Annotated in this window: 38 protein-coding genes and 1 pseudogene (1 of these 39 running past the window's edge); 20 read left to right on the forward strand and 19 right to left on the reverse strand. The window is 73.9% G+C overall.

What is annotated here, in order from left to right; all coding sequences use genetic code 11:
- Positions 1-104 precede the first annotated feature (104 nt).
- The 5 genes from ACFWZ5_RS13555 to ACFWZ5_RS13575 all read right to left on the reverse strand — a co-directional run bounded on the left by ACFWZ5_RS13555 (position 105) and on the right by ACFWZ5_RS13575 (position 24,335).
- Complete coding sequence (locus tag ACFWZ5_RS13555; protein ID WP_384789971.1) at positions 105-341, reverse strand: hypothetical protein; 237 nt, start codon at positions 339-341, stop codon at positions 105-107.
- Between the two features lie 243 nt (positions 342-584).
- Complete coding sequence (locus tag ACFWZ5_RS13560; RefSeq protein ID WP_384789974.1) at positions 585-797, reverse strand: MbtH family protein; 213 nt, start codon at positions 795-797, stop codon at positions 585-587.
- Between the two features lie 23 nt (positions 798-820).
- A complete protein-coding gene (locus ACFWZ5_RS13565) occupies positions 821-15,703 on the reverse strand; it encodes an amino acid adenylation domain-containing protein (RefSeq protein ID WP_384890727.1) in 14,883 nt (4,960 codons plus the stop codon).
- Positions 15,703-22,278, reverse strand: a complete 6,576-nt coding sequence (locus ACFWZ5_RS13570) for an amino acid adenylation domain-containing protein (RefSeq protein ID WP_384789980.1) — start codon at positions 22,276-22,278, stop codon at positions 15,703-15,705. Before ACFWZ5_RS13570 ends, ACFWZ5_RS13565 begins: the two co-directional genes overlap by 1 nt.
- 1,100 nt (positions 22,279-23,378) lie before the next feature.
- Entirely contained in the window at positions 23,379-24,335 is a 957-nt protein-coding gene (locus ACFWZ5_RS13575; RefSeq protein WP_384789983.1) for a DUF5937 family protein, read from the reverse strand.
- A gap of 72 nt (positions 24,336-24,407) precedes the next feature.
- Here ACFWZ5_RS13575 and ACFWZ5_RS13580 point away from each other — a divergent pair, with 72 nt between their 5' ends.
- The gene (locus tag ACFWZ5_RS13580; protein ID WP_384789985.1) at positions 24,408-25,439 is read left to right on the forward strand and encodes an alpha/beta fold hydrolase; all 1,032 of its coding nucleotides are present in this window, start codon (positions 24,408-24,410) and stop codon (positions 25,437-25,439) included.
- On the opposite strand, the gene ACFWZ5_RS13585 is transcribed toward ACFWZ5_RS13580, so the two are convergent.
- Positions 25,421-26,653: a family 2 encapsulin nanocompartment cargo protein terpene cyclase gene (locus tag ACFWZ5_RS13585; protein WP_384789988.1), complete on the reverse strand. Its 1,233-nt coding sequence runs from the start codon at positions 26,651-26,653 to the stop codon at positions 25,421-25,423. The two genes, ACFWZ5_RS13580 and ACFWZ5_RS13585, sit on opposite strands and share 19 nt — an antisense overlap.
- Positions 26,654-27,079: 426 nt before the next feature.
- Here ACFWZ5_RS13585 and ACFWZ5_RS13590 point away from each other — a divergent pair, with 426 nt between their 5' ends.
- Genes ACFWZ5_RS13590 through ACFWZ5_RS13615 form a run of 6 tightly spaced genes read left to right on the forward strand, consistent with a single transcriptional unit; the run spans position 27,080 to position 31,384 of the window.
- The gene (locus tag ACFWZ5_RS13590; RefSeq protein WP_384789992.1) at positions 27,080-27,637 is read left to right on the forward strand and encodes a bacilysin biosynthesis protein BacA; all 558 of its coding nucleotides are present in this window, start codon (positions 27,080-27,082) and stop codon (positions 27,635-27,637) included.
- Entirely contained in the window at positions 27,634-28,914 is a 1,281-nt protein-coding gene (locus ACFWZ5_RS13595; RefSeq protein WP_384789995.1) for a DUF6421 family protein, read from the forward strand. The genes ACFWZ5_RS13590 and ACFWZ5_RS13595 overlap by 4 nt, the downstream gene beginning before the upstream one ends.
- A 47-nt stretch (positions 28,915-28,961) precedes the next feature.
- A complete protein-coding gene (locus ACFWZ5_RS13600; RefSeq protein ID WP_384789998.1) occupies positions 28,962-29,396 on the forward strand; it encodes a nuclear transport factor 2 family protein in 435 nt (144 codons plus the stop codon).
- Positions 29,393-30,340, forward strand: a complete 948-nt coding sequence (locus ACFWZ5_RS13605) for a branched-chain amino acid transaminase (protein WP_384790001.1) — start codon at positions 29,393-29,395, stop codon at positions 30,338-30,340. Before ACFWZ5_RS13600 ends, ACFWZ5_RS13605 begins: the two co-directional genes overlap by 4 nt.
- Positions 30,337-31,050, forward strand: coding sequence for an AzlC family ABC transporter permease (locus ACFWZ5_RS13610; RefSeq protein WP_384790004.1), 714 nt, complete (start codon positions 30,337-30,339; stop codon positions 31,048-31,050). Before ACFWZ5_RS13605 ends, ACFWZ5_RS13610 begins: the two co-directional genes overlap by 4 nt.
- Positions 31,051-31,066: 16 nt before the next feature.
- Positions 31,067-31,384 (forward strand): AzlD domain-containing protein, encoded by a 318-nt coding sequence (locus tag ACFWZ5_RS13615; protein ID WP_384790007.1) that lies wholly within the window; start codon positions 31,067-31,069, stop codon positions 31,382-31,384.
- An 81-nt stretch (positions 31,385-31,465) separates the two neighbouring features.
- On the opposite strand, the gene ACFWZ5_RS13620 is transcribed toward ACFWZ5_RS13615, so the two are convergent.
- The 9 genes from ACFWZ5_RS13620 to ACFWZ5_RS13660 form a co-directional block, all read right to left on the reverse strand.
- Complete coding sequence (locus tag ACFWZ5_RS13620; RefSeq protein WP_384790010.1) at positions 31,466-34,780, reverse strand: BTAD domain-containing putative transcriptional regulator; 3,315 nt, start codon at positions 34,778-34,780, stop codon at positions 31,466-31,468.
- A gap of 106 nt (positions 34,781-34,886) precedes the next feature.
- Positions 34,887-35,207, reverse strand: a complete 321-nt coding sequence (locus ACFWZ5_RS13625; protein WP_384790013.1) for a nuclear transport factor 2 family protein — start codon at positions 35,205-35,207, stop codon at positions 34,887-34,889.
- A gap of 42 nt (positions 35,208-35,249) precedes the next feature.
- On the reverse strand, positions 35,250-35,675 hold the full coding sequence (locus tag ACFWZ5_RS13630) for a nuclear transport factor 2 family protein (RefSeq protein WP_384790016.1): 426 nt from the start codon (positions 35,673-35,675) through the stop codon (positions 35,250-35,252).
- A gap of 231 nt (positions 35,676-35,906) precedes the next feature.
- The gene (locus tag ACFWZ5_RS13635; protein WP_384790019.1) at positions 35,907-36,251 is read right to left on the reverse strand and encodes a hypothetical protein; all 345 of its coding nucleotides are present in this window, start codon (positions 36,249-36,251) and stop codon (positions 35,907-35,909) included.
- A gap of 502 nt (positions 36,252-36,753) precedes the next feature.
- A complete protein-coding gene (locus tag ACFWZ5_RS13640) occupies positions 36,754-37,578 on the reverse strand; it encodes a DUF4097 family beta strand repeat-containing protein (RefSeq protein ID WP_384790022.1) in 825 nt (274 codons plus the stop codon).
- A gap of 72 nt (positions 37,579-37,650) precedes the next feature.
- Positions 37,651-37,893 carry a hypothetical protein gene (locus tag ACFWZ5_RS13645; RefSeq protein ID WP_384790025.1) on the reverse strand — a complete coding sequence of 81 codons (243 nt, stop codon included), beginning with the start codon at positions 37,891-37,893 and terminating at the stop codon, positions 37,651-37,653.
- Positions 37,894-37,896: 3 nt separating this feature from the next.
- Positions 37,897-38,571 carry a response regulator gene (locus ACFWZ5_RS13650; RefSeq protein ID WP_384790028.1) on the reverse strand — a complete coding sequence of 225 codons (675 nt, stop codon included), beginning with the start codon at positions 38,569-38,571 and terminating at the stop codon, positions 37,897-37,899.
- Positions 38,572-38,583: 12 nt separating this feature from the next.
- A complete protein-coding gene (locus tag ACFWZ5_RS13655; protein ID WP_384790031.1) occupies positions 38,584-39,858 on the reverse strand; it encodes a histidine kinase in 1,275 nt (424 codons plus the stop codon).
- A gap of 255 nt (positions 39,859-40,113) precedes the next feature.
- Positions 40,114-41,403: a helix-turn-helix domain-containing protein gene (locus ACFWZ5_RS13660; protein ID WP_384790034.1), complete on the reverse strand. Its 1,290-nt coding sequence runs from the start codon at positions 41,401-41,403 to the stop codon at positions 40,114-40,116.
- A 509-nt stretch (positions 41,404-41,912) separates the two neighbouring features.
- On the opposite strand from ACFWZ5_RS13660, the gene ACFWZ5_RS13665 reads away from it, so the two are divergent.
- The 8 genes from ACFWZ5_RS13665 to ACFWZ5_RS13700 all read left to right on the forward strand — a co-directional run bounded on the left by ACFWZ5_RS13665 (position 41,913) and on the right by ACFWZ5_RS13700 (position 47,781).
- Positions 41,913-42,344 (forward strand): hypothetical protein, encoded by a 432-nt coding sequence (locus tag ACFWZ5_RS13665; RefSeq protein WP_384790037.1) that lies wholly within the window; start codon positions 41,913-41,915, stop codon positions 42,342-42,344.
- Positions 42,345-42,564: 220 nt separating this feature from the next.
- Positions 42,565-43,047, forward strand: a complete 483-nt coding sequence (locus ACFWZ5_RS13670; RefSeq protein ID WP_384790040.1) for a phospholipase — start codon at positions 42,565-42,567, stop codon at positions 43,045-43,047.
- A 260-nt stretch (positions 43,048-43,307) separates the two neighbouring features.
- Positions 43,308-44,453, forward strand: coding sequence for an alpha/beta hydrolase family protein (locus ACFWZ5_RS13675; RefSeq protein ID WP_384790043.1), 1,146 nt, complete (start codon positions 43,308-43,310; stop codon positions 44,451-44,453).
- 124 nt (positions 44,454-44,577) lie between these two features.
- Positions 44,578-44,760 (forward strand): DUF4236 domain-containing protein, encoded by a 183-nt coding sequence (locus ACFWZ5_RS13680; protein WP_384790045.1) that lies wholly within the window; start codon positions 44,578-44,580, stop codon positions 44,758-44,760.
- A gap of 89 nt (positions 44,761-44,849) precedes the next feature.
- Positions 44,850-45,845, forward strand: coding sequence for a GlxA family transcriptional regulator (locus ACFWZ5_RS13685; protein WP_384790048.1), 996 nt, complete (start codon positions 44,850-44,852; stop codon positions 45,843-45,845).
- Between the two features lie 147 nt (positions 45,846-45,992).
- Positions 45,993-46,610 carry a cysteine hydrolase family protein gene (locus ACFWZ5_RS13690; RefSeq protein WP_384790051.1) on the forward strand — a complete coding sequence of 206 codons (618 nt, stop codon included), beginning with the start codon at positions 45,993-45,995 and terminating at the stop codon, positions 46,608-46,610.
- 68 nt (positions 46,611-46,678) lie between these two features.
- Positions 46,679-47,251, forward strand: a complete 573-nt coding sequence (locus ACFWZ5_RS13695) for a dihydrofolate reductase family protein (protein WP_384790054.1) — start codon at positions 46,679-46,681, stop codon at positions 47,249-47,251.
- A 137-nt stretch (positions 47,252-47,388) separates the two neighbouring features.
- A complete protein-coding gene (locus ACFWZ5_RS13700) occupies positions 47,389-47,781 on the forward strand; it encodes a MerR family transcriptional regulator (protein WP_384790057.1) in 393 nt (130 codons plus the stop codon).
- 31 nt (positions 47,782-47,812) lie between these two features.
- On the opposite strand, the gene ACFWZ5_RS13705 is transcribed toward ACFWZ5_RS13700, so the two are convergent.
- Genes ACFWZ5_RS13705 through ACFWZ5_RS13715 form a run of 3 tightly spaced genes read right to left on the reverse strand, consistent with a single transcriptional unit; the run spans position 47,813 to position 50,981 of the window.
- Positions 47,813-49,270, reverse strand: a complete 1,458-nt coding sequence (locus ACFWZ5_RS13705) for a DHA2 family efflux MFS transporter permease subunit (RefSeq protein WP_384790059.1) — start codon at positions 49,268-49,270, stop codon at positions 47,813-47,815.
- Positions 49,267-49,509 (reverse strand): hypothetical protein, encoded by a 243-nt coding sequence (locus tag ACFWZ5_RS13710; RefSeq protein WP_384790062.1) that lies wholly within the window; start codon positions 49,507-49,509, stop codon positions 49,267-49,269. The genes ACFWZ5_RS13705 and ACFWZ5_RS13710 overlap by 4 nt, the downstream gene beginning before the upstream one ends.
- Complete coding sequence (locus ACFWZ5_RS13715) at positions 49,506-50,981, reverse strand: amidase (protein ID WP_384790065.1); 1,476 nt, start codon at positions 50,979-50,981, stop codon at positions 49,506-49,508. The genes ACFWZ5_RS13710 and ACFWZ5_RS13715 overlap by 4 nt, the downstream gene beginning before the upstream one ends.
- 224 nt (positions 50,982-51,205) lie before the next feature.
- On the opposite strand from ACFWZ5_RS13715, the gene ACFWZ5_RS13720 reads away from it, so the two are divergent.
- The 5 genes and pseudogenes from ACFWZ5_RS13720 to ACFWZ5_RS13740 all read left to right on the forward strand — a co-directional run bounded on the left by ACFWZ5_RS13720 (position 51,206) and on the right by ACFWZ5_RS13740 (position 57,114).
- Positions 51,206-52,201 carry an alpha/beta hydrolase family esterase gene (locus ACFWZ5_RS13720; protein ID WP_384790068.1) on the forward strand — a complete coding sequence of 332 codons (996 nt, stop codon included), beginning with the start codon at positions 51,206-51,208 and terminating at the stop codon, positions 52,199-52,201.
- 87 nt (positions 52,202-52,288) lie between these two features.
- Complete coding sequence (locus tag ACFWZ5_RS13725) at positions 52,289-53,065, forward strand: 3-hydroxybutyrate dehydrogenase (RefSeq protein ID WP_384790071.1); 777 nt, start codon at positions 52,289-52,291, stop codon at positions 53,063-53,065.
- Between the two features lie 72 nt (positions 53,066-53,137).
- Positions 53,138-54,506 (forward strand): annotated as a pseudogene (locus ACFWZ5_RS13730) (MFS transporter).
- Positions 54,507-54,610: 104 nt separating this feature from the next.
- The gene (locus ACFWZ5_RS13735) at positions 54,611-56,551 is read left to right on the forward strand and encodes a helix-turn-helix domain-containing protein (protein WP_384790074.1); all 1,941 of its coding nucleotides are present in this window, start codon (positions 54,611-54,613) and stop codon (positions 56,549-56,551) included.
- 170 nt (positions 56,552-56,721) lie between these two features.
- Entirely contained in the window at positions 56,722-57,114 is a 393-nt protein-coding gene (locus ACFWZ5_RS13740; protein ID WP_384790077.1) for a hypothetical protein, read from the forward strand.
- Positions 57,115-57,179: 65 nt separating this feature from the next.
- Here the strand turns inward: ACFWZ5_RS13740 and ACFWZ5_RS13745 are convergent, their stop codons facing one another.
- A protein-coding gene (locus tag ACFWZ5_RS13745) for a medium chain dehydrogenase/reductase family protein (protein WP_384790080.1) crosses the window boundary here: on the reverse strand, positions 57,180-57,671 show its end. It continues 627 nt past the right edge of the window; 492 of the gene's 1,119 nt are visible here — the last part of the coding sequence; the start codon falls outside the window, past its right edge — the gene reads right to left on this strand; the stop codon is at positions 57,180-57,182.

Raw genomic sequence — 57,671 nt, forward strand, 5'->3', positions numbered from 1 at the left:
CAAAACCATTCGCCCCGACACCATAGAGTAGTTTATGAGGGGCCGCTCCGGAGGAATCCGGAGCGGCCCCTCATCCGTTTCCGGCATCCGTTGCCGGGACCCGCTCACCCGGCCGCCGACAGCGTCGCCGCGAGCGCGGTCAGGGCTTCGCGTTGGCACACCCGCAGCGGCCTCAGGTCGAGCCGGCCGCGCGCCAGGTCGAAGTACCCGACGTCCGGCCGCGGCACGGCCGGTGCGGGCGTGGCCAGGCTGAAGAGGTTGCCGGCCAGGTCGTTCTGCCGTACGCGGTCGTAGACGAACGCGGACCTGCTGCAGTGGTACTCGAAGCCGTCGAGCTCCACGGCGACGCGCAGCCGCCTCGATCAGGGCGAGGTCGAGCGCGGCGAAGGTCTCCACGGAGGACAGGCCTTCCGCGACGCGGAGGTGCTGCCCGTCGGGGTCGGCCAGGACAGATAGCTGTCGTACCGTACGGCCTGTGTCCGGTGCATGATCTCACCGGGACGGGGCCCGCAGAGACCGGAGTGCGACAACGGGAGGGCCCGGCACGGGGTTCGGCCGTGCCGGGCCCTCTCACGCGGTGGCCGTCAGCCGGCCATCGCCTCGCGCAGGCTCTTCGGCCTCAGGTCGGTCCAGTTCTGCTCGACGTAATCGAGGCACTTCTGGCGCTCGTCGGCGCCGAACACGATCCGCCAGCCCGCGGGGACCTCGGCGAACGACGGCCACAGCGAGTGCTGGTCCTCGTCGTTCACGAGGACGTAGAAGGTGCCGGTCTCGTCGTCGAAGGGGTTGCTGCTCATGGTTGCTTGCTCCTCGGGTGTTCTTACGCTTCCAGGTGTCGGTTGATGACCTGGCAGATGTGGGACGCGGGTTCGGGGTCGGTGAGCCCCATGTGCGTGGCCTCGATGTCGTACGTGTGCACGGTGCCCTGGACGTGCGGCTCCCACAGCGGGGCGAAGGAGTCCTCGGGGCTCAGGGCCGCGTTGAAGAACAGCATGTCCCCGCGGTACTCCCGGGGCTGGACGAAGTCCCGTACCAGCCGGGCGTGCTCGATCATGATGGCCGTGCCGTTGTCGATGAGGGCCTTGCGGTCGTTGTCGTCGTCGCCTCCCGGCAGGTAGCCCGCGAGGAAGTCGCGGGCCTCGGCCGGGTCGACGTCCAGTTCGAGCCCCGCGAGCAGGGTGCTGGGCGCCGAGTCGAGGACGGCGACGAACGGCACGTCGTGGCCGCGGCGCTGGAGTTCGGCCGCGACGGCGTGCGCCAGGGTGCCGCCGATGGAGTGGCCGACCAGGTGGAACGTGCCGCCCGGCTGGACGCTGAGGATCTGCTCCACATAGTCGAGCACCATCGACGCGAAGGTCTCCGGCAGCGGCGCACCGTCGAAGCCCCGCGCCTGGATGCCGTACGCGGGCCGGTCCCCGAGCCGCGTCGCCATGCCCAGGTACGACCAGGACAGGCCGCTGCCGGGGTGGATGAACCACACGGGAGCGCCGTCGCCGCCGGCCCTGAGGGGCAGGACGACGCCGTACGGGTCGGTGTGACCGCCCGGCACCGAGCCGGACGCCAGCGCCCGCGCGAGCTCCCCGACGGTCGGGGACTCGAAGACCAGGCGCACCGGCACGTCCACCGCCAGCGCCTTGCGGATCCGGCTGACGAGCTGGGTCGCGGCGAGCGAGTGGCCGCCCAGGTCGAAGAAGTTGTCGTCGACGCCGACCTTCTCGACGCCGAGGACGTCCCCGTACAGGTCCGCGAGGACCTCCTCCTGCGGGGTGCGCGGCGCCACATAGGCGCTCGCGCCGGTCAGTTCGGGCGCGGGCAGCGCCTTGTAGTCCAGCTTGCCGCTGGGGTTCATGGGCAGCCGGTCCAGGGTGACGAACGCGGCGGGCACCATGTGCGCGGGCAGCCGGTCCGCGACGTGGGTCCGCAGGTCGGCGTGCGCCGCCTCGCCGTCCTCGGCGGGCACGACGTACGCGACCAGCTGCTTCGCGGCGTCCCGCGCGCTGCCGCGGGCCGTCACGACGGCCTGGGCGACGCCCGGGTGCGCGACCAGGACGGCCTCGATCTCACCCGGTTCGATGCGGAAGCCGCGGATCTTCACCTGGGAGTCGGCGCGCCCGTGGAAGACGAGGCGGCCTTCCTTGGTCCAGGCGACGACGTCGCCGGTGCGGTACATGCGCTCGCCGGCGGGGCCGAACGGGTCGGCGACGAAGCGCTCCGCCGTGAGGGTGTGCCGGTTGAGGTAGCCGCGTGCGAGGCGGTCGCCCGCGATGTAGAGCTCGCCGGGGACGCCGGGGAGTACGGGGCGCAGTGCCGCGTCGAGGACGTACAGGCGGGTGTTGTCCAGTGGACGGCCCATCGGGACGGCCGCGTCGATCCCGGCGGGCCGGGTCAGGCGGTGGGTGGATGCGGCCATGGTGGCCTCGGTCGGGCCGTAGGCGTTGACCACCGTGATGCCGGGGGACGCCGCCATGATCTGCGCCGCGGCCGCCGGGGACATCACGTCGCCGCCGGACCACACCTCGCGGATGCCGGCGAACGCCTCGGGCGACTCGTCCGCGATCACCTTGAAGAGCCCGGCCGCCATCAGCAGGGACGTCACCCGCTGCTCGCTGACGACCCGCGCCAGACCGGCCGCGTCCAGGCGCCCGGGCGGCGCGACGACGAGGGCGCCGCCCCGCAGCAGGGGGACCCACAGGTCGTACGTCGAGGCGTCGAAGGCCTGCGCGGAGTGCAGCAGGACCCGCTCGTGCGCGTCGGTGTCATAAGCGCGGTCGGTGACCAGGCGTACGACACCGCGGTGGGTGACGCCCACGCCCTTGGGCCTGCCGGTGGAGCCGGAGGTGTGCATCACGTACGCGAGCTGGTCGCCATGGCCCGACGGCAGGGGCGCCGACGCAGCCGCCGCGATCTCCGTGAGCGTGTCCACGGCGTCCAGGACGAGGCGGGGGCAGTCGCTCTCCGGGAGCTGCGCGGCGGTGTAGGAGTCCGTGACGACGAGGGCCGGGGTGCTGTCCTGGAGCATGTAGGCGAGGCGGTCCGCCGGGTACTCCGGGTCGAGGGGCAGATAGGCGCCGCCCGCCTTCAGGATCGCGAGAACGACCGTGACCTGCTCCAGGGAGCGGGGCAGGGCGAAGCCGACCACCGACTCCTGGGTCACGCCGCGGGCGGCCAGGACGCGGGCGAGCTGGTTGGCGCGCTCGTCCAACTCCCGGTACGTGAGCCGCTGTTCACCGTCGATGATCGCGGGAGCGTCCGGGGTGGCTGCGGCCCGCTCGGCGAAGAGCTGCGGGACCGTGCGGTCGTCCGCCGCGGCCGCGGTGTCGTTGAAGCGGCGCAGGACCAGGTCCCGCTCGTCCGCGTCGAGGACGTCGAAGCGGCTCAGGGACGTGTGCGGGTCCGCCACCAGCTCCCCGACGAGCCGCAGGAACCGCTCGCCGAGCGCCTGTGCCGTCGCCGGGTCGAACAGATCCGTGGCGTACTCCAGGGCACCCACCAGGCCCTCGCCCGGCAGCTCCGCCAGGTTGAAGGACAGGTCGAACTTCGCGGTGCCGTTGTGGACCATCTCGAACTCGGCGTCGAGGCCCGGCAGGAGCATCGGCGTGCGGTCGAAGTTCTGCCAGGCGAACACCACCTGGAACAGCGGCGAGTACGCCGTCGACCGCTCCGGCTTGAGGATCTCCACCAGGCGCTCGAAGGGCACGTCCTGGTGGTCGTACGCGGCCAGGGACTTGGCGCGGACCTGGTCGACGAGGTCCGCGAAGGTCGGGCCGCCCGCCAGCCGGGCCCGCAGGACCCAGGTGTTGACGAAGAAGCCGACCAGGTCGGTGAGGCCGTCGTCGGTGCGGTTGGCGATGGGCGAGCCGATGGTGATGTCGTCCTCGCCGCTCAGGCCGTGCAGCAGCACCGCCAGCGCCGCCTCCAGGACGATCGACGTCGTCGCGCCGCGCTCGCGCGCCAGCGCCTCCACCCGCGCCACGACATCGGGCGCCAGCGGGGCGAGCTCGACGACGTCGCCCCGGTAGCTCGCCCGCTCCGGGCGCGGCCGGTCGGTGGGCAGGTGCAGCGGCTGCGGCACCCCGGCCAGCTCCTTGCGCCAGTAGTCGAACTGGGCGGAGAGCAGGCTGTCCGGGTCGTCCTCCGAGCCGAGCAGCTCGCGCTGCCACAGGGTGTAGTCGACGTACTGCACCGGCAGGTCGTCCCACGCCGGTGCCGCGCCCGCGAGACGGACCGTGTACGCGGTGGACAGGTCCCGGAGCAGCGGCGCCATCGACGCGCCGTCACTCGCGATGTGATGGGTCATCAGGACGAAGACGTGGTCCCGCTCGTCGACCCGCAGGAGACCGGCCCGGACCGGGATCTCCCGGCTCAGGTCGAAGCAGTGCCCGCTGAAGTCCGCGATCGCGGCCCGTACTCCCTCGGCCGCCACGTCCGTCACCGGCACGTCGACGCGTACGTCGGCGGCGGGCAGCACCCGCTGGTACGGAGTGCCGCTCTCGCCCTCGGCGAAGACCGTGCGCAGGCTCTCGTGCCGCCCGACCACGTCGCGCACGGCCGCCGCCAGGGACCCGGCGTCGAGGTCGCCGCGCAGCCGCAGCGGGAACGGCGTGTTGTACGTGGCGGACGGGCCCTCGAACTTGTCGATGAACCACAGCCGCTGCTGGGCGAAGGACAGCGGCACCCGCTCCCGGCGCGCCTCGTCCCGGGTGAGCGGGATCCTGACCGGAGCGCCGCCACCGAGGTGCGCGGCGAGCTCGGCCACGGTCGGCGCGGAGAACACGACCCGGATGGGCAGCTCGGCGCCCATCTCCGCGCGGACGCGGCTGACGAGCCGGGTGGCGAGCAGCGAGTGGCCGCCCAGGTCGAAGAAGTGGTCGTCGATGCCGACCCTGTCGAGGCCGAGGACATCGGCGAACAGGCCCGCGAGGACCTTCTCCTGCGCGGTGCGCGGCGCCCGGTAGGCCGCCGCGCCGGTCAGCTCGGGCGCCGGGAGCGCCTTCTGGTCGAGCTTGCCGTTCGGGGACAGCGGGAGCCGGTCCAGGGTGACGAACGCGCTCGGCACCATGAACTCCGGCAGCCGCTCGGCCACGAAGGACCGCAGCTCGGCCGACGGAAGCAGCTCCCCGGAGCCGGCCGGGACGGCGTACGCGACCAGCTGCTTGCTGCCCGCGCCGCCCCGCACGACCACCGCGGCCTGCGCGACCCGCGGGTGCGCCGCCACCGCGGCCTCGACCTCGCCGGGCTCGATGCGGAAGCCGCGGATCTTCACCTGGGAGTCGGCGCGGCCGACGTACTCCAGGGCGCCGTCCGCGCTCCAGCGGGCCAGGTCACCGGTCCGGTACAGGCGTCCGCCCGCCGGCCCGAACGGGTCGGCGACGAAGCGCTCGGCGGTCAGCGCGGGCCGGTTGTGGTAGCCGCGGCCCACTCCGGCGCCGCCCATGTACAGCTCGCCGACCGCGCCCGGGGCCACCGGGTTCAGGCCCGCGTCCAGGATGTAGGCGCGCAGATTGCCCAGGGGGCGGCCGATCGGCACGCCCGAGGCGTACGTGAGGCCGGCGTCCAGGGGGTGCGCCGTGACGTAGTACGTCTCGCTGGGGCCGTAGCCGTTGACGATCCGGACGTCCGGCCAGTGCGCGCGGACGCGCTCCACCAGCGCCGGGGGCAGCGCCTCGCCCGCGAAGACCAGGCACTTCGGGGCGACACGGCCGCCGAGCTGGTCGACGAGCTCCGCGAACGCCGAGGGCACCGAGCTGATCACGTCGATGTCCCAGCTGCCGCGGTCGGCGAGGGCGAGCACGTCACGGACCAGTTCGACGCTTCCGCCCGTGGTGAGCGTGGAGAACAGCTCGAACGCGGCCACGTCGAAGCCGATCGAGGTGCTGGCCAGCATGCGCCAACCCGGCTCCACACCGACCGACTTGACCAGACCGTCCAGGGCGTTCACGACGTTGGTGTGGGTGATGCTCACGCCCTTGGGCAGGCCCGTGGAGCCGGACGTGTACACCTGGTAGAGCAGGTCGGCGGGCAGCAGCGGGCGGGTGCGCTCGCTGTCGTCCAGGTCGCCGCCCGCGAGGCCCGACACGTCCACCCGGTCGAGCAGCAGGCGCTCGGCCGCGGTGCCGTCGGGCAGGACGTCGGCGCCGCCCGTGTCGGTGACGATCAGGCGGGGCTCGGCGGTCGCCAGGATGTGCGCGAGCCGCGTCCCCGGGTAGCCGGGGTCGATCGGGACGTACGCGGCGCCGGTCTTGAGGACCGCGAGGATCGCCACGACCAGGTCGGGGGTGCGCGGCAGGACCACGGCGGCCAGGGTGTCGGCGCCGATGCCGCGCGCGGCCAGGTGCCGTGCGAGCCGGTTGGCGCGCGCGTTCAGCTCGCCGTAGGTGAGCCGTTCGCCGTCGTGGACCACCGCGGTGGCCTCCGGCGCGCGGGCGGCCTGCTCCTCGAACAGGGCGACGACGGTCCGCTCGGGCACCTCGGTGGCCGTTTCGTTGAACTGCCGCAGGACCAGGTCGCGTTCGGCCTCGGCCAGGATGTCGAGGCGGGGGAGCGGCGTGTGCGGGTCGGCGGCGACCTGGCTCAGGAGCCGGCCGAGGCGGGCGCCTATCCGCTCGGCCTCCTCGGCGGTGAACAGGTCGTCCTGGTACTGGAGGGCCACCTTCAGCTGCGGGTCGGCGATGCCGAACACCGCGAGCGGATAGTGCGTGCCGTTGGACGGACGGATGCCGGTGACGGCGACGCCCGCCTCCGCGTGCGCGTCCGCCATGCCCTCTCGGTCGACCGGGTACGACTCGAAGACCACCATCGTGTCGAACAGCGTGCCGAGGCCCGCGGCCTCGTGGATCTCGCTCAGGCCGTGATGGTGGTGGTCCATCAGGACCGTCTGGCGCTCCTGGAGCGCGCCGAGCACCTCCGCGAACGTGGCCCGCGGCGAGAACTCCACGCGCACCGGCAGCGTGTTGATGAACAGGCCGACCATCTCGCCGGAGCCCGCCACCTGTGGCGGACGGCCGGAGACGGTCGCGCCGAACACCACGTCCTGACGCCCCGTCAACTGCCCGAGCAGCACGCCCCAGGCGCCCTGGAGCAGCGTGTTGGCGGTGATGCCCAACTCGCCCGCGCGGGCGGTGAGGGCGCGCGACACCGCGGCGTCGAGCGGAACCTCGATCTCGCCGAGCCCGCCGCGCTCGGCGGCGTGAGCGGCGTCGGCGGCCTCGGCGGGGGCCAGCATCGTCGGCTCCGTGAGCCCGGCGAGCTCGTCGGCCCAGGCGCGCGCCGCGGCCCCCCGGTCCTGCTGGGCGAGCCAGGCCACGAAGTCCCGGTACGGCCGCACCCGCGGCAGCGCGGACAGGTCGCCGCCCGCGCCGTACCCGCGGATCAGGTCCTGCAGGAGCAGCGGCATCGACCAGCCGTCGATCAGGGCGTGGTTGGCGGTGAGGACCAGCTCGGCGCGGTCCTCGGTCATCCGGACCAGGGTCATCCGCAGGAGCGGCGCCTGGGCCGGGTCGAAGTGGGCCGCCTGGTCGCCGGCGAGTAGCCGCTCGAACCGCTCGTCCCGGTCGGCCTCGGGCAGCTCGCTCAGGTCCACGAACAGCCACGGCAGGGCGACGTGCTCCAGGACGAGCTGCACCTGCTCGCCGGAGGAGCCGGTGACGAACGCGGTCCGCAGATTGGCGTGCCGGTCGAGCAGGCCCTGCGCGGCCGCGCGCATCCGGTCCGGCTCCACGGCGCCGGACAGGTGCAGCACGAACTGCATGTGGTACGCGTCGAACGAGGCGTCCGCCAGCATGCTGTGGAAGAGGATGCCGGACTGCGTCGCGGTCAGCGGCCAGACGTCGACGAGGCCCGGGTAGCGCTCCTCCCAGGTCTCCAGGTCCCCCTGGGTGACCTCGGCGAGCGGGACGTCCGACGGCGTCAGGCCGCCCGCGCCGGGCCGGGCCGCGTGCCGGGCGAGACCCTCCAGGGCGGTGCGCCACAGCTCCGCGAGCTCCCGCACGTCGGCCGCCGTGAGCAGCCCGGAGGGGAAGCCGAACTCGGCGCTCAGGCGCGGCCCTTCCGCGCTGTCGAGGACATAGGAGTTGATCTCCACCGAGGCGAGCGCGGGCAGGTCGGCGCCGAGGTCGACGGCCAGGTCCTGGGCGTCGGGGGCCAGCGTGAAGCCCAGGCCGCGCAGCTGCTCCGGCATGTCCTGTGTGGTGAACCGGCCCAGGTAGTTGAAGGTGATCTGCCCGTCCCCGCACTCCGTGAGGGCGTCGGCCGTCCCGGAGTTCAGGTGCCGGAGCAGGCCGTAGCCGATGCCCTTGTCGGGCACGGCGAGCAGCTGCTCCTTGACCGCCTTGACGGCGGCCCCCGCGGACGCGCCGCCCGCGACGGCGTCCGCCAGGTCGCAGCCGCCGACGTCGAGCCGGACCGGGTACATGCTGGTGAACCAGCCCACGGTGCGGGAGAGGTCGGCGCCGGGCACGGCGCCCTCCTCGCGGCCGTGGCCCTCCAGGCGGATCAGGGCCGAGGTCTCCTCGACGCCGCGCCGCTCGCGCCAGGTGGCGAGCGCCAGGGCGAGCGCGGTGAGCAGGCCGTCGTTGACGCCGCCGTGGAAGGCGGCCGGGACCGTGGTGAGCAGCGATTCGGTGGCCTCCGCGGGCAGCTGCACCTCGACGCTCTGCATCGTGGAGCGCAGGTCCACGGCCGGGTCGAGCGCGCGGGACCCGATCAGCGGGTCGGGGCCTTCGACCACGGAGCGCCACAGGTCGAGCTCGGCCGTCCGCTCCGGGCTCGCGGCCTTCTCGGCGAGGGCGTGCGCCCACTGGCGTACGGAGGTGGCGACCGGGGCGAGCGCGGGCGTCCGGCCCGCGCGGACCTGCTCCCAGGCCTCGGCGAGGTCGGGAAGGAGGATGCGCCAGGACACGCCGTCGACGACCAGGTGGTGCAGGACGACGATGAGGCGCCCCGCGGTCTCCGGGCCCGCGTCGAACCACACGAACCGGGCCATGACCCCGGCCTCGGGGTCCAACGCGCCGGTGGCGGCGTCGAGTTCGGCCGTGGCGCGCCGGCGCCAGCCGAGGTCCTGCCAGCCGCCGTCGCAGTCCAGGCGGCGGATCAGACCGGACACGTCGACCGTGCCGGGCTCGGTGACCCGAAGGCCCGGCTCGCCCTCCACCACCAGGCGCGAGCGCAGCACGTCGTGGTGGTCCACGACCGCCGACAGCGTGGCGACCAGGCCCTCCTCGTCGATGCCGACGGGCAGGTCCACCACCATCGCCATGGAGAACCGCTCGAATCCGCCGTCCAGCTCGGTGAAGTGGCGGGCGATGGGCAGCAGCGGCAGGAAGCCCACGCCGCCCCCCTCGATCTCCGCCAGGACCGGTACGGCGCCGCCGGCGCTCTCCGCGGCCTCGGCGAGCCGCGCCACCGTGCGGCACTCGAAGATCTGCCGCGGCGTGACCTCGACGCCGTGCGCGCGGGCCCGCGACACGACCTGGATGGAGCGGATGCTGTCGCCGCCGACCGCGAAGAAGTCGTCGTCGACGCCGACCTGTTCGAGGCCGAGGACCTCGGCGTAGGCGCCCGCGAGGGCCTTCTCGGCCGCGGTCTCGGGCGCGCGGTACTCGCCGCCGGAGAACTCCGGATCCGGCAGGGCTGCCTTGTCCAGCTTGCCGTTCGGGGTCAGCGGCAGCTCCTCGACGAGGACGAACGCCGACGGGACCATGAAGTCGGGCAGCCGCCCCGACGCGTGCCGGCGCAGGTCCTTGACCGAGACGCCGGACGTGAGGTCGACATCGCCACCGCCCTGGTCTCCGCCCGCCGCGCCGCCGGGCACGACATAGCCGACCAGCTGCGCGGCGCCGCGGTTCTCGCGGACGACCACGGCGGCCTGCGCGACCCCGTGGTGGTCGGTGAGCACGGCCTCGATCTCGCCCGGCTCGATGCGCAGGCCGCGCACCTTCACCTGGTCGTCGCTGCGGCCCAGGTACTCGAGCTGCCCGTCGGAGCTCCGGCGCACCACGTCGCCCGTGCGGTACATGCGGGAGCCTGCGGGGCCGTAGGGGTCCGCGGTGAAGCGGGCGGCGGTCAGGTCGGGGCGGCCGAGGTAGCCGCGCGCCAGGGAGGGGCCCGCGACGTACAACTCGCCGGGGGCGCCCGGCGGCACCGGGGCGAGGCGGTCGTCCAGGACGAGGAGCCGGGTGTCGGCGACGGCCGAGCCGATGGGGACGGCGCCTCCGTCGAGCGGGTCGCTCGCGGCCGCGCACACGGTGGTCTCGGTGGGGCCGTAGGCGTTGATGAAGCTGCGCCCCGGGGCCCAGCGGGCGGCCAGAGCGGGCGGGCAGGCCTCGCCCGCGACGGCGAGGACACGCAGGCCCGACAGGGTGCGCGGCGCGTCGTCGGGCAGGGTGGCGAGCACGCTCGGCGGAATGGTGGCGTGCGTGACGCGGCGCTCGTCCAGGGCGCGGTACAGCTCGTCGGCCACCAGGCGCGCCTGCGGCGGCACGACCAGCGTGGCGCCGGTGGTCAGCGCCATGACCAGCTCCCAGAAGGCCGCGTCGAAGCTCGGCGCCGCGCTCTGCAGGACCCGGGAGTCCCGCGTGACCTCGAAGCGGGCCAGGTGGGTGGCGCTGAGCGCGGCGAGTCCGGTGTGCTGGACGGCGACGCCCTTGGGGCGGCCGGTGGAGCCCGAGGTGTAGATGACGTACGCCGGGTGGGCGGCCCGCAGCGGGACGGCGGGGTCGGTGGCGGGCGCGGCGCGCCACGCCTCCTGGACCTCCGGCGCGTCGATGCCGACGACGTCGGTGGGCAGCCCCGCGGGCAGCCGGTCCACGGCGGCCCGGGTGCTCAGGAGCACCGCGGGAGCGGCGTCGGTGACCATGTACGTGATGCGGTCGGCCGGGTAGTCCAGGTCGACCGGCATGTAGGCCGCGCCCGCCTTGAGGACGCCGAGGGCCGCCGCCACCTGGTCCGCCCCGCGCGGCAGGGCCACCGCCACCGGCTGCTCGGGACCGATGCCGCGGGCGGTCAGCCAGTGCGCGATCCGGTTGGCGCGCGCGTCAAGATCCGCGTACGACCACACGCCGTCGTCGGAGTCCACCGCCGGGGCGTCCGGGGCCTGCCGCACCCGCGCCGCGAACAGCTCGGGGAACGTGGCCTGTGCCACGGCCTGCCCGGTGGGTGCGCCGAGCAGCTGCTCGCGCTCCTCGGGCGTAAGCAGGTCCGCCTGGCTGATGCGGTACGAGGGGTGGGCGACCGCGGTGGCGAGGACGCGCCGCAGGCGGTCGACGGCGGTCGCGATCGTCGCGGCGTCGAACAGCTCGGTCGAGTACTCGGCCAGGACGTCGATGCCCGCGGGCTCCGTGCCGTCCGCGAAGGTCTCGCTGAGGCTAAGGACGAGGTCGCAGCGCGACGTGCCGGTGCCGGTGCCCTCGGCCTGGATGCGCAGGCCCGGCAGGTCGAAGTGGGCCTGCTCGGTGTTCTGCAGGACCAGGACGATCTGGAACAGCGGGTGGTGCGAGGTCGAGCGCTCCGGGCTGAGCTTCTCCACCAGGGAGTCGAAGGGGATGTCCTGGTGGGTGAGGGCCGCGAGGCTCGTCTCGCGCACCCGGCCGAGGAGTTCGGCGAACGTCGGGTCGCCCGAGGTGTCCGTCCGGATCACCTGGAGGTTCACGAACATGCCGACGAGGTCCGTCAGGCCCTCGTCGGTGCGGCCCGCGATGCCGCTGCCCAGGGAGATGTCCTGGCCCGCGCCGAGCCGGGTGAGCAGCGCGGCCATCGCGGCCTGAAGCACCATGAACGGCGTCGCGCCCGAGGTACGCGCCAACTCCGCGACGCCGCGGTGGAGTTCGGCGTCCAGGCGGAAGCGCAGCAGGTCGCCGCTGTGGTCGAGCGCGGCCGGACGCGGCCGGTCGGCGGGCAGCGTGACGTGCTCGGGAAGGCCCGCGAGCTGGTCGCGCCAGTAGGCGTACTGCCGGCTGAAGAGGCTGTCGGGGTCGTTCGCGTCGCCGAGCAGCTCGTGCTGCCACAGCGTGTAGTCGGCGTACTGCACCGGCAGCGGCGCCCAGTCGGGCGCGGCGCCCCCGGCGCGGGCGGTGTAGGCGGTGGCCAGGTCGCGGGTGAGCGGGGCCATGGAGAACCCGTCGGCCGCGATGTGGTGCATCACGAGGACGAGCACCGCGTCGGACGGGCCCGCGTGGAACAGCCAGGCGCGGACGGGCAGGTCCGTGGCGAGGTCGAAGGCGTGCCGCGCGGTGCCAGCGACGGCCTCCGCGAGCGCGTCCGCGCCGTCCACGGACCGCTCGGCGAAGGTGACGCGCGCCTGCTCGGGGTCCAGGATGTGCTGGTAGGACGTGCCGTCGGCGGCCGCGGGGAACACCGTGCGCAGGGACTCGTGGCGGGCGACCAGGTCGTTGAGGGACGACTCAAGGGCCCGGACGTCGAGGTCACCGGTGAGGCGCAGGACCAGCGGCATGTTGTACGTCGCCGACGGGCCCTCCAGCTGGTGCAGGAACCACAGGCGCTGCTGGGCGAAGGACAGCGGAAGCCGCTCGGGCCGCTCCGTGACGCGCACCAGCGGCGCCTGGGCCCGCGCCTCGCCGTCCAGGTGCGGGGCGAGACCGACCACGGTCGGGTGGGTGAACAGGGCCCGCAGCGAGACCTCGGCGCCCGCCGCCTTGCGGATGCGGCTGATCAGCCTGGTCGCGAGCAGCGAGTGGCCGCCCAGGGCGAAGAAGTCGTCGTCGATGCCGACCCGCTCAAGGCCGAGCACCTCGGCGAACAGCGTGCACAGCAGCTCCTCGCGCTCGGTGCGCGGGGCGCGGCTCGTGGTCTGCGCGGCGAAGTCCGGGGCGGGCAGCGCCTTGTGGTCGAGCTTGCCGCTGGGGTTCAGGGGCAGCCGGTCCAGGGTGACGAACGCGGCGGGCACCATGTGCGCGGGCAGCCGGTCCTGGAGGTGGCCGCGCAGGACGGCCGGGGCGAGGTCCGCCCCGTCCGCTCCGTCGGCGGGCACGACGTACGCGACCAGCTGCTTCGCGGCGTCCTGGGCGGTGCCGCGGGCCGTCACGACGGTCTGGGCGACGCCGGGGTGGGTGGCGAGGGCGGCCTCGATCTCGCCGGGTTCGATGCGGAAGCCGCGGATCTTCACCTGGGAGTCGGCGCGCCCGTGGAAGACGAGGCGGCCTTCCTTGGTCCAGGCGACGACGTCGCCGGTGCGGTACATGCGCTCGCCGGCGGGGCCGAACGGGTCGGCGACGAAGCGCTCCGCCGTGAGGGTGTGCCGGTTGAGGTAGCCGCGTGCGAGGCGGTCGCCCGCGATGTAGAGCTCGCCGGGGACGCCGGGGAGTACGGGGCGCAGTGCCGCGTCGAGGACGTACAGGCGGGTGTTGTCCAGCGGGCGGCCCATCGGGACGACGGGGGCGATCTGGTCGGGGCTGGTCATGCGGTGGGTGGAGGCGGCCATGGTGGCCTCGGTGGGGCCGTAGCCGTTCACCACCGCGATGCCCGGCGACGCCGCCATGATCTCGGCCACGGCCGCGGGCGCGACGACGTCGCCGCCGGACCACACCTCGCGCATGCCGGCGAACGCCTGGGGCAGTTCCTCGGAGAGCACCTTGAAGAGCCCGGCCGCCAGCACGGCCGAAGTGACCTTCTCCTCGGCCACGACGCGGGCGAGGGCGGCCGCGTCCAGGCGTCCGGGGGGCGCCACGACGAGGGCGCCGCCGCGCAGGAGGGAGACCCACAGCTCGTAGGTGGAGGCGTCGAAGGCCTGCGCGGAGTGCAGCAGGACCCGCTCGTGCGCGTCGGTGTCGTAGATGCGGTCGGTGGCGAGGCGTACGACGCCGCGGTGGGTGACGCCGACGCCCTTGGGCTTGCCGGTGGAGCCGGAGGTGTACATGACGTACGCGAGCTGGTCGGCAGCGCCCGATGGCAGGGGAGCCGCCACGGCCGCCGCGATCTCCGCGACCGTGTCCGCCGCGTCCAGGACGAGGCGGGGGGAGCCGCTCTCCGGGAGCTGCGCGGAGGTGGCGGAGTCGGTGACGACGAGGGCCGGGGCGCTGTCCTGGAGCATGTAGGCGAGGCGGTCCGCCGGATAGTCCGGGTCGAGGGGCAGATAGGCGCCGCCCGCCTTCAGGATCGCGAGGACGGTGGTGACCTGGTCCAGGGAGCGGGGCAGGGCGAAGCCGACCACCGACTCCTGGGTCACGCCGCGGGCGGCCAGGACATGGGCGAGCCGGTTGGCGCGCTCGTCCAACTCCCGGTAGCTGAGGCGCTGTTCACCGTCGATGACAGCGGGGGCATCCGGGGTGGCTGTGGCCCGCTCGGCGAAGAGCTGCGGGACCGTGCGCTCGTCCGTCGCGGCCGCGGTGTCGTTGAAGCGGCGCAGGACCAGGTCCCGCTCGTCCGCGTCGAGGACGTCCGTGAAGGTGACGGGGCGCGTCGGCTCGGTGACGAGCTGCCGCACGACCCGCACGTAGCGGTCGGCGATCGCCTCCATCGTCGCCCGGTCGAACAGGTCCGTGGCGTACGCGACGTAGATCTCCAGATCCCGCGCCGCGGAGTCCGCGAAGAAGTGGAACTCCAGATCGCACTTGACCGTCGCGGTCGCCACGGGCTCGAACGAGGCGCTGACGCCCGGTAGTTCGAACTCGATGCGGCCGCCGTAGTCCCACGTGAACATCGTCTGGAACAGCGGGTGGTACGCGGTGGAGCGCACCGGGTTGAGGATCTCCACCAGGCGGTCGAACGGCGCGTCCTGGTTGTCGTACGCGGCCAGGGCCTTGCCCCGCACCTGCTGCAGGAGCTGCTCGAACGTCGGGGCGCCGGACAGGTCGGTGCGCAGGCCCCACGTGTTGACGAAGAAGCCGACCAGGTCGGCGAGCTGCGGGTCGGTGCGGCCCGCGATGGTGGCGCCGACGGTCACGTCGTCACCGGCGCCCAGCTGCTGCAGGAGCACCGCGAGGGCCGCCTGGAACACCATCGGCGCCGAGGAGTCCGTGCGCAGGGCGAGCTCCTCGACGCGGGCGAGCAGCTCGGGGCCCACGGCGAGGCGCACGCCGTCGCCGCGGTGGCTCGCCACCTCCGGGCGCGGCCGGTCCAAAGGCAGGGGCAACGGCTGCGGGATGCCCGCGAGTTCGCTGCTCCAGTAGTCGAGCTGCGGCGCCAGGGTGCCGTCGGGGTCGTCGTCGAGGAGCTCGCGCTGCCACAGGGTGTAGTCGACGTACTGCACCGGGAGCTCTTCCCAGTCCGGTGCGTGGCCCGCGGCCCGCGCGGTGTACGCGGTGGCGAGGTCACGGGAGAGCGGGCCCATGGACTGGCCGTCGCCCGCGATGTGGTGGACGAGCAGGAGCAGGTGGTGCTCGCGCGGCGCCGCCCGGAAGAGGGTGGCGCGGACCGGGATCTCCTCGGACAGGGTGATCGCGTAGGCCGCGGCCCGCGTGATCGCCTCGTCGAGCTCCGCCGGCTCGACCTCGACGAGCGGGACGTCGAGCGTGACGATCGTCTCGTCGTCGGGTTCCAGGATCTCCTGGCTCGGGACGCCGTCGGCGGTCTCGACGAACAGGGTGCGCAGGGTCTCGTGGCGGGTGACCACGTCGCGCACGGCCGCCGTGAGCGCGGCCGCGTCCAGGTCGCCGGTGAGGCGCACGAGGAAGGGCACGTTGTAGGTGGCCGACGCGCCTTCGAGGCGGTCGACGAACCACAGGCGCTGCTGTGCGTAGGACAACGGGATCATTACTTGCCACTCCTGTTCATCCTGCGCAGACGGGGACGGCCGGTGGTGGCCGTGGCTTCCTTCACCGTGTGCGACAGTTCAGCGATGGTGTGTCGGTCGAAGACGGCCCGGATGGGCACGCGGACGCCGAGCTTGTCGGCGATCAGGCCGGTCAGTTGCGTCACCAGCAGCGAGTTGCCGCCGAGCGCGAAGAAGTCGTCGTCGATGCCGACCTTCTCGACGCCGAGGACCTGCGCGAACAGGCCGGCGAGCACCTCTTCCTGGGAGCTGCGCGGGGCGCGGTAGGCGGTGCCGCGGAACTCCGGCGCGGGCAGCGCGGCCGCGTCCAGCTTGCCGTTGGCGGTCAGCGGCAGCTCGTCGATGAGCAGGAACGCCGCCGGGACCATGTACTCCGGCAGGGACCGCGCCACATGGGTGCGCAGCTCCTCGACGGGGACGGCGGTCCGCTCCGGGACCACGTACGCCACCAGCTGCTTGCCGGAGCCGGTGCCGTCCGCGTGCGGGAGCACGACGGCGTGGGTGATGCCGGGGTGGCTCTCCAGGACGGCGCCGATCTCGCCGGGCTCGATGCGGAAGCCGCGGATCTTGACCTGGGAGTCGGTGCGGCCGTGGAAGAGCAGCCGCCCGTCCTCGGTCCGGGCGACGACGTCGCCGGTGCGGTACATGCGTGCGCCCGGCAGGTCGCCGAACGGGCAGGCCACGAACCGCTCGGCGGTCAGGGCGTGCCGGTTCAGATAGCCGCGGGCCAGACCCGCGCCGGTGAGGTACAGCTCGCCGGGAACGCCCGCGGGCACCGGGCGCAGGCGGTCGTCGAGGACGTAGGCGCCCATGGTGTCCATGGGCCGCCCAATCGGCAGCGGGTCGGTCACCTCGTCCGCGCGGGACATCGGGTGGCAGGTGGCGAAGGTCGTGGTCTCGGTCGGGCCGTAGACGTCCACGACCTCGGTGCCGGGGCAGGCCGCGATGACCCGCTCGACGGCGGCCGGGGACACCACCTCGCCGCCCGTCCAGACCTCCCGTACGCCGCTGAAGCACTGCGGCCGCACCTCGGCGACCACCTTGAACAGGCCCGCGGGCATGAAGACCGCGCTGATCCGGTGCTCGGCGATCAGCGAGCCGAGGGTGTGCGGGTCGAGCAGGCCCGGCGGCGCCACCACCACGGTGCCGCCGTCGAGCAGCGGCACCCACAGCTCGTACGTGGAGGCGTCAAAGGCCAGCGGGGCGTGCTGCAGGACGCGCGCGTGGGCGCCGCCCTGGAAGTGCCCGTCGACGGTGAGCGAGGTGATGTCCCGGTGCGTCGCGGCCACGCCCTTGGGGGTGCCCGTGGAGCCGGAGGTGTAGATCACGTACGCCAGCTGCTCCGGGTGCCCCGGTGCGGTGTCCGGGCGCTCGGGGGACGCCGACGCCAGGGCGGCGGCCGTGTCGGGGGCGTCGAGGACGACGCGGGCGCAGTCGCTCGCGGGCAGGGACGGCACGGTCGCGGCATCCGTCACCAGGGCCGTGGGCGCGGCGTCGCGGAGCATGAACTCCAGGCGCTCGGCCGGGTACTCGGGGTCGAGCGGCAGATAGGCGCCGCCCGCCTTGAGGACCGCGAGGACCGTCACGGCGTACTCCGCCGAACGCGGCAGGGACACGCCGACGATCGACTCGCCGCGGACGCCGCGCTCGCTCAGCACCCGCGCCAAGCGGTTGGCCCGCTCATCGAGTTGACGGTACGTCAGCTCAAGGGCGCCCAGCTGGAGGGCCACCGCGTCCGGTGTCGCGTCCGCCTGCCGCTCGAACAGCGCGGGCACCGTGGCCTCCGGCACCGCCGCGGACGTACGGTCGAGGCCGGTCAGGAGCTCGGCGCGCTCGGCGGCCGTCAGGAGGTCGACGTCACCGACCCGGGCGTGCGGGTCGGCGGCGAGCCGGTCGAGGACGCGGGCGAACCGGGTGGCGATGTCCCTCGCGCGGCCCGGCTCGAACAGGTGCCGCTGGTAGTGCAGGTTGACGCTGGGCCGGGGGCCGTCCGGGTAGACGAAGACGGTCACCGGGTAGTGGCTGGTCGTGAAGGCGCGGATGCCGGTGACGGAGATCCCGGCGGCCGCGCTCGCCTCGGCCATGCCCGCGCGGTCCAGCGGGAACGACTCGAAGCCGATCAGCGTGTCGAACAGGCTCTCCAGGCCCGTGCCGCGCTGGATGTCGCCGAGGCTCAGGTGGTGGTGGTCGAGGAGCCCGGCCTGGCGCTCCTGGAGACCGCTCAGGAGCTGCCCGAGCGAGTCGCCCGGCGCGCACGGGACGCGCACGGGCACGGTGTTGAGGAACATGCCGACGACCGAGTCCGCGCCCGGGAGCGCCGGCGGCCGCCCGGCCACCGTGGTGGCGAGCACCACGTCCTGGCGTCCCGTCAGACGGCTGAGCAGGATGCCCCAGGCGCCCTGCACCAGGGTGTTGAGCGTGACACCGAGGTCCTTGGCGCGCCGGGCCAGGTCGCGGAACGTCTCGGGCGGCACGGGGATGTCGACCTGGTCGACACCGGTGCTCTCCTCGGCCTTCGCGTCCGTGCGGGGCGCGAGCAGCGTGGGCTCGTCGACGCCGCTGAGCTCGTCCGCCCAGGCGCGGACGGACGCGGTGGAGTCCTGCTCGGACAGCCACGCCAGGTAGTCCCGGTAGCTGCGGGCACGCGGCAGCAGCGCGGCGTCGCCGTTCCCGGCGTACAGGTGCAGGAGGTCCTGGGCGAGCAGGGGCAGGGACCAGCCGTCGAACAGCGCGTGGTGGGCCGTCAGGACCAGCTCGTGGCGGTCGGCCGCCAGGGAGACCAGGGCCAGGCGCAGCATCGGCGGCGCCGCCGGGTCGAAGTGCGCCTTCAGGTCGTCGGCGAGGAACTCCTCGAACGCCTTGCCCCGCACGTCCTGTGCGAGCGCGGTCAGGTCCCGCTCCTGCCAGGGCAGTTCGACGCCGTCGACGACGAGCTGGACCAGCTCGTTGCCGGGGCCGGGGACGAAGGCGGCGCGCAGCGCGGAGTGCCGGTCGAGAAGCGCCTGCCCGGCCGTGCGCAGCCGCCCGGCGGACACCGGGCCCGACAGGTGCAGGACGTACTGCACCTGGTACGCGTCGAAGGCGGCCCCGGACTCAAGGGCCATCCGCGAGTGGAACAGGAGCCCCGACTGGAGCGGGGACACCGGCCACACGTCGGCGAGACCGCCCGGATAGCGCCGCTCCCAGGCCTCGATGTCGCCCTGGCCCACCCGCACCAGCGGCACGTCCGACGGCGTCAGGCCGCCCGCGTCCGGCGCGGTGGCGTGGCGGGCGAGCCCTTCGAGGGCGGCGCACCACAGATCGGCGAGCTCCTGGGTCTCGGCGGGCGTGAGGACCCCCTCCGGAGCCTCGAACAGGGCGCTCAGGCGCGGGCCTTCGGCGCTGTCGGTGACCGACGCGTTGATGTCGAGCTCGGCGAGCGCGGGCATCCGCGGGTCGTGTGCGGCGTCCAGGACGTCCAGGTCGGCGGTGCGGGCCTGCGTGAAGCCGAGGCCCCGCAGGTGGGCGGGCATGTCGGCGTCCGCAGAGAACCGGCCCAGGTAGTTGAAGCTGATCTGCCCGGTGCCGTGCGGCGCGAGCACCGCGGCGGTCTCCGCGTTCAGATGCCGGAGCAGGCCGTAGCCGATGCCCTTGTCGGGGACGGCGCGCAGCTGCTCCTTGACCGCCTTGACGGCCCGGCCCGCGGCCGCCCCGCCGCCGAACGCGTCGGCGACGTCCACCCCGGCGACATCGAGCCGGACCGGGAACACGCTGGTGAACCAGCCCACCGTGCGCGACAGATCGGCACCCGCGGCCGCCGCCTCCTCGCGGCCGTGCCCTTCGAGGCGGATCAGCGAGGAGGACTCCTCGACGCCCCGCGCACGCCGCCACCGCGCGACCGCGAGGGCGAGCGCCGCGAGCAGGCCGTCGTTGACCTCGCCGTGGAACGCGGCGGGCAGCGAGGTCAGGACCGCCTCGGTGACCTCGGGCGACAGCTGTACGCGGGTCTCGTGCACCCGGGCGCGGACATCGGTCGCGGGGTCGAGGCGCCGGCTGCCGAGGACCGGGTCGGGGCCCTCGACCGCGGACCGCCACAGGTCGAGCTCGGCCACCCGCTCCGGCCGCGCCGCCTCCTTCACCAGGGCCTGCGTCCAGCCCCGCACGGACGTCGCCACCGGCGCGACCTGCGGGATCCGGCCCGCCCGCACCTGCTGCCAGGCCGCCGCCAGATCCGGCATCAGAATCCGCCACGACACTCCGTCGACGACCAGGTGGTGCAGGACCACGAGCAGCCGCCCCGGCCGCCCGGCGCCCGGGTCGAACCACACGAACTGGGCGACCACGCCGTCCGCCGGGTCCAACCGCCCCGCGGCGGCGTCCAGTTCGGCCAGGAGCAGCTCGCGGAAGGACTCCTCCTCCCACTGTCCGTCGCACCCGACCCGCTGGAGCAGTTCGTCCACGTCGACCGCGCCGCGCGGCGCGACCACGAGACCGCCGTCGCCCTCGTCGGTGAGGCGGCAGCGCAGCAGGTCGTGCCCGTCGACGACCGCGGTCAGGGTCTCGGCGAGCGAGGCCCGGTCGACGCCGTCGGGCAGGTCGAGGACCATGGCCTGGAGGAACCGCTGGAAGCCGGGGCCGTCCTTGAGCATCCGCGCCACCGGAAGCAGCGGCATGAAGCCCACGCCGCCCCCGTCCGGCTCCGCGAGCACCGGCGCGCTCTGCGACGACTGCGCGGCGACCGCCTCGGCGAGGGCGGCCACGGTCCGGTGCTTGAAGATCAGGCGCGAGGTGACCTCCACGCTGCGGGTCCGGGCCCGCGAGGCGACCTGGAGGGCCTGGATGCTGTCCCCGCCGAGGGTGAAGAAGTCGTCGTCGACGCCGACCCGGTCGACCGCGAGCACCTCGGCGAACGCCGCCGCGAGCACCTCCTCGGTCACCGAAGCGGGCGCGCGGTACGCGGCGCCCCGGAACTCCGGCTCCGGCAGCGCCTTCTTGTCCACCTTGCCGTGCGGGGTCAGCGGCAGCGCGTCGAGGACGAGCACCACGGCGGGCACCATGAACTCGGGCAGCCGCTGCGCGACGAAGTCCCGCAGCTCACCGGGGGCGAAGCCCGCGTCGTACGACAAGTGCCCGACGGCGGCGCCGGGTTGGGCCCTCTGGGTGTCCCCCTCGGCCACCGGAACGACGTATCCGACCAGCTGCTTGCCCCGGCCGCCGCGCCCTTCGCGGGCGACGACCACGGCCTGGCGGACCTTCGGGTGCGCCGCGAGGGCCGCCTCCACCTCGCCGGTCTCGATCCGCAGGCCGCGCACCTTGACCTGGTCGTCGCCGCGGCTCAGATACTCCAACTGCCCGTCGATGTCCTCCCGCACGATGTCGCCGGTGCGGTACATGCGGGAGCCGGAGGGGCCGTACGGGTCGGCGGTGAAACGGGACGCGGTCATCGACGGGCGGCCCAGATAGCCGCGCGCCAGGCTCGGGCCCGCGACGTACAGCTCGCCGGGGGTGCCCGGCGGCACCGGCGCGAGCGCCTCGTCGAGGACGAGGACCCGGTTGTCGACGACGGCCGTGCCGATGGGCGCGCGGTCCGCGTCCAGGGGGCCGCTGACGGCCGCGCAGACGGTGGTCTCGGTGGGGCCGTACGCGTTGATGAACCGGCGGCCGGGGGCCCAGCGGGCGACGAGGGCGGGCGGGCAGGCCTCGCCGCCGACGGCGAGGGTGCGCAGCTCGGTGAGGGTGCGCGGGGCGTCGTCGGGGAGGGTCGCGACGACGCTGGGCGGCAGCACGGAGTGCGTGATCCGGCGCTCGGCGAGCAGCTCGGCGAGGTCGGCGCCGACCACGCGCTGCTCCCCGGGCACGATGAGCGTGGCGCCGGTGGTGAGGGCCATGACCAGCTCCCAGAAGGCCGCGTCGAAGCTGGGCGACGCGAACTGGAGCACGCGGGAGCGCGGGTCGAGGTCGAGGCGGGCGCGGGTGGTGGCGCTGAGCGCCGCGAGCCCGGTGTGGGTGACGGTGACGCCCTTGGGGCGGCCGGTCGAGCCCGAGGTGTAGATGACGTACGCGGCGCGGGTGAGGCCGACGGGTGTGGCGGCGCCCTCGACGACGGGGGCGTCGGTGGGCGCCTGCCGCCGGGCCGCCTCGTGCTCCGGGGCGTCGACGGCGAGGACCTGGGTGGCGAGATCCGGCGGCAGCTGGCCGGCCGCGGCCCGGGTGGTGAGCAGGGCCGCGGGGGCGGCGTCGCCCATCATGTACGTGATGCGCTCGTCCGGGTAGGCGAGGTCGACGGGCAGATAGGCCGCGCCCGCCTTCATGATGCCGAGGACGACGGCGACCTGCCAGGCCGAGCGGGGCATGGCCACCGCGACCAGCTGCTCGGGGCCGATACCGCGGTCGGCGAGCCAGTGCGCCACCTGGTTCGCGTGGGCGTCCAACTCCCCGTAGGACCAACGGTGTTCGTCCGACTCGACGGCCGGATCCGCAGGCGACTCGCGGACCCGCTCCTGGAACAGGGACGGGAAGGTGGCCGGGGGGTACGACTCCCCGGTGCGGGCGGCGGAAAGTCCTTGAACGTCGGTCACGAAAGCTCCAGAAGCTCAACAGGGCAATGCGGGGCGAAGAGGGAGAAAACGCAAAGTGAAGGCAAGGCTGAGGGCAGGGAGGGGCGAGCGGGGAGGGTGGCGGGCAGGTGGGGGGAGGGGGTGGCGGAAGGCGGGGGGCAGGGAGATGTGGGGGCAGGGATGTGTGGGGGAGAGGATCGGGCCTGCGTGCTGTGCGTGTGCTGTGTGCTGTGCGGCTTCGGGCTGGGTGCTTCGTACTTCGCTGGAACGAGGGCGCGCGCCGCTCAACCCGCCACGTCGGAACTCATGTTCCGGCGCGCGGGTGGCGGCGTGCGTGGTGCGCGGGGTGGCTCAGGGGTGCTGGCCGCGGACGCCGCTGGACGCGACGTGGCGACAGACCGACGCTGTGACCGGGGGTGCCGCCACCGCGGGGGGCCGCACTCTCTCACCGGTCCGGTCGGACGGGCATGGGGCCGCGGGAACGGGCCCTCTGGTGTGTACGTCGACGAGACGTGCTGACTCAGACACGTGCGTTCAATCCGCTGTTCGTCGACCGTTGACTCGATGGTTGTCCGGCGTAATTGAAAGCCGAAACATTGCCTTTACAAAAAGCCTGACCGCCCAGTGTTCCGGAGGATCGCTCCGGAAGCTCTTCCTGGCAGGCCCAGACCGATGCCATTGAACTAGCGCTCCTTTGTGGGGTCGCCGACTAACTAGATGGGGTGACCATCTGCCAACTAACCGTAACGGATCGAGGGCGCGGCAATTGTGAACTAACGCAGCTATGCCCGATATTGACGACCGCGTCGACGATCCGGAATGGGCACCTCCGAGGCTCTGACCTGCACTTTCTTCCTTCATGATCAATCTCGGTCACGATGTGGACCATTCAAGCCATTCCGTCCGGTTGACGAGACAGTGCCTTGGCGTTGCGACGATGCAGCGGTCATTTCACGCCACATGAAAAGCGCCATCGCGCCATATCGCCCTCAAGTCGGCATGGTTATGCGGGTATTCGCATTCACGCTTCACCCGTCGTTCTCCGCGGGGTCATGGGCGTGCCGCGACGGCCTGGTTCGGCATCGGCCGTCAGGAAGACGTGAAAAGCGCGCGTATTGCCGTCAATAGCACGTGAGTTGGGCGGCGCGTTCCGTGCGCAGATGTATGGCGGATCTGCCGTGCCGGCGGGTGGCCACGAGACCCGCGGCGCGCAGCGCGCCCAGGTGCTGGGACACCGCGCTCGGCGTGACCCCGGCGCGGACGGCGAGCTGCGCCGTGGTGAGGGGTTCGGCGAGGAGGCCGAGGAGTGCGGCACGGGTGCGGCCGATGACCGCGGCGAGGCCGTCGGGCACGGGCGCGGGCCGCTCCCACAACAGGCCGACCCCGCGGGCCGGATAGCGCACGGAACCGGCGGTCACGGGCGCGGTGTCGGCGTAGACGTCCGGCCAGGCGAACGCGCTGGGCATCAGGACCAGGCCGTGCCCGGCCACGTCGACCCGGTACGGCGAGCCCGGCCGCCGCCCGCCGTGCACGACGAGCTCGCCCTCGCGCCAGGCGATGTCCTGATGCAGCTCCTGGAAGAGGCCCTCGACCCCGGTGCCGGTGAGCGTCCGCGCCCGTGCGTCGACGTCGGCGTTCAGGACCGCCCGGACCCGGCCCCAGTGGGGCGCGACGACACGGGTGTGGAAGCGCTCCAGGGTGTCGGCCAGGACGTTCAGGGTGCCTACGGGGTCGGCGCCCAGGGGCGTGGAGTCGCCGAGGGCCGCGGCGAGTTCGGCGCGGGCGAAGTCCGTGTCGGTGGACCGCAGCAGCGCGATCTCGTCCTCGAAGGACGGCTCGCGCGTGCCGGGCACGGGGAAGAGGAACGAGGGCAGGCAGCGCGACAGGACGTGGGCGACCGTGGGCTGCTCCAGGACGTCGTCCACCAGCGGGCGCGCCATGCGCAGCCAGGGCCGGTGGACCGCGTGCGCGCCCTCCCGCAGCAGCGCCCGCAGCGCCAGTGTGGTCTCGCCCAGCGGCGAGATCGCGAACCGCACCCGGGCGACCTCCGCACCGGACAACGGGATATGGACCGCCATGCACCGCCCCCACCATGTAGCTCTCGCTTAACAGTAGCCAGGGGTGCGCGGGCGTCGGCACCGTCTGCGGTCATGACGACCTTGAACAGCGCGCACGCCCCGTACGGCACGGATATCTCGTACAACACAGATGCCTCGTACGACGCAGATGTCTCGTACGGCACAGATATCCCGTACGACACGGACGGTCCCAGGAGCCTGAGCGCCCCGCAGGACACGCACACCTTCACCGCCTACGACGGGACCCGGCTCGCCTACCGCGTGACCGGGCGGGGGCGGCCGCTGATCTGCCTGCCCGGCGGCCCCGGCCGCGCCGCCGCCTACCTGGGCGACCTCGGCGGCCTCGGCGCGCACCGCACCCTCGTCCTGCCGGACACCCGCGGCACCGGCGCCTCCGCGACCCCGGCGGACCCGGGCACCTGCCGCGTCGACCGGCTCGTCGCGGACGTCGAGGCGCTGCGCGAGCACCTCGGCCTCGCGGAGGTCGACCTGCTCGGCCACTCGGCCGGCGGCGGCGTCGCCCTGCTGTACACGGCGGCCCACCCGGAGCGGGTCGCGCGCCTGGTCCTGGCCAACCCCTCGCTGCACGCCGTCGGCCTCGCCTCCGACACCGGCGCCGAGGACGTCGTCGCCCGCCGCGGCCACGAGCCGTGGTACGCCGACGCGCTGCCCGCCTACCGGGCGATGAAGCGGGCCCGCAGCTTCGCCGAGGCACAGCGGCACCGCCTCGCGTTCGAGCCGTTCATGTACGGGCGCTGGGACGAAGCGGCACGGGCCCATGCCGCCGCCGACACCGCGCAGCGTTCCCTGACGGTGAGCGAGCACTTCTACGCCGGATACCAGCCTGACGCTCAGACCCTGGCGCGGAGGCTGCGGCGGCTCCCCGCGCCGGTCCTGGTCCTGGCGGGCGAGCTCGACCTGTGGCCCACCGCGGTCGCGGCGCGCGCGGCGGCGGAGCGCTTCGCCGCCGGGCGCGCCGTGGTGCAGGCCGGGGCGGGCCACTATCCGTGGCTGGACGACCCGGCGGCGTTCACCGCGGCGGTCACGGGATTCCTCGCGCAGGACACCTCTGCCCGCGGCGGCCTTCAGGGAGACGTCGCGTAACGCGTGCCGACGTTCCCGGCGTGCCATTCGTGGTTGCCGCTCATCCAGTTCCCGAGCCCGGCCATGAAGCGGGTCATGAGCGGTTCGGTGCTGAGCGCGGCGGCCAGCTCCTCGAAGCGGTGCACGATGTCGTTGTGGACCTCGATCGCCTGCTGGAAGGCGTCCTCGATGGAGCACTCCTCCTCGGCGGCGATCGCGGTCGGCAGGCTGTAGTGGAAGCGCTCGCTCGCCTGCTCCTTGCGCAGCGAGTACAGGTCGTTGCAGATGGTCGAGGCGTTGGCAGCCAGGGCGACGGCGCGCTGCACGGTGGGCTCCGCGAAGAGCGGGGCGGGCAGCTCGTAGCCGCCGACGGCGTCGGTGAGGGTCAGGCACGGGCGGAAGCTGTTGAACTGCCGCTGCACCAGGTACTCCCACACCGCCGGCGTGCGGCGCTGGGTGATGCAGTCGCCCTCCGCGTTGTAGCCGAGGTAGAGGTTGGCGATGTCGTGCCGGAACCGGTGGGCCTGCGCCGGGGTGGCCAGGGCCAGGAAGTGCTCCATGGCCGAGCGCATCGACCGCAGCGCCGGGTGGGATTCGGTCCCGGCCCGCCAGTCCCGCTCGTAGCGCGCGGTGTTGTGGGCGGGGTCGATCGCGGACTGGGCGACGACGAGGGCCGCGCCGCGGCGGTCCGCGCTGCCGCCGTACTCGGCCTCGCAGAAGTAGTCGTCCACGGCGTTCTCGCCGACCAGGAGGCGGGCGGCGGCCATGAGGTGGTCGATGTCCGGCGCGTCCGGGTGGCACAGGACCACCGAACGGCCCGGGTCGAAGCCGACGAGCGCCTCGCGCAGATCGGTGTCCGGGTAGAGGTTCACCTCCCGCTCGGCCCACTCGACGAGCCGCGCGTTGACCTCGTCGGCGAGCACGCGGTCGTCGCGCACGGCCGGAGGGCAGTACAGGCCCTCGATGCGCGGGGACGGGGACTCGGCGGGCCCGGCAGCCCCCGCCGCCGGTTCGGCGTCGGTGCCGGACCTGGCGTCGGTGCCGGACCTGGCGTCGGACCCGGTGTCGGCGGTCCCCGGATGCGCGGCCCGTGCCAGGCGCAGCGAGCTCGTGCCGAGCCCCGTCGGCCCGGAGAGCAGGCGCGCCGCGCCCTGGGAAGCGCCGGCGGCGGTCGGGGGTAGGTCGGTCGTGCCGGGCGCCTGCGCGTTCATCCGCAACTCCGTCCACGGGGGCATGACTTGGCTCTCTCCTCGCCGAAGGGGTAGCACGCCCCGCGCGGCGCCAACAAGGCCGCCTCGCGGTGCCGTGCCCGCCACCGTCGCAGTCACGCCACGGAACGACACGACCAGGCCGCCGTGACGGAATGCGCACCGCCCGGCGCGGGCGTGTGGATAAAAGCGGCGCGTCTGTCGCCCACCACGGCGCGGTTTGTCGCCGGATTTCCGGAACGTTGAGCGAACCGTCATGGCCACAGTGCCGAAAACTGATCGGTCGGGAACGGGTCCGGTGGAAGGCGGGGAGCGGGCGCCCTAGGATCGCCGACGCGGGCCGGGCACCGACGCGCCGCCCGTGTGTTGCCGCGACACGACCCGTCAACACGACCCGTGTTGCGGTGACACGACCGGAGAATTTCGGGGGAAATTCAAGGGGGAGTGGGAAGCGTGACGGGGGAAAACGCGCCGCTCGGCGCCATAAAGTATCTGCATACGCTGGGCCCGACCGGCACCAATCTGGAGGCGGCGGCCCACCTGTGGTTCCAGAAGCCGGGCCGCGCCCACGACGGCCGGGTCGTCCTGCACACCTCGCTCGAATACGCCATGGAGACCGTGCCGAGGACCGGCGCGCACGCCCTGCTCGCCTGCGCCGTCTACCCGGATCTGCACACGCTCGTCTTCGGGAACCTGGACGTCTGCCGCATGGTGGACTGCTTCCTGTGGCCCACCCACGAAATGGTGCTCGCCGTCGCGCCGGGCGGGTCCGCGGAGCCCGCCACCGTCGCCACCCACCCGGCGCCGGCCGGGCTCGTGCCGCCCACCGGCGCACGGCAGTTGGTGACCAGCAACGCGCAGGCCGCCATCGACTGCGCCGACGGCAAGGCCGAGGGGTGCGTCACCACCGTCGTCGCGGCCCGCGCCCACGGCCTCAGGACCGTGCGCAGCTTCGGCGAAGTGCCCATGGTCTACACGGTCCACCACGTACGGGAGGAGCCGGGCCGATGACCGGAACAGGCACCGGCACCGCGGACCGCCTCCAGGACCCGCTGCTCGGCGAGGCCGCCCGCCTCGAAGGCGGGCTCATCGCCCGGATCGACGCCTTCCGCGCCCGCCAGCGCGACGACGGCACCGTCCCCGCGCCGGACGACGAGGCCCGCCGCGCCCTCCTCGCCGTCAAGGACGAGGCGGTCCGCTGGTTCACCGGGCACGGCAGGGCGGGCCAGGCCGACGCCCTCGCCGCCGACATCGACGGCTGGCTGTCCGCCGGGCTCGACACGCCCCCGCACTTCGCCCGCAGCCGGGACGCGCTCACCGCACCGGCCGACGGCGACTGGGCGGCGTTCCTCGCCCCCGTGCAGACCACCAACAGCGTGCCGCCGGTCGGCAGGCGCCTCGAGTTCTTCCTCGTACGCCGCAAGGAACCCGACGCGCTCCCCGACCTGGCGGGCCACTATCCGCACCCGAAGAACAACTGCCAGGCCACCGTGCTGCTCGCCGCCAGCGCGGGTTTCGCCCGCGGGAACTGCATCGTCTTCTTCCCGGAGAATGTCGCCGCCCACGACAAGGTCACCGAACAGGGTTACGCGATCTTCTTCTTCAGCAAGTTCCGCAGGATTCACGAGACGTACGCGCTGCCCGCCGCGCGTGCCGTGCTCACCGCCGAATCCCTGCCGGTCGCGTCGGCGGGAATGGATCCCGCGGCGTGCTATCAGGCCCGCTCCATCTGGGGATATCTGCACGACTACTTTCATCATCAAGGAAAATGGCCGCTCGACCGGCACATCAAGCTGAAGATGAATTGGTTCGTCGGACTCCTCGAAGAGATCAAGGTCGACGCGCGGACCGTGCTCGCGTGCCACGGCGACGGGGTCGTGCCGTACGCCGACGAGCAGATCGCCATGATCCTCCTGGAGCGGATGTTCCGCTATCCGCTCGACGACCGTGCCGTCCGCAACTTCGACGCGGGCACCGGCGTCTTCCTCTACTCCTGGCTGCGCGAACGCCGCGCGCTGGCCGTCGACCGCGCCGACCGGCTCCGCCTCGACGCCGACCGGGTCGTCGACGGGCTGCGGGAGTTGGTCGACGCGATCGAGGGTATGGAAGCGGCGGTCGGCACGCCCGCGGAGTACCGCGCGGCCGCCAAGGACCTCGTACGGACGCAGCTGCGCACGGGCGAGGAGGGCGACCGCTACGGCTTCACGGACGACCAGCGGACGCTCCTGCGCGCGCGGGAGCGGCTCGCCGCCCTGCCGCCGCTGCGCTTCGCCCCGGCCGAGATGTGACCGGGACGGCGGGCCGAGAAGACCGACGGGACGAGGAGAGGGACGCCATGGGCAGCCTGGACCGGGACGCGATGGAGGCCGCGGTGCGGCGGTACTTCGAAGCGTGCAACAAAGTCGACCGCGACCTGTTCGCGCAGTGCCTGTCCGAGCAGGTCGTGCACTATCTCGCCCATGGCATGTCGGGGCCCGTCCACGGCATCGACCCCATCGTGGAGCGCTGGGGCGCCGACGTCCGCGCCAACGACTCCTTCTGGGCCGTGGACGCCGTCTACGCCGACGAGCGCACCCGCACCGCCGTCTGCGAGTGGACCGCCGTCAAGCCGCGCCTCGGCAAGGTGCTGCGCGGCGCGGAGGTCTACCGCTTCGACGACTCCGGCCTGATCGACGAGGTCCGCATCTACTACGCGTCCCGGCGCGACGACACGACCGCCGTCAACGAACTGGAGGGCTTCCCGTACGCAGAGCGGGGGTTCGCCACGTGAACCCCGCCCCGCCGCTCGACGACCGCGACGGCGTGATCTGGCTCGACGGCGCCTTCGTCCCCTGGCGCGCGGCCCGTCTGCACGTCCTCAGCCACGGCCTGCACTACGGCGGCAGCGTCTTCGAGGGCGAACGGGCCTACGACGGGCGGGTCTTCGCGCTCCACGAGCACAGCGCCCGGCTCGTCGCGTCGGCCCGCGAGATGGGCTTCGCGCTGCCCTGGACCGCCGGGGAACTCGACGAGGTCACCCGCGAGGTCGTCGCCGCCGCGGGCATCGGCGACGGCTACGTCCGGCCCGTCGCCTGGCGCGGCAGCGACAGCCTGCGCCTCATCGCGCCGGACAACCGCGTGCACGTGGCCGTCGCGGCCTGGCCCTGGCCGCGGATCTTCGCCGACGGGCCGCGCGGCATCCGCCTGGGCACCTCGCGCTGGCGCCGCCCCGCGCCCGACACCGCGCCCGTCCGCGCCAAGACCGCAGCCCTGTACGCCATCGGCTCCCTCGCCGGGCAGGAGGCGGAAGCGGCCGGGCACGACGACGCGCTGCTCCTCGACCACCGGGGCCGCCTCGCCGAGGCCACCGGCGCCAATCTGTTCCTGGTGATCGACGGGGAGCTGCACACCCCGCCGCCCGACTGCGTCCTCGCCGGCATCACCCGCCGCACCGTCATCGGCCTCGCCCACGACCTGCGCGTCCCGGTGGTCGAGCGCCACCTCACGCCGCCCGAACTGGACCGCGCCACGGAGGTCTTCCTCACCGGCACGGCGTACGAGGTGCAGCCGGTCACGTCCGTCGACGACCGTGAGTTCGGCGTCGGCCCCGTCACGACGGCGCTCGCGGACGCGTACGCGCGACTCGTCCGCGCCGACGGCCCGCCGGACGACACGGCCGTCCCGGACGCCGACCCGGTCGCCGCGCCGGGAACCGGCCCGGGCGACGCCGGATGACCGGTACCGAGTCCGGGCCCGCCCGCCCCGCCCCGCACGGCGGGCGGAACGCCGCCTGGGTCGCGGGCGCGAAGGCCGCCGTGCCGTTCACCGTCGCGATCTTCGCGTTCGGCATCTCCTTCGGGGTGCTCGCCAAGGGGGCGGGCTTCGGCGCGCTCGCCGCGACCTCCATGTCCGGGCTCGTCTTCGTCGGCTCCTCGCAGTTCGCCGCGGTGTCGGTCATCGTCAACGGCGGCGGCTGGGCGGCGGCAGCCGTCGCCGGGACGCTGCTGAACCTGCGCTATCTGGTGATGGGCTTCGCCATCCTGCCCGCGCTGCGCGGCGGCCGGGCGCGCCGCGCGGTCGAGTCGCAGCTGGTCATCGAGGAGTCCTGGGCCATCGCGAGCGACGCGGACGGCCGCTTCGACCGGGTGCGGCTGCTCTCCTCCGGTGTGGTGCTCTGGCTCGGCTGGGTCCTCGGCACCCTCCTGGGCGCGATCGGGCCCTTCAAGGCCGTGGACATCCTCACCTACGGCCTCGACGCCGTCTCGCCGGTGCTGTTCTTCCTGCTGCTCGCCCCGCACTTGGGAACCGCGCCGAAGCGGACGGCGGCCGCGACCGCGGCCGCCTGCGCCGCGGTCCTCACCGCGTTCGAGCTGCCCGACACCGCCATCGCCGTGGCCTGCCTCGTCGCCGTCCTGTGGACCTGGCGGTCAGGGCGGGCGGCCTGATGACCTGGAGGCGCCGTTGAGCAGCGAACCGTGGATCGTCGTCGGTGCCCTCGTGGTGACCACGTTCCTCATCAAGGGCGCCGGATCGCTGGTGATGGGCGACCGCGAACTGCCGGGCTGGTTCCCGCGGTTCGTGGAGTACCTGACCCCCGCGCTGCTCGCCGTCCTGGTCGTCACCCAGCTCGTGGGCTCGCCGGGCGGCGACGGCATGACCTTCGACGCCCGCCTCGCGGGCTTCGCCGGAGCCCTGGTCGCCTGGCGGCTCAAGGCACCGGTACCCCTCGTCGTCCTGGTGGCCGCCGCCGTCACAGCGGCGACACGCGCACTGACCTGAGCGGCCCGAAGCGGGCGCGAGCGAGCCCGGTGGTGGGCCGGGGCCCGGCTCTTCGGCCGGTGGGCAGCGGGCTTCGTGCGGTCACGGTGGTGGCGTGGGTGGGGAGTTGAGGGGGGACGTCCGGAGGGTCGCGGCTGCTTCCTCGGCTCGGGTGAGGCCTGGGAGGTGGCCTGCCGACCGGTGCAGTCGGCGGGCCCGCTCGACGGCCTGCGTCGCCTTGGTGTGCTGGCCGAGGGCCAGATGGACGCGGGCGAGCTCGGTCTGCGCCTCGCCCTCGGCGAGCCGGAGCCCGGCCTGCCGGGCGGTGCTCAGCGCCCGCCGGGTGCAGGCGAGGGCCTCGCGGTGGTCGCCGAGGTGCCGGTGGACGGCGGCGAGGCCCACGCAGGCCGCGGCCTCGGCCCGGCGGCAGCCCGCCGCACGGGCCGAGTCCAGGGCGCGGCGGTGGTGGTCGAGGGCGCCGGGCACGTCGTCCAGGAGCAGCAGCGCCGTACCGATCGTGTTCAGGGCGTCCGGCTCCACCAGGCGGCGGTGCGTGCGATGGGTGACGCTGAGCGCGTCGAGGGCGTACTTGAGCGCGAGCCGCGGGTCGCCCGCGTCCCGTGACACCACCGCCAGCGCGTTGAGGGCGCCCTCCGCCGCGTACGTGGAAAGGAGTCGGCCGTCCACGGCGAGGGCCTGGGAGAGCAGGTGCTGTGCCTCGTCCGACGCGCCCAGCGCATGCCGGACGGCGCCGAGACCCCACAGGGAGAGCATGACGGTGTGCTGGTCGCCGGACGCCTCGGCGCGGTCCAGGGCGTCGGTGAAGTACGGCAGCGCGGCGTCGAGGCGGCCCTGGTCGTGGCGGACGGAGCCGAGCAGGAACAGCGCCCAGGCCTCACCGGCGGGCTGGCCGCCCTGGCGGTAGAGGGCAAGGGCCCGTGCGGCGTCGTGGGCGGCCTGGTCGAGGGCACCCAGCTCGCGGTGCGACGCGGCGAGGCCGAGTACCGCGCCGGCCTGCTCGACGGGCAGCCCGGCCTCCGCGAACAGGGCGTCGGCGCGGGCGCTGTGCCGCAGCGCGTCGCCGTGCCGGGCCAGCTCCCACAGCACGTAGCACAGGCTCCAGTGCATCACCGCCCGTGCGTGGTCGTCGTGTTCGGCGTCGGCGGCCCGCAGCCCGGCGTGCGCGGCGCGCAGCCAGTCGGCGCGCCGGCCGTGCTCCATCAGATGGCCGTGCACGGCGAGCGCGGCCTTCCAGGCGAAGGGGCGGGGCCCGTTGCGCACGGCGTGCTGCGCGCACGCGAGCAGCGCGGGCCGCTCGTCGTCCAGCCAGGCGAGTGCGGCGGCGGCGCGGGGGAAGGTGAGCGGCGCGGTGGGGGAGCCGTCCGGCTCCTGCGGACCCGCGGCGTACCAGGAGTAGAACGTGCCGTAGAGCAGGTGGGCGGCCTGCTCCGCGGTCGCCAGATACCAGGTGAGCAGCCGGCCGACGGCTCTCTCGCGCACCAGGGCGTGGTCCTCCGCCTCGGCCCGCTCCCGGGCGAAGAGCCGTACCAGGGCGTGCAGATGGAACCGGCCGGGCCGGTGCGTCTCCAGGAGGCTGCGGGCCACCAGTTGGTCCAGGAGCCGGGAGGTGGCGGGCGCCGGTGCGTCGGCGAGGGCGGCGGCGGCCGGGGCGGTGAGCTCGGGGCCGGGGGCGAGGGCGAGCAGCCGAAGGAGGTCGCGCTCCGGGGCGGGCAGGGACCGGTAGGACAGCGCGAGGGCGCTGCGTACGCCGGTGTGCTGCTCCTCGTCGAGGGCGAGCTCGGCGAGCGGGTCGCCGCCGCGCAGCCCGCGGACGACCTCCGCGATCGGCAGGTGCAGGCCGCCGATGAGGTGGGCCGCGACGATCCTGACGGCCAGGGGGAGGCGGCCGCACAGCCGGACCGCTTCGGCGGCGGCCTCCGGCTCGGCCCGGACACGGTCGGCGCCGATGACGCGGGTGAGCAGGGCGAGCGCCTCCTCCTCGCCGAAGACGGCGAGGCTGACGCGGTGGGCGTCGTGGAACGCGGTCAGGCCCCGCAGGTCGTTGCGGCTGGTGACGACGACGAAGCAGGTCGGCGAGCCGGGAAGGAGCGGCCGCACCTGTTCGAGTCCGGCGGCGTCGTCGAGGAGGATCAGCATGCGCTTGCCCGCGAGCAGCGAGCGGTAGAGGGCGGCCTTCTCGTCCGTGCTCTCCGGCAGGTGCCCGGTGCCGACGCCGAGGGCCCGCAGGAGCTGCCCGAGGGCCTCGTCGGCCGTGGTCGGGGGCTCCGGGGTGTGGCCGCGCAGGTTCGCGTACAGCTGGCCGTCGGGGAAGCGGTCGGCCACCCGGTGCATCCAGTGCACGGCGAGCGCGGTCTTGCCGACGCCCGCCATGCCGGACACGGAGGAGATCACCAGGGTCTGCCCCGGGCCCGCGTCGTAGTGCGAGAGCAGCGCGTCGAGCTCCCGCAGATAGGCGCTGCGGCCGGTGAAGCTGGCCACGTCGGGCGGGAGCTGGCGCGGGACCGGCGGCGGCGCGGGCGGCGGTGCGGGCTCGGGGGCCGGGGCGGGGGCGTGCGTGGGGGTGGGCGCGGGGCTCGGGGTGAGGGCGGGGTCGCCGGAGAGGACGCGCTGATGGATCTCCTTGAGCTGGTGGCCCGGCTCGATGCCCACCTCGTCGTCGAGGAGCTGGTAGAAGTCGCGGTACGCGGCGAGCGCGTCCGCCTGCCTGCCGGAGCCGTACAGGGCCAGCATCAGCTGGCAGCGCAGCCGCTCGCGCAGCGGGAACTCCCGTACCAGCGTGGCCAGTTCGGAGAGGCAGGTCTCGTGGCGGCCCAGGTCGATGAGCGCGTCGATGCGGTCCTCCCTTGCCACCAGGCGCAGCTCTTCGAGGCGGTCGGCCTCGGCCAGGGCGAAGCGGCGGTCGCTGACCCCTTCGAGCGCGGGCCCGGTCCACAGGGCGAGGGCCTCGTCGAGCAGGGCGACCACGGCCGTGGCGTCGTTCTCGGCGGCGGCCTTGCGGGCCTGGTCGGTGAGGTGCACGAAGCGCAGCGCGTCGACCTGCTCGTCGGTCACCTGCAGGGTGTAGCTGGTGTTGCTGCGGGCGCCCGCGCTGACCAGGACCTCGAAGCCGGAGGTGGCCCGGCGGCCCGGTTCGAGGATGCGGCGCAGATGCAGGACGTGGGTGCGCAGGGCGCTGATCGCACCGTCCGGCGCGTCGTCCTCCCACAGGAGCTCGGCGAGCCGCGACGTGCTGACGGGGCGGCCGCGGGCGAGCGCGAGGACCGCGAGGAGTGCGCGTTGCTGCGGCCCGAGACCGACGTGGCGGCCCTGGACGTCCACGCTCACCGGGCCGAGGAGGCGGATGCGCACCGACTCCTTCGGTGCCGGGTCCTCCTCGGGCCCCGAGGTGCGGCTCACTCCATGCCCTCTGCTTCCCTGTGCCCGCTTGCCGCTCTTCCTGGGTCTGTTCTTCCCCCTCTCCCGCGCTTCGTGCCGCCGCCGTCCGGGGCGGCCGCTGCGGCGCTCAGCCGGGGCCGGTGACGAAGCCCCGGATCACGCCGTCGGAGACGGAGAACTCCCACGCGGTGCCGATGTCGCCCCAGATGTCGTTGTGGAACTGGGCGGTCACCGACAGGCCGTCGGGGGATTCGCGCACCACCTCCATCCGCGCGTGGGCGGAGAACAGCTCCCTCTCCACCCACGCGTCCAGGTCGCGCTTGGTTCCGACGTCGACGACGGTCGCGTCCTTGGCGAGCACGGCCCAGAGCGCGTCGCGGTCCTGGGCGTTGACCGCGTCGACGAACGCGCGTACGGCCGGGTGGGACGGCATGCCACGGGGGGTCATCTCTCGTGCCTCTCCTGGGGGGTACGGGCTGCGGGCCTCGCGTCAGCTGTCGGTCACGGCCCGGTGGAGGGCATGAGTGTCCTCGAAGAGGTGGTAGCGGGTGACCTGGCCGTCGACGACCGTGAGATGGGCGGCGAAGGGCGTGGTCAGCGGCTTGCCGGTGGCTTTGACGGTGTCGCTCAGATGCCCGATGATCACGCCTTGCTCGCCGTCGACCACGATGTGTGTGACGGTGAACTGCTCGGGCTGCAGATACTCGTGGAGCGTGGTGAAGAACGTCATGACCCCCGACCGCCCGGCCAGGGGCCCCGACCACGGCACGGCGGGCACGTGCGGCGAGACCCACTCCACCGATTCGGAGAACAGCTGCGCCGCACCGTCCAGGTCCCGGTCCGCGAGCCGTGCCAGATAGGCGTCGATCACACCTCTGGTGGCCTGCGCGGCTCCCGCGGGGGACTGCGTGGACATCTCACCAACTCCTCGTCGCTCGCCGACCCTTGGTCGTGGAGTTCCAGTGTGGTGCGCCTGTGGCGGCGAGCGTAAGGCAGTCGCCGGTTTCCCGCCACGGGTTGGCGATCGGCGGTGGGTGACGAGGCATGCGTCGCGGTGGGACGGGGTGCTGTACCCGTCCCACCGCGGTTTGTTCCCTCTTGGTCCTACAGGTGCGGCCTTCGTGGTCCTACAGGTGCGGCAACGGCCTTACGGCGCCGACCAGATGACCTCCTGGCCCTGGTCGAGGATCTCCACCTTGCCGGTCTCCTCGTTGAGCCGGAGCTTGCCACCGAAGTTCCGCCGCTCCAGGGGCAGGGCGTGCCAGACCAGCTGGTCGCGGTCGTCGTACACGTAGAGGTTGCCGTCCTTCTCGAAGGCGACCTCGTAGCCGCGGCCCCAGGCGCCCGGGGCCTGCCACTGGGCCTTGCCGTCGAGTTCGAGGACGAAGTTGCCGTCCCGCTGGAGGCGCAGGACCAGGTGCCCGTCGCCGGACGTCCACGCCTGGTCGCGGTCGAGCTGGGTCCTCGGACGGAATTCCGCGTTGGCGGCCATGCCGTACCCCCTCCTGCATCGTGTCCCGGGGACTTTTCCCGGGCCCGGACGACGCTAGTCCCGGCCGTCTCGCGGGGCGCAGGGGAAATGGCGCCGACCGGAACGGCCGCCGGGACTGCCGGGGAAAGGCATGCGAAGGCGCCATCCGTGGCGTCCGGGTCCGGCGCGGCCCTTGAGCTGCGGCCTTGGCTTCTCCCCAGCGCTGGGGGCGCTGTTCTTCATGGGAGGGCCGGGGCGCGGGGAGATATGGCGGGTTCACTTCCCTGTAGGTGCCCGGGACTTGTTCGCCGTGGGCTCGGGCGGGAAAAGCACCGGTCATTCTTTCCGGGGGAGGGCAGGCGAACTTGGCGTGCTTTGCGGGTTGTTGCGTCGGCGGGCCGACGAGGTCAACCGGAGCACCGTCGGCATGACCTTCGGCAAGAGCTGTGACCTTGATGTCAAGGCGCTGGCTGGACGGCGCGGGCGGTGCCTGTCGTTGCGTCAGGCGGCGGTGCCGGGTCCGTCAGTCGGCGCGCACCGTCACGTCGCCGATCTTCGTGCGGGCCTCCACCGTCGTACCGGAATCGGGGTCCTGGTCCACGTCCACCGTCCGGTCGCCGACCTTGGTGAAGGTCGTCACGGCGTACGGGCCCGCGTCCTGGGGCAGCCGCAGGTTCACGTCGCCCAGCTTGCTGACGGCCTTGATCCTCGTGAACGCCTCGATGTCCTCGAAGCGGATGTCGCCCAGCTTGGACGTGGCTGCGGCGGTGTCGAAGTCGACGTTCTTCAGCGTGATGGCGCCGGTCTTGCTCGCGGTGACGATCCGCTCGCCGTCGACGTGTTCGAGGTGGACGCCGCCGATGCGGGTGCGGGCCTCGACGGAGTTCCGCACGCCCTTCACCGTCACGTCGCCGAGCCGCGTCACGGCCTTGACCTTCGTGCCGGCGGGCACCGTCAGGCGGTAGTCCGACCCGCACGTGCCCATGCCCTCGCCGCAGTCGGCGCTGACGCGCAGGGTGTCGCCGTCCTGATCGATCCGCTCGTCGGGCGTACGCAGCGACTTGGTCAGCTTCTTGTGCAGCTCCGGCTCCTCGCCCTTGCCGGCCACCTCGACGTCGATGTCGCCGCTGCTGATCTCGACCACCACGCTCCGCACGGACGTGTCGATCGCGACCGTGCCGGTCTCGGTCCGGGTGACCAGGAAGAGGAACAGGTACCACGCGGCCCCGCCGACCACCGTGATGCCGGTGAGGAGCGCGAGGAGGCGGACGATCCGCCGCAGCCGGGAGCTCCGGGGGCCGCCCGGTGAACGCAGCGGGGAGCCGGTCGAGGTGAGGGTCTCATGCATGTCTGACTCCGGTCGGCGATGGCCCGTGGGGGCCTGCGAAGGTCTGCGGTGGCGCGGGGTGGACCGCGGTGGTCAGCGCGGGTCGGTGGGTGGTGCGGGCCAGTTGGACCGGGCGGGCGGCGCGGGACGCGCGGACGGCGCGGGCGCGCTCTCCCGGACCCCGCCGGTCGGCACGTCGCACTTGGTGAAGACGAACCGGATGTACTTCTCCAGGGGCCGCACCATCCGCAACCGGACCAGCGTGGCCACGAACGGCGGGTACGGGCCCTTGTCGCCGCGGGCCGCGAGGCGCGCGGGCGGGGGAGCCTGGGACATGTCTCACTCCGTTGATCGGCGGGAGTCGGTGAGGGAGTCGAGGTACTGCAGGACGGCGCGCACACGGCGGTGCCCCGTGTCGTCGGGGCGCAGGTCGAGCTTGGTGAAGATGGAGCGGATGTGCTTCTCGACGGCGCGCTCGGTGATGAACAGGCGCTCCGCGAGGCCGTTGTTGCTGAGCCCCTCCGCCATCAGGGCGAGCACCTCCCGCTCCCGCGGCGTGAGCGGCGCGAGCTCGTCCTGCTTCTGGTTGCCCGCGAAGATCTGGCTGACCACCTCGGCGTCGAGCGCGGTGCCGCCGTCGGCGACGCGGTGCAGGGTGGCCACGAACTCGTCCACGTCGGCGACGCGGTCCTTGAGCAGATAGCCGAGGCCCACGCTGCCGGCGGCGAGCAGCTTGGCGGCGTACCGGGCCTCCACGTACTGGGAGAGCACGAGCACGGCCTGGCCCGGGTCCGCGGCGCGGATCGACAGGGCGGCGCGCAGCCCCTCGTCGGTGTGGGTCGGCGGCATCCGCACGTCCACCACACACAGGTCGGGGGTGAGGTCGGCGACGAGCGCCAGCAACTCGTCGGCGTCCCCGGCCTGTCCGACGACGTCGATGTCCTCGTCGATGAGCAGCTTGGCGAGGCCGCTGCGGAGCAGGACGGAGTCTTCCGCGATCACGACGCGCAACATGGGTGGTGGTCCTCAAGCCTTCCAGGGAAGCGTGACGTCCGCGACGGTGGGGCCACCGGCGGGGCTGGTGAGCATGAGGTGCCCGTCGACCGCGCGCACCCGGTCGCGCAGACCGCTGATGCCCGAGCCGCGGCCGGGGTCGGCGCCGCCGATCCCGTCGTCGGTGACGAGGAGGCGCAGCAGCTCCTCCTCGCGGAAGACCCGCACCGCGCCCCGGTGGGCCGCCGCGTGCTTGGCGATGTTCGTCAGGAGCTCGGACACCACGTAGTACGCGACCGCCTCGGCCCGCGGACTGGGGCGCTGCGGCAGGTCCACGGACAGCGTGACGGGGACCGGGCAGCGGGCCACGATCGTGGCCAGGGCGGGCTGGATGCCCTGCTCGGTGAGGATCGCGGGGTGCAGGCCGCGGGTCACGTCGCGCAGCTCCCGCATGGCGGCCTTGGCCTCCTCGTGCGCGGACAGGACCAACTGGCGCGCCTTGTCCGGGTCCCGGTCGAAGCGGGACTTGGCCCGGCCGAGGCTCATGGCGACCGAGAGCAGCCGCTGCTGCGCCCCGTCGTGCAGGTCGCGCTCGATGCGCTGCCGCTCGAGCTCCGCGGCGTCGACCATCCGCGAACGGCTGTCCTCCAGATCGATCATCCGGCGTACGAGATGGTCGACGCGGTCGGCGCCGAGGATCCGGGCGACCATCGCGGACTCGGTCCTCGCCAGCGGCCCGCTGAGCCGGAGCCCGGAGGCGAGCAGCGCGAGCCCGACGGCACAGCCGGACAGCGCCCCTGCCGGGCTCCCCGGGTCCACGCCGAACAGCGAGGAGCCGTCCGGCAGGAAGGGGCCGATGAAGGGCAGCAGCGCGAGCAGCAGACCCGCCGAGAGCAGGCCCACCACCAGGCCGCCCACGCCGAGCCCCCACAGCGTCATGACGCCGGTGAAGCCCAGCTCGCGCCAGGCGCGGCGGCCGAAGAGCCGCTCCAGGCGCTCCTTCCAGCCGCCGCCGGGCGCGGCCACGGGCAGGTCGATGTCCAACTCCTGGAGGAAGTACAGGCGTTCGCGGTCGAGACGGGCGGTCCAGCCCGCCGTCTTCATGGCGAGCGGAAGCAGCGGCAGGCCGAGGAGCAGCAGCGGGGTCAGGCCCGCGCCGAGCGTGAACAGGACGACCGGCGTGCAGTACAGCGGCGTCAGCGCCAGCGTGGTGAGCAGCTGGAGCAGATCGTTGCGGGTCTCGCGGGCGAGCAGGCTCCGTGCGACGCGGTAGAGGGCTGCTCGAATCCGCGGTGGTCTCAGCCTCATGGCACCCCTCCGGTCGTCGGCTCGACTGGCAGCGATCTTAAGGAGGGAGAGGGCGCCGCTCCGAGCGTGCAGGCCTGCCCATCGGCGGTAGTGGCAGCACTACTGGGCGACGGGCGGCTGCACGCCTGACCGCTGCACACCTGGACGTTCGACCCGTTCTTCCGCCGGGCGCACTCCTGCTGAACCCCGTGCCGCACTCCGGCGCTCGGTGCCCCGTGGCCCGACCGGGTCGCGTCCCCCGGCGCTCCGGTCCGGTCAGTCGGTGGCCGCGGCCGGCCCGTCCCCGGGGCCGGCCGTGAGCAGGTCGCTCAACTGCCGCCAGGCCTCGGACGACTTGCGGTACGCGCCCGCCCGGTCGAGGGTCTCGGCGGCGAGCCGGAAGCAGTCCCTGGCCGCCGCCGTGTCCCCGGCCAGGGCGTGCGCGCGGGCCGCGAGCAGATGGCATTCGCCCCGCCCCGCCAGCTGCAGTTCGGCGCCGGACCCGCACGCCTCGGCCGTCAGCTCGAGGACCCGTTCGGGCTTGCCCTGACGCAGCGCCAGCTGGGCCTCGGCCAGCATGAGGTGGGCCCGGTCGTCCTCGCTGCCGACCAGGTCAAGGGCCTGGCGGGCGCGGGCGAGCAGCCGCTCCGCGTGCTCCGTCGCGCTGTCCGACAGGTCGTGCTCCAGGCGGAGCGCCGCGGACGCCCGGCGCAGGCGGGCCCAGTCCGCGAGGTTCGCGTCCGGGCGCAGACAGGCGAAGGCCTGCTCGTGCAGCCGCACCCCGTCCGCGGGCCGTCCGCCGTGGAAGCGGGCGCTGCCGGCCGCCCAGTAGACCTGGCCGCGCAGCTGCCGGGACGGGATGTCCCCGGCGATCTCCTCGAAGGTGTCGGCGAGGCCCGCCGCGTTCGCCGGCTCACCGCTGTCGGTGTAGGCGTGGATGAGGGCCAGCATCGCGCTCACCCGCCCGTGCGCGGTGGGCGGCAGCGTGACGGTGACCGACACGGCGTGCTCTGCGGCCCGTACGGCCTCGCCGAGGCGGCCCTGACGGCGGAGGTTGTCGGAGAGCGCGGTGGCGACGCGGGCGCCGAGCCGGGGCGTCTCCTGCGACAGGGAGGCCTCGGACAGGCGGGTCAGGACGGTGTGCTCCTCGGCGGTGTCGCCCAACTCCCTCAGGACCTCGGCGAGCTCCCAGGTCGCCTCCCACAGCACGTCCTCCTCGGCGTGCCCCGCGGCCGCGGCGCCGATGCCGCGCAGCAGCTCCGCGGCGTCGGAAAGATCGCGGTCCTTGCGCAGGTCGCGGGCGTCGAGGAGCCGCCCCGCGATGTCGAGCCGGCGGCTGCGGTGCCCCGCGTCGTCGTGGGACGTGGGATCGGTCAGGACTTCCAGGGACACTTCGAGCCGACGGGCGAAGAAGGCGGCGATCAGTTCGTTGGGCGAGCGCCGGCCGCTCTCGACGCGGGAGACGTAGCTGGCCGACACCTCGTCACCCGCCAGTTCGGTCTGGGACAGGCCGCGTTGCACTCGCAGCTGCCGCAGTCTGCGTCCGAACGCGGGCTGTTCGATCATGATCGTCCTCAGGGGTCGCCCCGGCTTGCCGGGAGGCGGCAAGCGGCTGACACGCGGCAAGCCGCGTGACCACTGCTCGTGGTCAAGCGCCGCTGCTCGTGGTCAAGCACCGCATGGAGTTTGCGGCACTGTCGCCGTTTGGTACGGCGGCAGAGTAGGGCGAACGGGGTCGGACTGTCGAACCGCCCGCCGTGCGGTGTGCGACCTTGGCGGATTCTTTGCAGCGATGCAGGTCAAGGGGGCGCGGCAAGCAGTGTGCGGAAATGTGCCAGATGCGTGCCTGGTTGTGTGCCTTATGTGGCGAGTGCTGTCACACCCTTGGTGGGCGCTGTCACGTGTGTGACGCAGTTGCGGTCCGCCGAGGGCGTCACCGACGCCGTGGTGGCCGCCGTGCGCGCGCCGGGCGGCGGTGAACTGCGCCTCGCCGCCTACGTTGTGGCCGATGACGAGCTCGACCCCGAGGCGTTCCTCGGCGCTTGGCGCCGCGCCATCGCCCGGAGGAATCACAGGTGTCCGGTGGACGGGACAGGGCCGTGCGCTCCCTGCGCGGCCGCGCAGGCACCCTGCTGGCCGCCCTGCCCCTCGCCGCCGCCGCGCCCGCCCTCGACCCCGCCGTCCCCCTGCCCCAACTCGCCCCGCCCGTACGTTCGGTCGTTCTGCGCACGGTCCTGGTCGCCGCGCAGGACCCGGCGGTGCTGCGCGCCCACGAGGACACGCCGAGCGCCGCCGAACGCGTCCGGCTGCCCGGGGAGCGCCAGGAGCGGGGGCCCTGCGTCGCCGAGCGCGCGGGGCCACCCGGTCCCGTACGCCGCCACGGTCGCCCGGGGCCGTGCAGGGAACCGAGAACGTCCGGTGCGGCGCGGTACGTCGAGTGCGTGGGCGTCCCACCGGCGGGGGAGCGCGTGATGTCCGTCGTACGGCAGGACCCCACCCGCACCTGAAGCGCCCGCCCATCTAGGGAAAACCCCCGAACGCCAGCGGGATGGTTTGAGATCAACTCGCGTTGCGCATGGCTCAGATGGCGTCAAGAACCCGTTATCGGGCCACCCCCGCTCGACGCACACGTCCACCGGCCGCAAGGCCGGTGGCGATTACTGAAGAGAGGGCTCCGCGCACTCGGGCACGGAGCCATGTCATGACCCCCACATTGGAGGAACCCTCATGCGTCGTCGACTCGCAGCCCTGGCCGTGGGCGCCGCTGCCCTGCTGGGCACCGGCATCGCCGCGTCCCCGGCGTCCGCCGTTCCCGCGGACAAGGCGCAGGTGCTCAGCAGCTGGACGCAGACCGACGCGGGCAGCTACAACACCTGGGTGTCGGCCCGTAACAACCAGGGCGCCTGGAGCGCGTACCAGTTCAACTGGAGCACGGACTACTGCTCCTCGTCGCCGGACAACCCCTTCGGCTTCCCCTTCCAGACGGCCTGTGCCCGGCATGACTTCGGCTACCGCAACTACAAGGAGATGGGGACCTTCAGCGCCAACAAGTCCCGCATCGACAGTGCCTTCTACGCGGACCTGAAGAGAGTCTGTGCCAGCTACACCGGCGCCAAGAAGACCTCGTGCGACGCGCTGGCCTGGACCTACTACCAGGCCGTGGACAAGCTCGGCAGCGTCGCCCCGGCGAACGCCCGCTCCGCGGCCTGACCTGACCGGTGAGGGGGCGGGCCACCGCCCCCTCACCCCTTTTCCCCGGGCCGAGCGGGCAGGGCGGGCAGGGCGGGCAGGGCGGGGCGGGGCGTCAACCCGGGGATGTCATCCCCGAGTTGTACGACCCCGCTGCCGGTTGTCATCCGGGGCTGATTGGAGCACGGGCCACCGGTTCCTAGCGTGGAGCTGTCGTGCCGGAAGGCGCATGCCACGGCATGCCACGGCACGCCACACGGCAACGGAACACGGATGGAGAGATGCCCGTGAAGCGCAGATCGTTGTTCGGCGCGGCGGCAGCCGCGATCCTGCTCGGCACCTGTGCCGGCGCGCCCGCCCGGGCCGCACAGACGCCGACGGCACCCCGGGCGGCCGTACCGCGCCTCGCCGAGCCGGGCGGCAGCCACCCGGTGGGCCTGACCACGCTGCACCTCAAGGACCCCGACCGCAAGGACCCCTGGGTGCCGCGCGGGAACCGGGAGCTGATGGTGTCCCTTTGGTACCCGGCCGCGCGGCCCTCCGGCACGCCCTCGCCGTACATGACGGCCGCGGAGTCCCGGCTCTACCTGAAGTCCAGCGGGGTGACGCTGCCGCCGGACGTGTCGAGCGACGTCCTGAACAAGGTGGTGACCCACTCCACCGTGGACGCTGTTCCTGCACGGACCCGCACCGAGCGCCCCCTGGTCCTGCTCTCCCCGGGCTTCGGCATGCCCCGCGCCACGCTGACCGGACTCGCGGAGGAACTGGCGAGCCGCGGCTACGTCGTCGCCGGGATCGGCCACAACTACGAGGCGCACGGCATCACGTTCCCCGACGGGAACACGACCGACTGCGAGGTCTGCGCGGACCCCGACCACCGCAAGGTCGGGGACGCCCGCGCCGCCGACGTGTCGTTCGTCCTCGACGAGCTCACCGGCAGGTCCCCCGCGTGGCGGCACGGCCGGATGATCGACACCGGCCGCGTGGCCATGGTCGGGCACTCCGCGGGCGGCTACAGCACGATCCCCGCGCTGCTCACGGACCGGCGCGTCAAGGCCGGGATCAACATGGACGGCAACTTCCGCTACCCCGACGCCACGCCCCTCAACCGGCCGCTCCTGATGCTGGGCAAGCCCAGCCACGTCCCCGGCGGCCCGGACCCGTCGTGGGACCGCACCTGGCGCCAACTGACCGGCTGGAAGCGCTGGTTGAGCGTCGACGGCACCGAGCACGGCTCCTTCACCGACACGGCGCCCCTGGGCGAGCAGCTCGGCATCCGAGGTCAGGACCTCGACGGCGCCCGCTGCGACGCGATGACCCGCGCCTACGTCACCGCGTTCGTCGACCGGCATCTGCGGGGGCGGAATACACCCCTCCTTGAGGGGCCGTCGGTACGGTACCCGGAGGTGAGGTTCCACCGACCGTAACAACGGTGAACGGAGGGAACCCATCCGGACCGGCTCGGCGTGAACCGAGTGCGCGCAGCCGAAGCAAGCGAGCACGCGCGGCCGAAGTCATCGAGCGCGCGAAGCCGAAGCGGGGGGAACTCTCATGTCGCTCACGTTCCACAAGTCGTTCCGGATCTTTCCCGGAGTACGGGTGAACATCAACGGCCGCTCCTGGTCGATCACGGTCGGCGGGCGGCGCGGGCAGCACACCGTCAACTCCGACGGCCGGCGCTCGACCTCCGTGGACGTGGCCGGGTTCAGCTGGCGCTCGAACCGCCGCCACTGACCGGCCGGGGGCACCGGGGCGCGGCCGGTGTCCGGATGTGACAGGGAATCGTCATTGCGGCCATGCGTGGGGGCCGTGAGCATGGAGGCATGCCTCCTACGCACCACCGGGTCGTCATCGCGGTCTTTCCCGACGTCGACCTCCTCGACGTCACAGGCCCCGCCGAGGTCTTCGCGCTCGCCAACCGCGAGACCGCGGGCCGCGCCGGGTACCGGGTCCGCCTCGCGGGCCCCGAGGCCGGCGCGGTCCGGACGTCGGCGGGCGTCCGGCTGCTCACCGACGTGGCCTTCGACGACGTCGGCGAGCAGGTCGACACGCTGCTTGTGCCGGGCGCGGTCGACCTGACCGACGGCGGGCCGCGGGCCCGTATCGACCCGCAGGTCGTGGCGTGGGTGAAGGCGACCGCGCCGCACGCCCGGCGGGTCGCTTCGGTGTGCGTGGGGGCGCATCTGCTGGCCGCGGCCGGCCTCCTCGACGGGCGGACGGCGACCACCCACTGGTCGACCGCCGCCCAGCTCGCCGCCGACCACCCGGAGGTCACGGTCGACCCCGACCCCATCTTCGTCCGCGCCGACCGCGGCAGGCTGTGGACCGGGGCGGGCATCAGCGCCTGCCTGGACCTCGCGCTCGCCCTGGTCGCCGAGGACCAGGGCGAGGAGGCCGCCCTCGCGGTGGCCCGGCAGCTGGTGGTCTACCTCAAACGGCAGGGCGGCCAGAGCCAGTTCTCCGTGCCGCTCAGCAGCTCGGCGACCACCCGCAGGGACATCGACGAGCTGCGCCAGTGGATCGCCGGCCACCTCGACGACGACCTGTCGGCCGGGGCCCTGGCCGCCCGGATGTGCCTGAGCGAACGGCACTTCGCCCGGGTCTTCACCCAGGAGACGGGCACCAGCCCCGCCGCGTACGTCGAGGCCGCCCGGATCGAGGCCGCCCGGCGCCTCCTGGAGACCACCGACCGCCCGCTCGACCAGGTCGCGGCGGCGGCCGGGCTCGGCTCCGTCGAGACCCTGCACCGCGCGTTCAAGCGGCAGCTGGCCACCACCCCGGCGGCCTACCGCCGCCGCTTCCGCACCCAGACACCCTGACGCGCACACCGAGGCCAGCTGACGCGCACTCAGCCCCTGTGACGCGCACCCGGACCACCTGACCCGCACCACACCCACCGATCTGCCCGGCGCACCCGCGAGGCAGCGGGCCGCGCCCTGCCCGGATCCCTTACGAAAGGCCCCGTTATGACCACGATGCACCCGTCCCGGACCCTGCGCGACGTGAGCGGCCTGGACAACGAGCCGCCCCGCCTGAGCGAGTCCGCCCTCATCATGATCGACTTCCAGAACACCTACCGCACCGGCGTCATGGCCCTCCCCGGCGCCGAGGAGGCCATCGCGGCGGGCGCCCGCCTCCTCGACCGGGCCCGTGCCGCGGGCACCCCGGTCGTCCACGTCGTCAACGACGGCGGCGAGAACACCCCGTACGACATCCGCGCCCACATCGGATCGATCAGCGCCGAGGTCGCCCCGGTCGACGGCGAACCGGTCGTGGTCAAGCAGGTCCCCAACGCCTTCCACGCCACCACGCTCGAACAGACGCTGCGCGACCTCGGCGTGAGCCCGGGAAGCGACCTCGTACTGGCCGGGTTCATGACCCACATGTGCGTCACCTTCACCGCCCAGGGCGCCTTCCACCTCGGCTACCGGCCCACCGTCGTGGCCGAGACCACCGCGACCCGCGCCCTCGCCGCACCGGACGGCACGGTCCTGCCCGCCGAGGCGCTCCAGGCCGCCGCCCTGACCACGGTCACCGACCTGTTCGGCACCGTCGTCCCCACCGCCGACGGCCTGCGCGCCTGAGCGATGAGTTTCGCGGACGCGTTCCGTCTCTGCGTAGGAGGGAGCAGGCAGCCGAGGAAGGAGATGTGATGAGCACCGTGGTGATGCACAGCGTCGTGTCCGTGGACGGCTTCATCGCCGACGCGGACGACGAGGTCGGCCCGCTGTTCGACTGGTACGTCAACGGCGACGTCGCGCTCGGCACGGGCGGCAAGGTCTCGCGGGCCTCCGCCGGCTACGTCAAGGCGGTGTGGGCGGGCATCGGGACGACGGTGATCGGGCGCCATCTGTTCGACATGACCAACGGCTGGGACGGGGCGCCGCGGGCGGGCGAGCACGTGGTCGTCGTGTCGCACCGGCCCAAGCCCGCCGGGTGGCACCCCGAGGCGTCGTACCACTTCGTCGACGACGTGGCCCGGGCGATCGTGACGGCCAAGGAGCTCGCGGGGGAGCGGACCGTCGCGGTCGCCGCGGGCGACGTCGGCGGGCAGGCGCTCGCCCGCGGCCTGGTGGACGAGGTGGCGATGGACGTCGTGCCGGTGGTCTTCGGCTCCGGCAAGCGGTACTTCGGCGCGGTCGACACCCAGCACCTCCTGGAGGGCCCGCACACGGTGATCCAGGGCGACCGTGTGCTGCACCTGCGCTACCGCGTACGGCGCTGAGCGCGGCGCATGCGGCACAGCCCCGCGCCCTTCGGGGCGCTCCGTCCGGGGTATGGAGAGCGCCGCTCCCCCTACCCCGGGGGCGGGGACCTGCCGGTCACGTACCTGTGTGAGCCCCCGTGCGGGAGAATGCGGTCATGGACGATCTGACGCCGATACGGGTGGTGGCGGACCGGTTCGGGCTGCCCCTCTCCACGCTGCACTACTGGGAGCGGCGCGGCCTGGTGGAGCCGCACCGGCGGTCCGGGCGGCGGTACTTCGACGCCGAGCAGGTCTACCGCGTGGCGCTGATCAAGCTGTGGCGGGAGACCGGGCTCATGTCCGTCGAGGAGATCGGCACCCTGCTCCGCCGCGACGGGACCGACGCCGGCTGGCAGGGGACCGTGCACGGTCGCATCGCGGCTCTCGACGCGCACATCGCCCGCCTCGAAGGCGCGCGCACCTACCTCGGCCACCTCCTCACCTGCGCCCACGGCGACGCCCTGGAGCAGTGCCCGGCCTTCCGGGCGACCGTCCCCGTCTCGCCCTGACCGGGTCACCCGTCGCGCTTCTCCTGACCGGTCACCCGTCGCGCGGCATCGTCAGGGCCGCCACGCACGCGGCGGCGGCCACGCACCCGGCGGAGAGCAGGAACGCCACGCCGTAGCCGTGGGCGAGCGCGTACGGGCCGTGCGCGCCGCCGCGGCCGGGGTGCGCGGTGGCCCACGCGGCCGCGGCCGACGCCGAGACCGTGCTGATCACGGCGAGCCCGACCGCCCCGCTGGTCTGCCGGACGGTGTTGAGCACCCCCGCAGCGAGCCCGCTCCGCTCCGCGGGCACACCGCTCGTCGCCGCCACCGTGATCGGCGTGAACGCGGCGGCCGTACCGAACCCGAACACCCCGCCGGACACGACCACCGTCAGCGGATAGGACCCGTCCGCACCGAGGAACGCCGCCACACCGGCGAACCCGGCCGCGCCCACCAGGCAGCACAGCACGGACGCGCGGCGCGCACCGAGCCGCACCGTCAGCGGCCCGGCCGCCCGCGCCCCCGCGAACATCGCGACGCCGACCGGCAGATAGCCGAGCCCGGCGCGCAGCGGCGACCAGCCGTGCACGTCCTGCAAGTACAGCGAAAGGAGGATCGGACTGGCGAAGAAGCCGAGGCCGAGCAGGAACATCACCACGTTGCCGCTGCTCACCGCGCGCAGCCGCAGGACGCCGAGCGGCAGCAGCGGCTGGCGGGCCCACCGCGCCTGGTGCAGCAGGAACACCCCCACCAGCGCGACCCCGCCGAGCAGCGGTCCCAGCACCTCAAGGCTCGTCCAGGCGGCGACCGCGGCGCGCATCACCGCGTACACGACACCGGTCAGGCCCGCCGTGGCGAGCGCGGCCCCCACGACGTCCAGGCGGGGACGGCCGGAGAGGTCGTGCCGCTCAAGCCCGCGCGCCGCGCCGACGAGCGCGAGCACCCCGATCGGGACGGTCACGAAGAACACCCATCGCCACCCGGCGAACTGGGTGAGCACCCCGCCGACCACGGGCCCCGACGCGGCCCCGACCGCCCCGACCGCGCTCCAGGTGCCGAGCACCCGTGCGCGCCGCGCCGGTTCGGTGAACGTCGTCGTCAGCAGCGACAGCGTCACCGGCATCAGGAGCGCCCCGCCGAGCCCCTGCGCCGCCCGCGCGGCGAGCAGCGCCTGTGACGTCGGCGCCGAGCCGCAGGCGACCATCGCCGCGGTGAAGAGCGCCATCCCGGCCAGCAGCGTCGCCCGGTGCCCGAACACGTCCGCGCACCGGCCACCGAGCAGCAGGAATCCGGCGAAGGCGAGGGTGTACGCGTTGACCACCCAGGGGAGCGTGGCCGGGGAGAAGCCGAGCGCGGCGCGGAGGTCGGGCAGCGCCACCGACACGATGGTGGCGTCCAGGATGACGACGAACGACCCGGCGCAGGCAAGGGCCATGACGAGCCGTTCATGACGCCGGGCGTCGCGCTCCGCAGGCCGCGTCGCCCCGCCGGGCCGCATGCGCGTGCTCATGCGGGTCCCTCCTCGTCGGCGCCCGGCCGGACGCCGACGTCCCGGCTCAGGACGGGCCGGGCGTGGCGCGCCGCGGTCACGGCGAACAGGCCGTCCACGGCCGTGCGTCGGGCGGTGTACGCGGCCGCGAGCCCGGCGATCTCCCGCTCGCCCGCGGGCAGTCCGGCGGCGGCGAGCAGGCCCCGCACCGTGAGGGCCGTGTCGTCGTCCGCGGGAGTCCCGGCACGCTGCCCGGTCATGCGCTCACCTCCGTGGCAGGAGCGACGGAGGCGGGTGCCGCCCCGGCCGCGTACGGACCGTCAGTCGCGTACGGATCATCAGCCGTGTACGGATCAGGGGCGCGCCGGTGCCAGTCGGTGTGCCGCTGGAACGCGTCGCCGACCCGCAGGACCGTGGCGTCGCCCGCCACAGGCCCCGCGATCTGCAGCGACAGCGGAAGCCCCGTCGCGGTCCTGCCCATCGGCACCGCGAGGACGGGGTTGGCCAGCGGGCTCCAGTACGGCGTGTGGACCTGCCCGAAGACGCCCGCGTGGTCCTGCTGGCCCGCCGCGTCCGCCAGGGCGTCGAACGGCGGCGCGCCGATCGAAGCGGTCGGGCACACGATGACGTCCACCTCCGCGAACAGCGCGTCCACGGCCCGCTGTGCCACGCGCCGTACGCGCTGCGCCTGGACGTAGTCCGCGGCCGACACCAGCGCGCCCGTCGCGAGGAACCCGCGCGTCGCCACGCCGTAGTCGTCCCAGTGCCGGGACAGGGCGGCGCGGTGGTGGGCGAGGCCCTCGCCGGCCGCGGTCACGAACAGCACGGTGATCAGCTCGTGCCAGTAGGGCAGCGTGACCTCCACGGGGGCGGCGCCGAGGCCGGTGAGCACCGACACGGCCGCGTCGAAGGCCCCGGGCACCGCCGGATCGCCGTCCGCGGGGAAGTGCCGCTCGCGCACGACGCCGACGCGCGTCCCGTCGAGGTCGCCGCCGAACAGCGGCTCGCTGAAGCGGGAAGGGCCGCCCTCCGGCGTTCCGGCGATCACGTGGAGCACCGCCGAGCAGTCCCGGGCGGTACGGGCCAGCGGGCCGACGCGGTCGAGGCTGTACCCGAGCGGCACGCACCCCGCACCCGGCACCAGCCCGAACGTCGGCAGCAGGCCGGTGGCCCCGCAGAACGCGGCGGGCATGCGGATGCTCCCGCCGGTGTCGCTGCCGAGCCCGGCCAGGAACATGCCCGCCACGACGCCGCTCGCGGAGCCCGAACTCGAGCCCCCGGCCCAGCACTCGGGCCGCCACGGGTTGCGCGGGAACGGGAACGGCTTGTCCTCCTCGGGCAGTCCGCAGCCGAACTCCATCGCGGTCGTCTTCCCGGTGAGCACCGCACCGCCCGCCCGCAGCCGCGCCACCACCGTGGCGTCCCGCCCGGCCCACGGACCCTCGTCGTGGACCAGGCTCTGCGCGGTCGTCGGCCCTTCCGCCGCCGCGATGGTGTCCTTGACCCCGAACGGGATGCCGTGCAGCGGCCCGCGGTCGACCCCGCGCGCCAGCTCCTCGTCGGCGCGCCGGGCCGCGGCCCGCGCCTGGGCGTCGAAGCGCGTCACATACACCCCGAGCGGCCCGTCGGCGCGCTCGGCCGCGGCGACGGCCGCCTCGGTCAACTCGACGCTGGTCACCGTCCCGTCCCGCAACGCCCGCGCGGCCCCGGTCACGGTCAGCACGTCCCTCACGTCCCACCTCCGTATACGTCTCCGTGTACGCCGCCTCATGCGGGCGGCCGGTGGAACGGGACCCTCCCAATTCAACCCGGGTTGAACGCAACCTCGGCGGTGTCCAGCAGGCCCACCCGGGGCCGACCCACAGAGGGAGAAGGCGTGTTGTGGCCCCCGGAGCCATAGGGGGAGGCGCGCACCGGCTCCTACATTTCCTGTGCATGACACGCTCTCCGAGCAACATGACACGCTCTCCGAGCAGGACGACACAGCTGGCGACGGCGCTGGCCGCCGCGCTCCTCGCCCTCGCCTTCCTCCCGGCGCCGCGCGCCACCGCCGTGCCGCACGCCGAAGCCGTCCAGGAAGTCACCGGATTCGGCTCCAACCCGGGCCGGTTGAGGATGTTCCGCTACGTCCCCGACGGGCTGCCCCGAGGACGGCCCGTCGTCGTGGCCCTGCACGGCTGCACCCAGAACGCCGCCGGATACGGCACCGGAAGCGGCTGGACCGAACTCGCCGACCGCTGGGGCTTCTCCCTCGTCCTCCCGCAGCAGCAGCCCGCCAACAACCCCTCCTCGTGCTTCAACTGGTTCCTGCCGGCCGACACGACCCGCGGCCTCGGCGAGGCCGCCTCCCTCGCGCAGATGGTGGACCGACAGCTCACCGACACCGCCGCGAACCCCGCGCGCGTGTACGTCACCGGGCTCTCCGCGGGCGGCGGGATGACGTCCGTGATGATGGCTGCGTACCCGGAGAAGTTCGCGGCGGGCGGCGTCGTCGCCGGACTGCCGTACGGCTGCGCGCAGGCCGCCGCGTCGCCGTGGGTGTGCATGAGCAGCGGCGGCGGCCAGACCCCGCGGCAGTGGGGCGACCGCGTCCGCGCCGCACGCCCCGGCTACGGCGGCCCCTGGCCCACGCTCACCGTCCTGCACGGCACCGCCGACCAGAAGGTCGCCCCCGTCAACATGACGGACCTGACGGCGCAGTGGACCGACGTCCACGGCACCGACCGGGCGCCCGACGCGACGGACACCGTCGCCGGATATCCGCACCAGGTCTTCCGGCGCGCGGACGGCAGGGCCGCCGTGGAGACGTACGCCGTCACCGGCATGGCCCACGGGCAGCCCGTCGCCCCCGGCACGGGCAGCGAGCAGTGCGGCACCGCCGGGCCGCACCTCCTGGACGTCGGGCTGTGCGCGGCCCACCGCCTCGGCCTGACCTGGGGGCTCGACACCTGACCGTAGGGCCGGACACCATGCCGACGCGGGCGAGTGTGGTGTCCGGCCCCATGGGCGGCACTCCGCGCCGACCTTATGTTTCCGGCCATGACCAGCCAATCCCCTCTCACGCCCGGCGCCGTCGACCTGAGCGGCCGCGTCGCCCTCGTCACCGGCGGCGGCAGCGGCATCGGCCGGGCCTGCGCCGTGGCGCTCGCGGCGGCGGGTGCCGACACGCACGTCGTGGACATCGACGCGGCCGCCGCCAAGGCCGTCGCGGACGCCGTCGGGGGTCACGCCCACACCGCCGACCTCGCCGATGCCGAAGCGATCGCGGCGCTGCCGACGGCCGTCGACATCCTCGTCAACAGCGCGGGACTCCAGCACGTCGCGCCGCTCACCGACTTCCCGCCCGCGCGGTTCACCCTCATCCAGCAGGTCATGGTCACCGCCCCGTTCCTGCTCCTGCGCCAGACCCTGCCGCACATGTACGCGCGCTCCTGGGGCCGCGTCATCAACATCTCCAGCGTCCACGGCCTGCGCGCCAGCGCCTTCAAGAGCGCCTACGTCGCCGCCAAGCACGCCCTTGAAGGCCTCAGCAAGGTCACCGCCGTCGAGGCCGCGCCGCACGGCGTCACCAGCAACTGCCTCAGCCCCGGCTACGTACGGACTCCCCTGGTGGAGCGGCAGATCCACGAGCAGGCCGCCGCGCACCACATCGCCGACGACACCGTCCTCACCGACGTCCTGCTTGCCCGCACCCCGCTGAAGCGCCTCGCCGAACCGGAGGAGGTCGCCGCGGCGGCCCTGTGGCTGTGCGGCCCGCACTCCGGCCACATCACCGGCATCTCCCTGCCCCTGGACGGCGGCTGGACCGCCACCTGACCCCCGCCCGTCCCCGCCCGTCCCCGCACCCCACGTCAACCGTCCGCCCGCGACCGGAACACGGTGATCCCCATGGCGCGTCCCCGCAGCAGCATCGTCAGGATCGTCGGTGCCAGCCTCATCGGCACCACCATCGAGTGGTACGACTTCTTCCTCTACGGCTCCGCCGCCGCCCTCGTCTTCAACGAGCTGTTCTTCCCCACGGCCGACCCGCTCACCGGCACCCTCATCGCCTTCATCACGTACGCGATCGGCTTCCTCGCCCGGCCGCTCGGCGGCGTCGTGTTCGGGCACTTCGGCGACAAGGTCGGCCGCAAGAAGCTGCTCGTGCTCAGCCTGCTCCTGATGGGCGGCGCGACCTTCGCCATGGGCCTACTCCCCACGTACGCGGCCATCGGCGTCGGCGCGCCGGTCCTGCTCACGGTGCTGCGCCTGGTGCAGGGCTTCGCGCTCGGCGGGGAGTGGGGCGGCGCCGTCCTCATCGTGTCCGAGCACGGCGGCGACAAGCACCGCGGATTCTGGGCCTCCTGGCCGCAGTCGGGGGCGCCCGGCGGCAATCTGCTCGCCACCGGAGTCCCTCGCGCTGCTCGCCGCCGTGCAGTCCGAGGACGCCTTCCTCGCCTGGGGCTGGCGCGTGCCGTTCCTGCTCTCCGGGGTCCTGGTGATGGTCGGCCTGTGGATCCGCATCTCCGTCTCCGAGTCGCCGGTCTTCCTCGAAGCACAGGCCAAGGCCGAGGCGGCCGCCGCCCGGGGCGCGAAGGAGGAGCCGCCCGTCGTGGAGGTGTTCCGCAAGAGCTGGCGGCAGGTCCTCACCGCGATCGGCACCCGCTTCGGCGAGAACATCTCGTACTACGTCCTCACCTCCTTCGTCCTCGTCTACGTCACCAAACACCTCGACCTGCCCAAGAGCACCGCCCTCAACGCCGTCCTCATCGGCTCCGCCGTCCACTTCGTCGCCATCCCCGCCTGGGGCGCGCTCTCCGACCGGATCGGGCGGCGGCCCGTGACGCTCATCGGCTCGGTGGGCATGGCGCTGTGGGCGTATCCGTTCTTCGCGCTCGTCGACTCCGAGTCGTTCGCCGTGACCACGGCGGCGGTCACGGTGGGGCTGCTCCTGCACGGGGCGATGTACGGGCCGCAGGCGGCGTTCATCTCGGAGATGTTCGACACCCGGGTGCGCTACTCCGGCGCGTCGATGGGATCGCAGCTCGCCTCCATCGTCGCGGGCGCGCTCGCCCCGATCATCGCCGTGGAGCTCCTGAAGGACTACGACTCGTCGGTGCCCGTCGCCCTCTACCTGTGCCTGGCCGCCGTGGTCACCACGGTGACGGTGGCCCTCGCACGCGAGACCCTCGGGCGGGACCTGCGGCACTCCGAAGGCGCCGGGCCCGAGGTGGTCAGGAGCGCGCCCGCCCCCGTACGCTCCGGCGAACCGTCCTGAGCCGCGTGGTCCCGCGCGCGTCAGGGCCACGACCCACGGACACGGGCCACGGACACGGACCACGGACACGGACCACGGGCAACGGCTGGAAGGCGACGACAGACATGGCACCGCCGCACGGGGTGGCCGCCGCGGCCCTGCGGGAACTGCTCGACCTGCTCGGGCGGCAGGCCCCCGCCGAGAGCTTCGCGCGCCCGGCCGCCACGGCGCGCGAAGCCGGGGCGGGCCGGGCGGAGCTCGCCCTGGTCGAGGAGGCCACCCAGGCGGCGCTCGCCATCCGCCGCACCCTCGACCAGCACCGCCGCCGCGAGGCCGAGCTGGCCGCGCTCTTCGACACCGCGAGCGACCTGGCCGCGCTGAGCGACCTCGACGCGGTCCTGCGCGCCATCGTGCGCCGCGCCCGGCTCCTGCTCGGCACGGACGTGGCGTACCTGACGCTCAACGACCCGGCGGCGGGCGGCACGTTCATGAGGGTCACCGACGGCTCCACCTCCGCGAAGTTCCAGCAGCTGCGGCTCGGCATGGGCGAGGGCCTCGGCGGCCTCGTCGCCCAGACCGCCCGGCCCTACGCCAGCGCCGACTACCGGACCGACACCCGCTTCCAGCACACCGCGCACATCGACGCGGGCGTCGGCGAGGAGGGCCTGCGCGGCATCCTCGGCGTGCCGCTGCACGTCGGCAGCCGCGTCATCGGCGTCCTGTACGCCGCCGACCGGCGCCCGCGCGACTTCGCCCCCGACCAGATCGCGCTGCTCGCCTCGCTCGCCGACCACGCCGCCGTCGCCATCGACAGCGCCCGCCTCCTGGAGGAGACCCGCGCCGCCCTCGTCGAGCTCAACGCCGCGACGGCCACCGCCCGCGCGCAGAGCGAGGCCATGGCCCGCGCCGCCGCGACCCACGACCGGCTCACCGACATCGTCCTGCGCGGCGGCGACGTGGCCGACGTCGCCGCCGAGATCGCCGCGCTCCTCGACGGCGGCCTGGTCATCCAGGACGCCGACGGCACCGAACTCGCCCGCGTGGGCGCCGACGCGCCGACCCCGCCCGCACGCGGGGTGGCGGCGTCCCGCTCCGGGGGCCGGGCCGTGCCCGTCGACGGGATCTGGGTGTCCGCCGTGCTCGCCGGGCCCGAACTGCTCGGCAGCATCGCGCTGAGCGGCCGCCCCGACCTGACCGACAGCGACCGGCGCCTGTTCGAGCGGGCCAGCCTGGACACCGCGCTGCTGCTGCTCCTGCGCCGCTCGGTGGCCGAGGCCGAGGACCGCGTGCGCGGCGAGCTCCTCGACGACCTGCTCACCGCCGCCCACGCCACCGACCCGCGCCGCTCCGGCAGCCTCACCCTGCGCGCCCGCCGCCTCGGCGTCGACCTCGCCGAGCCGACCTCCGTCCTCGTCCTGCACTGCGAGCCGGACCTGCGGGCCCGCCTCACCACCCAGGCGATACGGCGCGCCCGCGCCCTGCGCGGTCTCGCGGGCCCCCTCGGCGGCCACGTCGTGCTGCTCGCGCCGACCGCGCGGCCCGGTCCGCTCGCGGCCGACCTCGCCGCCGAACTCGGCGCCGCGCTCGGCACCTTGGTGACCGTCGGCGCGGCCGGACCCGCCCGCGGGCAGGACCGGCTGCCCGCCACCCACACCGAGGCCCTGCGCTGCCTCGAAGCCCTGACCGTCCTCGGCCGCACCGGCGAGGGCGCGAGCCTGCCCGACCTCGGCTTCGTCGGCGTACTCCTCGGCGACCAGACGGACATCGCCGGATACGTGGGGCGGGTCATCGGCCCCGTCCTCGACTACGACACCGCGCGCGGCACCGAACTCGTCCGCACCCTGGAGGCCTACTTCGCCCAGGGCGCGAGCCTGTCCCGCGCCAAGGACGTCCTCCACGTCCACGTGAACACGGTCGTCCAGCGCCTGGACCGCGCGGCCCGCCTCCTGGGCGCCGACTGGAACACGCCGGACCGGGCGCTGGAGATCCAACTCGCCCTGCGGCTGCACCGGTTGAGCGGGGGCTCGCCGGGGGCGGCGGGGGCGGTGGGGCCCTCGGGGGCCTGAGCCCGGGTGTGCGGTCTGCGCCAACGGGCGCGGCGGGGCCCGCCATTCCGCGATCGGGGGATGGCGGGGCGGCTTTGTCCCGACTCACGATGGTTCGGTCTCACGACCATGGGCCTCACGACCAAGGGCCTCGTGGTCATCGACCTCATGACCATCGACAGGGGGAACGGATGAAGATCGCACACAGGGTGGCGCTCGTCGCGGCCGCGACGCTGGTGGCCGCCACCGGAACGGCCGTCGCGAGCACGGCGTACGCGCAGGCCGGGACGGGCTCTGCCGTGGGGGCGCACGACAACGGCTCGCGGAGCGAGGTCCGGACGGTGCCGGCGGCGCCGGACAACCCCGGCCCGATCCCGCCGTTCGCGCCGGGCGGGGCCTTGGGTGACCCCACGCCGATCCCGCCGTTCGCACCGGGCGAGGCCTTGGGTGATCCCGGTCCGCTCCCGCCGTTCGCACCGGCGGACGCCCCTGACGGGACCACGCCCTACCCGTCGTTCGCGTCGGCGGAGGCCCCTGACGGCCCCTCCCCGTGGCCCCCGCTCGCGGCTGCTTCGGGGAGCTGACTTCTGCTCAGGTGTGGCCGGACGCCTGGTCCGGCCACCCGGTACCGGTACCCGGCGCCGTCGCCTCACCGGTCCGCGTCGGCCGCCGCCGAACCGTCGGGGACGAGCACCACCTTGCCCGCCACCGTCCCCGACTCCGCGAGGCGCAGCGCGTCGGCGGCCCGGGACAGCGGGACGCGCGCGGCGACCTGGGCCTGGAGGCGGCCGTCGGCGAGCAGGGCGAAGACCTGACCGAGGTCGGCGCGCAGCCGTGCGCGGAAGGCGTCGGGGCGGCGGCGTCCGGCCCAGATGTTGTAGAAGTGCGCGCGCCGTGAGTTGGGCAGCGCGTTCCACAGGGCGAGGCGGGCGAACAGCTTCAGGACCGGAGCCTTCGACGATCCGGTGACGTCCCGGGTGGACGCCGTCCCGTACGACACGAGCGTGCCGCCGGGCGGGAGCAGCCGGAACGACTCCACGACGCCCTCGCCGCCCACGTGGTCGAAGACGGCCCGCACCCCGTCGGGCGCGAGGCCGCGCAGGCGCGCGTACAGATCCGGGTCGCGGTAGTCGACGGGCGT

The organism is Streptomyces sp. NPDC059003 (assembly GCF_042740445.1).
In the GTDB taxonomy this organism is placed as follows: Bacteria; Actinomycetota; Actinomycetes; order Streptomycetales; family Streptomycetaceae; genus Streptomyces.

What these genes read in the sequence shown, in the direction of transcription:
- ACFWZ5_RS13560 (WP_384789974.1), bottom strand. Translation starts at nt 797, where the DNA reads ATGAGCAGCAACCCCTTCGACGACGAGACCGGCACCTTCTACGTCCTC.
- ACFWZ5_RS13565 (WP_384890727.1), bottom strand. Translation starts at nt 15,703, where the DNA reads ATGATCCCGTTGTCCTACGCACAGCAGCGCCTGTGGTTCGTCGACCGC.
- ACFWZ5_RS13575 (WP_384789983.1), bottom strand. Translation starts at nt 24,335, where the DNA reads ATGGCGGTCCATATCCCGTTGTCCGGTGCGGAGGTCGCCCGGGTGCGG.
- ACFWZ5_RS13580 (WP_384789985.1), top strand. Translation starts at nt 24,408, where the DNA reads ATGACGACCTTGAACAGCGCGCACGCCCCGTACGGCACGGATATCTCG.
- ACFWZ5_RS13585 (WP_384789988.1), bottom strand. Translation starts at nt 26,653, where the DNA reads ATGCCCCCGTGGACGGAGTTGCGGATGAACGCGCAGGCGCCCGGCACG.
- ACFWZ5_RS13595 (WP_384789995.1), top strand. Translation starts at nt 27,634, where the DNA reads ATGACCGGAACAGGCACCGGCACCGCGGACCGCCTCCAGGACCCGCTG.
- ACFWZ5_RS13600 (WP_384789998.1), top strand. Translation starts at nt 28,962, where the DNA reads ATGGGCAGCCTGGACCGGGACGCGATGGAGGCCGCGGTGCGGCGGTAC.
- ACFWZ5_RS13610 (WP_384790004.1), top strand. Translation starts at nt 30,337, where the DNA reads ATGACCGGTACCGAGTCCGGGCCCGCCCGCCCCGCCCCGCACGGCGGG.
- ACFWZ5_RS13625 (WP_384790013.1), bottom strand. Translation starts at nt 35,207, where the DNA reads ATGACCCCCCGTGGCATGCCGTCCCACCCGGCCGTACGCGCGTTCGTC.
- ACFWZ5_RS13630 (WP_384790016.1), bottom strand. Translation starts at nt 35,675, where the DNA reads ATGTCCACGCAGTCCCCCGCGGGAGCCGCGCAGGCCACCAGAGGTGTG.
- ACFWZ5_RS13635 (WP_384790019.1), bottom strand. Translation starts at nt 36,251, where the DNA reads ATGGCCGCCAACGCGGAATTCCGTCCGAGGACCCAGCTCGACCGCGAC.
- ACFWZ5_RS13640 (WP_384790022.1), bottom strand. Translation starts at nt 37,578, where the DNA reads ATGCATGAGACCCTCACCTCGACCGGCTCCCCGCTGCGTTCACCGGGC.
- ACFWZ5_RS13645 (WP_384790025.1), bottom strand. Translation starts at nt 37,893, where the DNA reads ATGTCCCAGGCTCCCCCGCCCGCGCGCCTCGCGGCCCGCGGCGACAAG.
- ACFWZ5_RS13650 (WP_384790028.1), bottom strand. Translation starts at nt 38,571, where the DNA reads ATGTTGCGCGTCGTGATCGCGGAAGACTCCGTCCTGCTCCGCAGCGGC.
- ACFWZ5_RS13655 (WP_384790031.1), bottom strand. Translation starts at nt 39,858, where the DNA reads ATGAGGCTGAGACCACCGCGGATTCGAGCAGCCCTCTACCGCGTCGCA.
- ACFWZ5_RS13660 (WP_384790034.1), bottom strand. Translation starts at nt 41,403, where the DNA reads ATGATCGAACAGCCCGCGTTCGGACGCAGACTGCGGCAGCTGCGAGTG.
- ACFWZ5_RS13670 (WP_384790040.1), top strand. Translation starts at nt 42,565, where the DNA reads ATGCGTCGTCGACTCGCAGCCCTGGCCGTGGGCGCCGCTGCCCTGCTG.
- ACFWZ5_RS13675 (WP_384790043.1), top strand. Translation starts at nt 43,308, where the DNA reads ATGCCCGTGAAGCGCAGATCGTTGTTCGGCGCGGCGGCAGCCGCGATC.
- ACFWZ5_RS13680 (WP_384790045.1), top strand. Translation starts at nt 44,578, where the DNA reads ATGTCGCTCACGTTCCACAAGTCGTTCCGGATCTTTCCCGGAGTACGG.
- ACFWZ5_RS13685 (WP_384790048.1), top strand. Translation starts at nt 44,850, where the DNA reads ATGCCTCCTACGCACCACCGGGTCGTCATCGCGGTCTTTCCCGACGTC.
- ACFWZ5_RS13690 (WP_384790051.1), top strand. Translation starts at nt 45,993, where the DNA reads ATGACCACGATGCACCCGTCCCGGACCCTGCGCGACGTGAGCGGCCTG.
- ACFWZ5_RS13695 (WP_384790054.1), top strand. Translation starts at nt 46,679, where the DNA reads ATGAGCACCGTGGTGATGCACAGCGTCGTGTCCGTGGACGGCTTCATC.
- ACFWZ5_RS13700 (WP_384790057.1), top strand. Translation starts at nt 47,389, where the DNA reads ATGGACGATCTGACGCCGATACGGGTGGTGGCGGACCGGTTCGGGCTG.
- ACFWZ5_RS13705 (WP_384790059.1), bottom strand. Translation starts at nt 49,270, where the DNA reads ATGAGCACGCGCATGCGGCCCGGCGGGGCGACGCGGCCTGCGGAGCGC.
- ACFWZ5_RS13710 (WP_384790062.1), bottom strand. Translation starts at nt 49,509, where the DNA reads ATGACCGGGCAGCGTGCCGGGACTCCCGCGGACGACGACACGGCCCTC.
- ACFWZ5_RS13720 (WP_384790068.1), top strand. Translation starts at nt 51,206, where the DNA reads ATGACACGCTCTCCGAGCAGGACGACACAGCTGGCGACGGCGCTGGCC.
- ACFWZ5_RS13725 (WP_384790071.1), top strand. Translation starts at nt 52,289, where the DNA reads ATGACCAGCCAATCCCCTCTCACGCCCGGCGCCGTCGACCTGAGCGGC.
- ACFWZ5_RS13735 (WP_384790074.1), top strand. Translation starts at nt 54,611, where the DNA reads ATGGCACCGCCGCACGGGGTGGCCGCCGCGGCCCTGCGGGAACTGCTC.
- ACFWZ5_RS13740 (WP_384790077.1), top strand. Translation starts at nt 56,722, where the DNA reads ATGAAGATCGCACACAGGGTGGCGCTCGTCGCGGCCGCGACGCTGGTG.